The organism is Pseudoalteromonas sp. 1181_04, from assembly GCF_052850545.1.
Map to the genome: position 1 here is coordinate 1 of NZ_VXCS01000007.1, position 57,671 is coordinate 57,671.

At 40.5% G+C, this 57,671-nt stretch carries 49 protein-coding genes and 1 pseudogene (1 of these 50 running past the window's edge); 18 read left to right on the top strand and 32 right to left on the bottom strand.

What is annotated here, in order from left to right:
- Positions 1 to 165: 165 nt before the first annotated feature.
- The 13 genes from FW757_RS07045 to FW757_RS07105 all read right to left on the bottom strand — a co-directional run bounded on the left by FW757_RS07045 (position 166) and on the right by FW757_RS07105 (position 11,659).
- The gene (locus FW757_RS07045; RefSeq protein ID WP_446441045.1) at positions 166 to 1,305 is read right to left on the bottom strand and encodes a PepSY-associated TM helix domain-containing protein; all 1,140 of its coding nucleotides are present in this window, start codon (positions 1,303 to 1,305) and stop codon (positions 166 to 168) included.
- Between the two features lie 74 nt (positions 1,306 to 1,379).
- Positions 1,380 to 1,553: a TonB-dependent receptor gene (locus FW757_RS07050; RefSeq protein WP_182759572.1), complete on the bottom strand. Its 174-nt coding sequence runs from the start codon at positions 1,551 to 1,553 to the stop codon at positions 1,380 to 1,382.
- Between the two features lie 223 nt (positions 1,554 to 1,776).
- Complete coding sequence (gene nqrM / locus FW757_RS07055) at positions 1,777 to 1,989, bottom strand: (Na+)-NQR maturation NqrM (protein ID WP_149982042.1); 213 nt, start codon at positions 1,987 to 1,989, stop codon at positions 1,777 to 1,779.
- An 84-nt stretch (positions 1,990 to 2,073) separates the two neighbouring features.
- Positions 2,074 to 3,105, bottom strand: a complete 1,032-nt coding sequence (locus FW757_RS07060) for an FAD:protein FMN transferase (protein ID WP_149982043.1) — start codon at positions 3,103 to 3,105, stop codon at positions 2,074 to 2,076.
- A gap of 97 nt (positions 3,106 to 3,202) precedes the next feature.
- Positions 3,203 to 4,432, bottom strand: coding sequence for an NADH:ubiquinone reductase (Na(+)-transporting) subunit F (gene nqrF / locus FW757_RS07065; protein ID WP_145241329.1), 1,230 nt, complete (start codon positions 4,430 to 4,432; stop codon positions 3,203 to 3,205).
- 19 nt (positions 4,433 to 4,451) lie between these two features.
- Positions 4,452 to 5,060: an NADH:ubiquinone reductase (Na(+)-transporting) subunit E gene (nqrE, locus tag FW757_RS07070; protein ID WP_145241327.1), complete on the bottom strand. Its 609-nt coding sequence runs from the start codon at positions 5,058 to 5,060 to the stop codon at positions 4,452 to 4,454.
- Positions 5,061 to 5,070: 10 nt separating this feature from the next.
- The gene (locus FW757_RS07075) at positions 5,071 to 5,703 is read right to left on the bottom strand and encodes an NADH:ubiquinone reductase (Na(+)-transporting) subunit D (protein ID WP_145241325.1); all 633 of its coding nucleotides are present in this window, start codon (positions 5,701 to 5,703) and stop codon (positions 5,071 to 5,073) included.
- On the bottom strand, positions 5,703 to 6,467 hold the full coding sequence (locus tag FW757_RS07080; protein WP_145241323.1) for a Na(+)-translocating NADH-quinone reductase subunit C: 765 nt from the start codon (positions 6,465 to 6,467) through the stop codon (positions 5,703 to 5,705). Before FW757_RS07080 ends, FW757_RS07075 begins: the two co-directional genes overlap by 1 nt.
- Positions 6,460 to 7,662 carry an NADH:ubiquinone reductase (Na(+)-transporting) subunit B gene (locus FW757_RS07085; RefSeq protein ID WP_145241321.1) on the bottom strand — a complete coding sequence of 401 codons (1,203 nt, stop codon included), beginning with the start codon at positions 7,660 to 7,662 and terminating at the stop codon, positions 6,460 to 6,462. Before FW757_RS07085 ends, FW757_RS07080 begins: the two co-directional genes overlap by 8 nt.
- A gap of 4 nt (positions 7,663 to 7,666) precedes the next feature.
- Positions 7,667 to 9,010 carry a Na(+)-translocating NADH-quinone reductase subunit A gene (locus FW757_RS07090; RefSeq protein WP_145241319.1) on the bottom strand — a complete coding sequence of 448 codons (1,344 nt, stop codon included), beginning with the start codon at positions 9,008 to 9,010 and terminating at the stop codon, positions 7,667 to 7,669.
- A 376-nt stretch (positions 9,011 to 9,386) separates the two neighbouring features.
- Entirely contained in the window at positions 9,387 to 10,580 is a 1,194-nt protein-coding gene (gene fabV, locus FW757_RS07095; RefSeq protein ID WP_182740360.1) for an enoyl-ACP reductase FabV, read from the bottom strand.
- A 100-nt stretch (positions 10,581 to 10,680) separates the two neighbouring features.
- On the bottom strand, positions 10,681 to 10,992 hold the full coding sequence (locus tag FW757_RS07100; RefSeq protein WP_145241315.1) for a BolA family protein: 312 nt from the start codon (positions 10,990 to 10,992) through the stop codon (positions 10,681 to 10,683).
- Positions 10,993 to 11,065: 73 nt separating this feature from the next.
- Positions 11,066 to 11,659: an alpha-ketoglutarate-dependent dioxygenase AlkB family protein gene (locus FW757_RS07105; RefSeq protein ID WP_182719114.1), complete on the bottom strand. Its 594-nt coding sequence runs from the start codon at positions 11,657 to 11,659 to the stop codon at positions 11,066 to 11,068.
- Between the two features lie 42 nt (positions 11,660 to 11,701).
- Between FW757_RS07105 and FW757_RS07110 the strand changes: the two genes are divergently transcribed.
- From FW757_RS07110 to FW757_RS07125, 4 genes are read left to right on the top strand one after another with little or no spacing between them, the layout of a single operon-like run.
- Positions 11,702 to 12,850 carry a methyltransferase gene (locus FW757_RS07110; protein WP_446441046.1) on the top strand — a complete coding sequence of 383 codons (1,149 nt, stop codon included), beginning with the start codon at positions 11,702 to 11,704 and terminating at the stop codon, positions 12,848 to 12,850.
- A gap of 2 nt (positions 12,851 to 12,852) precedes the next feature.
- The gene (locus FW757_RS07115) at positions 12,853 to 13,407 is read left to right on the top strand and encodes a YajG family lipoprotein (RefSeq protein WP_182731490.1); all 555 of its coding nucleotides are present in this window, start codon (positions 12,853 to 12,855) and stop codon (positions 13,405 to 13,407) included.
- 2 nt (positions 13,408 to 13,409) lie between these two features.
- The gene (locus FW757_RS07120) at positions 13,410 to 14,030 is read left to right on the top strand and encodes a peptidylprolyl isomerase (RefSeq protein ID WP_446441047.1); all 621 of its coding nucleotides are present in this window, start codon (positions 13,410 to 13,412) and stop codon (positions 14,028 to 14,030) included.
- Between the two features lie 43 nt (positions 14,031 to 14,073).
- Positions 14,074 to 15,453 (top strand): AmpG family muropeptide MFS transporter, encoded by a 1,380-nt coding sequence (locus FW757_RS07125; protein ID WP_446441048.1) that lies wholly within the window; start codon positions 14,074 to 14,076, stop codon positions 15,451 to 15,453.
- 66 nt (positions 15,454 to 15,519) lie between these two features.
- Here FW757_RS07125 and FW757_RS07130 read toward each other — a convergent pair whose 3' ends face one another.
- The 3 genes from FW757_RS07130 to FW757_RS07140 all read right to left on the bottom strand — a co-directional run bounded on the left by FW757_RS07130 (position 15,520) and on the right by FW757_RS07140 (position 18,029).
- Positions 15,520 to 15,759 (bottom strand): helix-turn-helix domain-containing protein, encoded by a 240-nt coding sequence (locus FW757_RS07130; RefSeq protein ID WP_016708680.1) that lies wholly within the window; start codon positions 15,757 to 15,759, stop codon positions 15,520 to 15,522.
- 701 nt (positions 15,760 to 16,460) lie between these two features.
- Complete coding sequence (gene erpA / locus FW757_RS07135; RefSeq protein ID WP_058560150.1) at positions 16,461 to 16,799, bottom strand: iron-sulfur cluster insertion protein ErpA; 339 nt, start codon at positions 16,797 to 16,799, stop codon at positions 16,461 to 16,463.
- 135 nt (positions 16,800 to 16,934) lie between these two features.
- A complete protein-coding gene (locus FW757_RS07140) occupies positions 16,935 to 18,029 on the bottom strand; it encodes a DKNYY domain-containing protein (protein WP_446441049.1) in 1,095 nt (364 codons plus the stop codon).
- A 163-nt stretch (positions 18,030 to 18,192) separates the two neighbouring features.
- Here FW757_RS07140 and FW757_RS07145 point away from each other — a divergent pair, with 163 nt between their 5' ends.
- The 4 genes from FW757_RS07145 (at position 18,193) to hemL (ending at position 22,792) form a co-directional block, all read left to right on the top strand.
- Positions 18,193 to 19,875, top strand: a complete 1,683-nt coding sequence (locus FW757_RS07145; RefSeq protein ID WP_145241292.1) for a chloride channel protein — start codon at positions 18,193 to 18,195, stop codon at positions 19,873 to 19,875.
- A gap of 19 nt (positions 19,876 to 19,894) precedes the next feature.
- Positions 19,895 to 20,329 (top strand): CopD family protein, encoded by a 435-nt coding sequence (locus FW757_RS07150; RefSeq protein ID WP_145241290.1) that lies wholly within the window; start codon positions 19,895 to 19,897, stop codon positions 20,327 to 20,329.
- A 136-nt stretch (positions 20,330 to 20,465) separates the two neighbouring features.
- A complete protein-coding gene (locus FW757_RS07155; RefSeq protein WP_145241288.1) occupies positions 20,466 to 21,482 on the top strand; it encodes an aspartate carbamoyltransferase in 1,017 nt (338 codons plus the stop codon).
- A 29-nt stretch (positions 21,483 to 21,511) separates the two neighbouring features.
- On the top strand, positions 21,512 to 22,792 hold the full coding sequence (gene hemL / locus FW757_RS07160; RefSeq protein ID WP_149982051.1) for a glutamate-1-semialdehyde 2,1-aminomutase: 1,281 nt from the start codon (positions 21,512 to 21,514) through the stop codon (positions 22,790 to 22,792).
- Positions 22,793 to 22,863: 71 nt separating this feature from the next.
- Here hemL and mrcB read toward each other — a convergent pair whose 3' ends face one another.
- From mrcB to FW757_RS07185, 5 genes are all read right to left on the bottom strand, one after another.
- Complete coding sequence (gene mrcB, locus FW757_RS07165; RefSeq protein ID WP_145241284.1) at positions 22,864 to 25,212, bottom strand: penicillin-binding protein 1B; 2,349 nt, start codon at positions 25,210 to 25,212, stop codon at positions 22,864 to 22,866.
- 145 nt (positions 25,213 to 25,357) lie between these two features.
- Positions 25,358 to 25,519 carry a YqaE/Pmp3 family membrane protein gene (locus FW757_RS07170; RefSeq protein ID WP_145241282.1) on the bottom strand — a complete coding sequence of 54 codons (162 nt, stop codon included), beginning with the start codon at positions 25,517 to 25,519 and terminating at the stop codon, positions 25,358 to 25,360.
- 176 nt (positions 25,520 to 25,695) lie between these two features.
- A complete protein-coding gene (locus FW757_RS07175; RefSeq protein ID WP_149982053.1) occupies positions 25,696 to 26,925 on the bottom strand; it encodes an ammonium transporter in 1,230 nt (409 codons plus the stop codon).
- A gap of 9 nt (positions 26,926 to 26,934) precedes the next feature.
- On the bottom strand, positions 26,935 to 27,273 hold the full coding sequence (locus tag FW757_RS07180; protein WP_149982054.1) for a P-II family nitrogen regulator: 339 nt from the start codon (positions 27,271 to 27,273) through the stop codon (positions 26,935 to 26,937).
- A 176-nt stretch (positions 27,274 to 27,449) separates the two neighbouring features.
- Entirely contained in the window at positions 27,450 to 28,682 is a 1,233-nt protein-coding gene (locus FW757_RS07185) for a GGDEF domain-containing response regulator (RefSeq protein WP_149982055.1), read from the bottom strand.
- A gap of 265 nt (positions 28,683 to 28,947) precedes the next feature.
- On the opposite strand from FW757_RS07185, the gene FW757_RS07190 reads away from it, so the two are divergent.
- The 5 genes from FW757_RS07190 (at position 28,948) to serA (ending at position 33,694) form a co-directional block, all read left to right on the top strand.
- Positions 28,948 to 30,465: a S10 family peptidase gene (locus tag FW757_RS07190; RefSeq protein ID WP_149982056.1), complete on the top strand. Its 1,518-nt coding sequence runs from the start codon at positions 28,948 to 28,950 to the stop codon at positions 30,463 to 30,465.
- A 107-nt stretch (positions 30,466 to 30,572) separates the two neighbouring features.
- Positions 30,573 to 31,127: a hypothetical protein gene (locus FW757_RS07195; protein WP_182740357.1), complete on the top strand. Its 555-nt coding sequence runs from the start codon at positions 30,573 to 30,575 to the stop codon at positions 31,125 to 31,127.
- A 20-nt stretch (positions 31,128 to 31,147) separates the two neighbouring features.
- Positions 31,148 to 31,744, top strand: coding sequence for a 5-formyltetrahydrofolate cyclo-ligase (locus FW757_RS07200; RefSeq protein WP_182719125.1), 597 nt, complete (start codon positions 31,148 to 31,150; stop codon positions 31,742 to 31,744).
- A gap of 53 nt (positions 31,745 to 31,797) precedes the next feature.
- On the top strand, positions 31,798 to 32,451 hold the full coding sequence (gene rpiA, locus FW757_RS07205; RefSeq protein WP_145241270.1) for a ribose-5-phosphate isomerase RpiA: 654 nt from the start codon (positions 31,798 to 31,800) through the stop codon (positions 32,449 to 32,451).
- 13 nt (positions 32,452 to 32,464) lie between these two features.
- Complete coding sequence (gene serA, locus FW757_RS07210; protein ID WP_145241268.1) at positions 32,465 to 33,694, top strand: phosphoglycerate dehydrogenase; 1,230 nt, start codon at positions 32,465 to 32,467, stop codon at positions 33,692 to 33,694.
- Between the two features lie 243 nt (positions 33,695 to 33,937).
- Here the strand turns inward: serA and FW757_RS07215 are convergent, their stop codons facing one another.
- Both FW757_RS07215 and FW757_RS07220 read right to left on the bottom strand, forming a co-directional pair.
- Complete coding sequence (locus FW757_RS07215) at positions 33,938 to 36,022, bottom strand: pectinesterase family protein (protein ID WP_446441050.1); 2,085 nt, start codon at positions 36,020 to 36,022, stop codon at positions 33,938 to 33,940.
- 64 nt (positions 36,023 to 36,086) lie between these two features.
- Positions 36,087 to 36,998, bottom strand: a complete 912-nt coding sequence (locus tag FW757_RS07220) for a pectinesterase family protein (protein ID WP_404688205.1) — start codon at positions 36,996 to 36,998, stop codon at positions 36,087 to 36,089.
- Positions 36,999 to 37,556: 558 nt separating this feature from the next.
- Between FW757_RS07220 and FW757_RS07225 the strand changes: the two genes are divergently transcribed.
- Positions 37,557 to 40,274, top strand: coding sequence for a TonB-dependent receptor (locus FW757_RS07225; RefSeq protein WP_446441051.1), 2,718 nt, complete (start codon positions 37,557 to 37,559; stop codon positions 40,272 to 40,274).
- Positions 40,275 to 40,596: 322 nt separating this feature from the next.
- Here the strand turns inward: FW757_RS07225 and FW757_RS07230 are convergent, their stop codons facing one another.
- The gene (locus FW757_RS07230; RefSeq protein ID WP_149982062.1) at positions 40,597 to 41,073 is read right to left on the bottom strand and encodes a hypothetical protein; all 477 of its coding nucleotides are present in this window, start codon (positions 41,071 to 41,073) and stop codon (positions 40,597 to 40,599) included.
- A 379-nt stretch (positions 41,074 to 41,452) separates the two neighbouring features.
- Here FW757_RS07230 and FW757_RS07235 point away from each other — a divergent pair.
- A pseudogene (locus FW757_RS07235) lies at positions 41,453 to 41,799 on the top strand (group II intron maturase-specific domain-containing protein); the annotation flags it as partial.
- 99 nt (positions 41,800 to 41,898) lie between these two features.
- On the opposite strand, the gene FW757_RS07240 reads toward FW757_RS07235, so the two are convergent.
- The 3 genes from FW757_RS07240 to radA all read right to left on the bottom strand — a co-directional run bounded on the left by FW757_RS07240 (position 41,899) and on the right by radA (position 45,622).
- On the bottom strand, positions 41,899 to 42,624 hold the full coding sequence (locus FW757_RS07240) for a hypothetical protein (protein WP_446441052.1): 726 nt from the start codon (positions 42,622 to 42,624) through the stop codon (positions 41,899 to 41,901).
- 521 nt (positions 42,625 to 43,145) lie between these two features.
- Positions 43,146 to 44,078 carry a hypothetical protein gene (locus FW757_RS07245; protein ID WP_446441053.1) on the bottom strand — a complete coding sequence of 311 codons (933 nt, stop codon included), beginning with the start codon at positions 44,076 to 44,078 and terminating at the stop codon, positions 43,146 to 43,148.
- 158 nt (positions 44,079 to 44,236) lie between these two features.
- On the bottom strand, positions 44,237 to 45,622 hold the full coding sequence (gene radA, locus FW757_RS07250) for a DNA repair protein RadA (RefSeq protein WP_446441054.1): 1,386 nt from the start codon (positions 45,620 to 45,622) through the stop codon (positions 44,237 to 44,239).
- 373 nt (positions 45,623 to 45,995) lie between these two features.
- Between radA and FW757_RS07255 the strand changes: the two genes are divergently transcribed.
- Positions 45,996 to 48,482, top strand: coding sequence for a PilZ domain-containing protein (locus FW757_RS07255; protein ID WP_446441055.1), 2,487 nt, complete (start codon positions 45,996 to 45,998; stop codon positions 48,480 to 48,482).
- Positions 48,483 to 48,487: 5 nt separating this feature from the next.
- On the opposite strand, the gene serB is transcribed toward FW757_RS07255, so the two are convergent.
- Positions 48,488 to 49,501 carry a phosphoserine phosphatase SerB gene (serB, locus tag FW757_RS07260; protein WP_446441056.1) on the bottom strand — a complete coding sequence of 338 codons (1,014 nt, stop codon included), beginning with the start codon at positions 49,499 to 49,501 and terminating at the stop codon, positions 48,488 to 48,490.
- A 296-nt stretch (positions 49,502 to 49,797) separates the two neighbouring features.
- Between serB and FW757_RS07265 the strand changes: the two genes are divergently transcribed.
- Complete coding sequence (locus tag FW757_RS07265; protein WP_446441057.1) at positions 49,798 to 50,418, top strand: AhpA/YtjB family protein; 621 nt, start codon at positions 49,798 to 49,800, stop codon at positions 50,416 to 50,418.
- Here the strand turns inward: FW757_RS07265 and FW757_RS07270 are convergent.
- The 4 genes from FW757_RS07270 to prfC form a co-directional block, all read right to left on the bottom strand.
- Positions 50,385 to 51,158 (bottom strand): TatD family hydrolase, encoded by a 774-nt coding sequence (locus tag FW757_RS07270; RefSeq protein ID WP_182759226.1) that lies wholly within the window; start codon positions 51,156 to 51,158, stop codon positions 50,385 to 50,387. The two genes, FW757_RS07265 and FW757_RS07270, sit on opposite strands and share 34 nt — an antisense overlap.
- Before the next feature lie 6 nt (positions 51,159 to 51,164).
- A complete protein-coding gene (pdxH, locus tag FW757_RS07275) occupies positions 51,165 to 51,803 on the bottom strand; it encodes a pyridoxamine 5'-phosphate oxidase (RefSeq protein WP_145235507.1) in 639 nt (212 codons plus the stop codon).
- A gap of 422 nt (positions 51,804 to 52,225) precedes the next feature.
- Positions 52,226 to 53,968 carry an arginine--tRNA ligase gene (gene argS, locus FW757_RS07280; protein ID WP_446441058.1) on the bottom strand — a complete coding sequence of 581 codons (1,743 nt, stop codon included), beginning with the start codon at positions 53,966 to 53,968 and terminating at the stop codon, positions 52,226 to 52,228.
- A 55-nt stretch (positions 53,969 to 54,023) separates the two neighbouring features.
- Positions 54,024 to 55,607, bottom strand: coding sequence for a peptide chain release factor 3 (prfC, locus tag FW757_RS07285; RefSeq protein WP_145235504.1), 1,584 nt, complete (start codon positions 55,605 to 55,607; stop codon positions 54,024 to 54,026).
- Positions 55,608 to 55,869: 262 nt separating this feature from the next.
- Here prfC and FW757_RS07290 point away from each other — a divergent pair, with 262 nt between their 5' ends.
- Positions 55,870 to 57,671, top strand: partial view of a hybrid sensor histidine kinase/response regulator gene (locus FW757_RS07290; protein WP_182717137.1) — the 5' portion only. It continues 880 nt past the right edge of the window; the window shows 1,802 of its 2,682 coding nt (coding positions 1-1,802); its start codon is at positions 55,870 to 55,872; its stop codon lies off the right edge, out of view.

A 57,671-nucleotide genomic window follows, 5' to 3' on the forward strand; every position in this document is an offset into this window, starting at 1 on the left:
GCTGCAAACCCGTTTTAATGCGCAAGGAATAGATTTAAACCGCGATGCTAAAGTGTGGAGCTAAAGCACACTTTTTACTACGCAACGATAAACACATCGAATACGCCGTATTAGGTAGTCAACTTATAAAACTTTAAATTTAAGTACGTTAGGTAAGCCCTGTTCTCAGGGCTTGTTATTTTTTGCGATCTTTTTGGCTGTATTTTTACGTAGGTAATAACGATACCAACCTAGCCAAGCCAACACTAAGCTTGCCAACGAGGCGATGATCCACAGAACTTTAAGGCTTAGCCCACCTACACTGCCATTATGCAAGGGATGTAGCCAGTTTTTGATTTGGTTACTTGTTCCTTGCTGCCTAAGATCGAAGACCTTCACTACCTCACCTGAGCGTGGGTTAATATCAATATAACTGTTTGGAAAGCGTGTCGATTTATCATCACTTACCTGCATGCGCAGTCGATAATAGCCTTGGTTTACGCTGGGAGTTTCTATCCATGCAAGTCGCGCTTTAGGCAGTTGTGTTTGTGCTATTTTCACAGCCTGAGTAACACTAATTTGCGGGTTTGAAAAAGTTAACTGTGGTGCTGGTCTTGCAGCACTTTCGACTTCACCCAGTGCCCAGCCAAGCAAGCCATTGGTCTCTTTGGGAAAGGCTAGCATCGCACCGGTACTAGTAAGAATAAACAAGGGTAACAACATCACTAAACCGATTGTTTTATGCCAATCGTACATGTGTCCTAATAAAGCAGCGCGGCGCTTAAAACGCAATTGCCTCAACCAAAAACCTGACTTAGGCCACCACGCAACTAAACCTGTGAGTAATAAGAGCGCGCTGCCAATTCCAAGGTAACCGACAATAATTGTCCCTGTATTGCCAAGTAGTAAAGTAAAGTGCAAGTTATACAGCCAAGTTACTAGGTAATCGCCCCAAAATGACTGTCTGAGCAAGGTGCTGCCATCAGCTGACAACCACACCATCATAGGTGCAAAATTCTGCCCTTGAGTCTCTTGAGGGTTATAATAGCGCGCCGGAATGAATTGTTGTTCAGGGGTCACTTCAAACCGCCACGGTCCCAGCTTATCTGGATACTGCATGCGTAATGTTTTTAATGCAGTGTTGTAATCACACGGTTGCTGCGCTGCATTTGCTAATTCCGGATACAACCAGGTATCTATTTGCGGATAATAAACAAGTGCAGCTCCTGACAAGCAAAGGATCACAAAAAACATGCCAAGGCTTAACCCCAACCATAGATGGAGTCGCCTTGCCAACTTGCGCCACGCGAGTAACTGCTTACTCATTAATACTTAAACTTAATTGCAACAGATATAGCACGACCTTGTGCTGGGCTATGCAGAGTTTACGAGTCATCCCACTATACATATTCATAATACTCATCAGTTAAATTATCAACTTGCGTGCTTAACATCAGTGCCGAATTAACGTCATAAGTTGCTTTAAGACTAAGTTGTGTAAAGTCACCATATCGTCCTTGGCTATTACTTAGTGCTAATTCGTAATCAGAAAGTGCACGCAGTTTCGCAGCCAAGTTTAATTGCGTTGTTAATTAAGTTGTTAATTGATAATCAATGCCTGCAGTGAATAAACGATTAGGAATACATCATATTATACAGTCCATACGAGCTTCACTGGGTGTGACATATTGTCGCAGTGGTCGATTACTTGCCACATTTTAGCCGTAAGTGGGCATTAAAAAAGCGCCTGTTATTAAAGAGGCGCTTTTTAATGTATATTTGCTAGCTATCACGAGCTTATAATATTTGGTTTTCTTTCCAAACTTGCTCTTTTGCCATACGCTTTTTGCGTTTGTCGCATGGGTCATCACAATCACAGGCTTTATCAATGCCTACAGAGCCTAAACCACCACAGCTGCTGGCCATAGATTTCTTTTGCACTATCATGCCCACAGCCATCGCTGCGACAATTAAAAGCAGTAAACCAAACGTAAGAAGAAAAAGTGACATTGCTTAGCCCCTATTGATCAGCAATAAAATAATGCTTGATGATAATCACCAAGCTGTTGCTATTATAAACTGATTTAAACCGCGCTACAAATAGGGTTTAAATGCAGGGCTCGAATAAGTCACTAAGCCATCTTTTGATTTGCCGATCAGATAAACCGGTAAATCATTTTTTTCAGCATAGGCTTTGGCTTTATCCATCCCCATCACAGTCAGTGCTGTTGCAAGGCCGTCAGCTGTCATCGCTGATGGATGCAATACAGTAACCGATACTAGATCATGGCGACTTGGCATACCGGTTGCCGGATCAATTAAATGGCTATAGGTAATACCATCCATCTCATAGTAAATGCGATAATCTCCCGATGTCGCAATGCCGTTATTACCCGGCGCTAATACACGGTGCACTTTACGCACACCAGGCTCAGCATCCGGTTGCTCAATAGCGATACGCCAATCTTGATCATTCGGTTTTTTACCTGATACACGTAACTCACCACCAATCTCAACCATATAATCAGTTAAGTCATGGCTTTCTAATAATTCAGCTACTTTATCTATCCCATACCCCTTTGCAGTAGAAGAAAATGATAATTCTAACCCCGCTACTGTTTTCGCCAGGCCTTGCTCAGTCAGTATTAGTTTATCAACCCCAATTTGTGCAACCATGGCTGCGAGCTCTTCATCTGTTGGACGTTTTGTTGGTTTTTTATCAGGACCAAAACCCCATAAATCAATCAGTGGTCCCATGGTCACATCAAGAGTCTTAGTAGACTCTCCTAAGCGGATGGACTCGCTTACAACTGCTCTAAAATCACGGCTAATAGGCATAACTTGACCTGCGGGAAGACGATTAAAAGTGTTGATTTCAGAATCATCAATATAAGTCGACATTGATTGATTTATATCTTTGAGCAACAGAGTTACTTCTGGTAATAAATTTAATGAATCCAGCTTTTGTTGCTTGGCGAAGACCTTAATATGGTAAGTAGTACCCATAGTTTTACCTTCAAGGTATAACTCTTGGGGCTCATCATTTTGGCCACAGCCACTAATGAGTAAAGTGAGGGTAAGAAAAAAGATGGCAATCATGCCTTGTCGGTGAAAAACTCTATTCATAGCAGCCTACTTAAGTAATGGAAATAAAAAAGCCCCGTAACATATATTGCTACGAGGCTGATATTCTAACCAAAACTAAACTGTTTTGATACGGGTGTTAGCCACCGAAATCATCTAGTAAGATATTTTCGTCTTCAACACCTAAGTCTTTCAACATAGTGATAACAGCGGCGTTCATCATTGGAGGACCACACATGTAGAACTCACAATCTTCTGGCGCTTCGTGATCTTTAAGATAGTTCTCAAATAACACGTTATGGATAAAGCCAGTATAGCCTTCCCAGTTATCTTCTGGTTGTGGATCTGAAAGCGCGGTATGCCATACGAAGTTATCATTTTCAGCCGCTAGGCCGTCAAAATCTTCAACATAGAACATTTCACGCTTAGAACGTGCACCATACCAGAAACTCATCTTACGCTTAGAGTTCAAACGCTTAAGTTGGTCAAAGATGTGTGAACGCATAGGTGCCATACCAGCACCACCACCTACAAATACCATTTCAGCATCAGTATCTTTTGCAAAGAACTCACCAAATGGACCAGAGATAGTTACTTTATCACCTTCTTTAAGTGACCAAATGTACGATGACATTTTACCACAAGGTAAGCTTAAATCTCTTGGCGGCGGCGCAGCGATACGCACGTTAAGCATGATGATGCCTTCTTCTTCTGGGTAGTTAGCCATTGAGTAAGCACGAATTGTTTCTTCGTCTACTTTTGACTCCAGCTTGAAGAAACCAAAATGGTTCCAATCGCCACGATACTCTTCTGGTACATCGAAATCAGCATATTTAACGTGATGCGCAGGGGCTTCAATCTGAATATAACCACCGGCACGAAACGGTACTGACTCGCCATCAGGGATCTGTAGTTTAAGTTCTTTAATGAAGGTTGCTTTGTTATCGTTAGAGATAACTTCACAATCCCATTTTTTAACACCGAAAATTGACTCTTCAAGTTCAATTTCCATATCGTTTTTAACATTTACCTGACACGCTAAACGACAGCCTTCACGGGCTTCACCTTTAGAGATGTGATCAAGTTCTGTTGGTAAGATATCGCCGCCACCAGAATGAATGTGTACACGACACTGACCACAAGAGCCACCGCCACCACATGCAGATGATACGAAAATACCTGACTCAGATAACGCGCCTAAAAGCTTGGTACCTGCAGATGTTGTAATGGCTTTGTCTGGATCGCCATTTACGCCAATGATGATGTCACCGCTTGCAACTAACTGAGATTTAGCACCAATGATGACTAAAACTAGCAGTACAACGATAGCGATGAAAACACCAACGCCTAAGAAAATCTCATAACTCATGATTTATCCTCGCTACCTATTAAAGTGAAATGCCAGAGAATGACATAAAGCCAAGACCCATCAAGCCAACAGTGATAAAGGTAATACCTAAACCACGTAAGCCGTCTGGCACGTCTGAATATTTCATTTTCTCACGGATACCAGCAAGCAAAGTAATTGCTAGCGCCCAACCCACACCAGAACCGATACCATAAACCACTGATTCAGTGAAGTTATAGTTACGTTCAACCATGAAAGATACCGCACCAAAGATTGCACAGTTAACTGTGATCAATGGTAGGAAGATACCTAACGCGTTATAAAGTGCTGGGAAGAACTTATCTAATGCCATTTCAAGAATTTGTACAAGTGCCGCAATAACACCGATAAACGTCAAGAAACGTAAAAAGCTAAGATCCGCGTCAGGATAACCAAGCCACTCAAGTGCACCAGGTGCAAGAACCGCATGATAAACCAAGTTGTTAACTGGTACTGAGATACCCAATACCACGATAACTGCCACACCTAGACCGATAGACGTTGTAACTTTCTTTGATACTGCAAGGAAAGTACACATACCTAGGAAGAAGGCCAAAGCTAAGTTTTCAATGAAAACTGCTTTTACGAATAAACTAATATAATGTTCCACAGTCTGCCCCTTACCCTTTCGCTTCTACTTGGTCTTTCTTATAAGTACGAAGTACCCAAATGAATAAACCAATGATGAAGAATGCACTAGGCGGTAAAATCAATAGACCCATAGGTTGATACCAACCACCATCTTGTACAAGAGGGATGATTTCAACACCAAATAATGACCCTTTACCAAATAGTTCACGAATAAAGCCAACAGTCAGTAACACTACTGAGTAACCTAAGCCATTACCGATACCATCAAGGAACGACATTACTGGCGGCGACTTCATTGCGTATGCTTCTGCACGACCCATTACGATACAGTTAGTAATGATTAGACCAACGAATACAGACAACTCTTTCGCCGTAGCATAAGAGAAGGCTTGTAATACTTGGTCAACAACGATTACCAATGATGCAATAATGGTCATTTGCACGATAATACGTACAGATGACGGGATCTGGTTACGAATAATTGAGATAAAGAAGCTTGAGAACGCTGTTACCAAGGTCAATGCGATTGACATGATTAAAGCATTTTTTAAGCTCGACGTTACCGCAAGCGCAGAACAAATACCAAGTACTTGTAATGCGATTGGGTTGTTTGCCAGTACCGGACCAAATAGGACCGACTTCATTTCTTTAGTATCAGCCATTATTTCAACGCTCCTTCACGTACTCTCGCAAGGAAAGGACCAAAGCCGTTTTCGCCAGTCCAAAAGTCAACTGTGTGATCAACACCATTTGAAGTTAAAGTTGCACCAGATAAACCATCAATTTGATGATCATTTTTAGCGCCGCTTTTTACTACATCAATAGGTAGCTCTTTGCCACCCCATTTAGCAGTCCATTGTGGATTTTGAATTTCCCCACCTAGACCTGGTGTTTCACCGTGCTTATAAAAGTTAATATCTTTAATTGTCTCGCCATCGCTTTCAAGCGCTAAGAAACCATACATAATACCCCAAAGGCCATAACCTTGGATTGGTAAAATGATAGCATCTGTAGAACCGTCTGCTTTTTTCGAGATATATGCAGGAGACTCATGAGTCATACGCTGAATACCAGCGATATCCTTAATGCCCTCTGCTTTTAATGCAAAGCTAATTTTTTGATCAAACTTGCTTTTTTCAAAATCGAAAGCGTCGATTTTAGCCTGAACTGCTTCGCCAGTTTGAGACTCACCTGTTTCCATATTAACTAGGCGAGTTTCGATCTTAGCTTTAAAAGTTTCTGATACAGAACCAGACACATCAATGCCCGCAGCTGCCAAGATATTTTTTTGAATATCTTGCGTTTTGTTAGCTTGCTGTAAAGGGCGAAGCTGAACTGAAGCAAACGATACGATGATTGCACACACTAAACATAGTGCTACAACAACGCTTAGCGTTTTGCCGATTGATTCGTTATTACTAGACATTACGTGCCAACCTCCGCTTGATATTAGCTTGCACTACGAAGTGATCGAACAATGGTGCAAATAAGTTAGCAAATAAGATTGCTAGCATCATACCCTCAGGGAATGCAGGGTTAATTACACGGATCATTACTACCATCACACCAATTAGTGCGCCATATGCGAACTTTGCTTTGTCAGTAAATGCTGCAGACACAGGGTCTGTCGCCATAAAGAACATACCAAAAGCAAAACCACCAAGTACAAAGTGCCAATGCCAAGGCATTGCAAATACTGGGTTAGTATCAGAACCAACAGCATTTAATAAGAATGCAGTTGCCACCATACCCAAGAATACACCTAGCACGATGCGCCATGAAGCAATACGTACGTAAATGAGGAATAAGCCACCAACTAGCAATGCAAGTGTAGATGTCTCACCTACTGAACCTTGAATGAAACCATAAAACGCATCCCACCAAAGAGCCATGTTGCTGTAATCAAGTGAACCAACAAACGCTTGACCTAGCATAGTTGCACCAGAGAATGAATCTACTGCGGTCCATACTGTGTCACCTGAAATTTGTGCAGGGTATGCGAAGAATAAAAACGCACGACCCGCTAATGCAGGGTTTAAGAAATTACGACCAGTACCACCAAAGATTTCTTTAGCGATTACTACACCGAATGTAATACCTAGTGCAACTTGCCATAAAGGAATGGTTGCAGGTAGGATAAGCGCGAATAACACAGACGTTACGAAGAAACCTTCGTTAATTTCATGCTTACGCACTGAAGCAAATATAACTTCCCAGAAACCACCTACAGCAAATGTAACTGCGTAAATAGGTAGGAAGAAACATGCGCCATAAAACATTTTAGCGCCCCAGCCGGATTCAGCAGTTAATTCACCACCAAATATCTGGAACAGGCCAACTTGCCAAGAATTTGCTAGTTCAAAACCTTGTGCTAATGCACCAGCGGCCTGATGACCGATATTGAACATACCAAAAAACATTGCAGGGAACGTCGCCATCCACACTAAAATCATCATGCGTTTTAGGTCGATGTTATCACGAACGTGTGTCGCGCCTTTATTTACGTGACCAGGGGTATAAAAAATAGTTGCAGCTGCTTCATACAGCGCATAAAACTTTTCATGTTTACCACCGGCTTCAAAATGCGGCTCGATATCTTCTAGAAATTTCTTTAAACCCATCTCTCTAGCCTTCCTTCTCGATCGTAGTCAAGCAATCGCGTAGGATTGAACCATACTCGTATTTGCCTGGACAAACGAAGGTACATAACGCTAAATCTTCTTCATCAAGTTCAAGCGCCCCTAATGAAATTGCACTATCCAAATCACGGGCAATTAAGTCACGTAATAAAGGCGTTGGCAAAATATCTAAAGGCATAACACGCTCATAGCTACCAAGTGGTACCATGGCACGTTTTGAACCACCTGTTGACGTTGTCATTTTAAATAAACGACTCGGTGTTAGGTGTGATAAGAAAGTACGTGTTACAGAGAATTTATCTGTGCCTGGAGCAATCCAACCAAACAACTCTTTTTCGCGACCTTCAAGTAATACCGATACTTGAATGTGGTAACGACCTAAGAATGCTTGAGGACCTTGTGAAGTAGCGCCCGCTAAAACAGAGCCAGAAATAACACGGTTATCGCCGTCTTCTAATTCGCCTGCAACTAAATCATCTAAAGCAGCACCCAGTTGAGTTTTCACTAAACGTGGGTTTTTAACACGCGGACCAGCAAGAGAAATCACACGGTCTGTGCTAATTTCACCAGTTAGGAATAAGTGACCAAAGGCAATAACGTCTTGGTAACCGATATGCCAAACTTGCTTGCTTACCGATACTGGATCTAAGTGATGGATATGTGTGCCAACAAGGCCAGCCGGATGTACGCCACCAAACTCATGTACTTCTACTTGAGGAATTGATGAGCTAGGTACTTGGCTACCTGCTTGTTTACAAACAAATACCTTACCATCAGTCAGACGTGATACCACAGCTAAACCTGCTTCAAATGCTTGTACATTTTCAGCAATAATCACTGCAGGATCTGCAGCAAGAGGGTTAGTGTCGATAGCCGTCACAAAGATCGAACTAGGATTTGCATCCACAGCTGCTACTTTGCTGAATGGACGAGCACGTAATGCTGTCCATTGACCTGACTGGATTAGTACTTCTTTGGCTTTTTCACGATCGAGACTCGAAAGTTGCTCAGTCGAGAAAGCGTCAAAGGTGATTTGCTCACTGCCGTTTATTTCAATAACGACAGATTGCAGCACACGTTTTGCACCACGATTAATTTCTTTTACTGTACCAGCAGCTGGAGCAGTAAATAATACACCTGGGTTCTTTTTGTCTTCAAAAAGTACCTGGCCTTTTTTAACTTGGTCATCCACACGAACATGCATGGTTGGACGCATACCAATAAACTCTTCACCTAGCACAGCTACACGTTTGACGGTAGAACCATCATGAATAACTTGCTGAGGCGCGCCCTCTATGGGTAAGTCCAGACCTTTTTTTATGTTGATCATACGCACTTGCACTACATTAACGGAAAGAAACTGAAAAATCGTACCGACCACGTCGCTTTTCTTGATAACCCTAAGCCAAATTCAAGATAACGAAGAACCGCCTGTTTAAATTACAAAACAAGCAACGCAGTAAAATTCCTCACATATATTGCCCGAATTTTAACATCAATCAGGGTCACTATGCGAGTGTAATTATGAAATTTATACGACAGGAGCAGTTATTTAACCTATTAGCCGCATTTGAATAAAATTCAATATAGACCAAAGTGCTATTGCTTGCGAGGTGGGATGGAAATTAATCCGCTAAATAACGATAAAGTAAAATTTATCAATAAAAAAAGTCGCCATAGCGACTTTTCAAATAAACATGGCTGAATTAATCAATCATGTTAGCTATAGCGGCAACTGGATCGACATCTTGTTCATAATCAACAGCATCAATACCAAACCCAAATAAACGTAAAAACTCATTGTGGTAACCCACGTAATCAGTTAATTCGTCTATTGTTTCTGTGGTTACGCTGTCCCACACAGTTTGAATACGCGCTTGTACATCATCTTCCAGCTCTTTGTAGTTTTGGAATAAATGACCGCCGTCATCAAAGCGTGGTGAGTCTCCATAAAGGTTCTCAGTAAATAACGCGTGAATTTGCTCGATCGTGCCTTCATAGGTCCCATCCGCTTTCATTACTTTAAATAGCGCTGAAATATAAAGCGGCATAATAGGAATTGCAGAACTTGCTTGGGTGACCACTGCATTTAATGATGATACATAAGCTTCACCGTTTAATGCTTTAGTTGATTCTTTGATTGCTACGGTTGCGCGATCTAAATCTTCTTTCGCTTTACCAATAGTCGCGTGACCGTAAATTGGCCATGTTAGTTCTTTACCGATATAAGTATAAGCACTGGTTTTAAAGTTATCAGCTAGTACATCAGCCTCTTTTAATGCATCAATCCACATTTCCCAGTCTTCGCCGCCCATCACTTTAATAGTGTTATCAATATCATCTTGGTTTGCAGCTTCTACGGTAATAGCATCAATTTCACGTTTTGAGGTGTTTAAGTTTTTAGTCGTAACAGAGTTACCAATTGGCTTAAGCGTTGATGAGTAAACTTCGCCGGTATTTGGATCAGTTCGACGCGGCGATGCAAGGCTGTATATAACTAGGTCTACTTTGCCTAAATCCGCTTTAATTGTATCAATCGCTTTTTGTTTGATTTCGTTAGAGAACGCATCGCCATTAATATTTTTTGACCATAAACCTTCAGCGTCTGCGGCCGCTTGAAATGCAGCAGTATTATACCAACCTGCAGAACCGGTTTTACGCTCAGTACCTTCTTTTTCGAAGAAAACACCTAAAGTTTTAGCACCGCCACCAAATGCAGCAGTAATACGAGATGCAAGGCCATAGCCAGTTGAAGCACCGATAACTAATACATTTTTAGGGGCATTTTTTAATGCGCCTTGTTGTTTTACATAGTTAATTTGTTCTTGTACGTGCTCTGCACAACCTACTGGGTGGGCGTTAGTACAAATGAAACCGCGAATTTTAGGCTTAATGACCATTGATCATCCTATATTTATCTCAATAAAAATTAGCGCTAGTTTAAAGGCTAATTGTAAAAATACAGGTCTGATGAGTTTTGTGTACTATCAGACCTTGCCGTTAATCTAATTTAGAGCCACCTAAACAAGTCGGTGAGTCAGCAACCTGACCACTTTGCTCTGTAAATTCATCAGGAGTAAAAGTATGAATAGCCAATGCATGAATATGATTCGCTAACTCATCTTTTAGCACTTCATTAATTTGACGATGGCGTTGCAATAAACGTTTACCGCTAAACTCTTCACTTACTACAATCACTTTAAAGTGTGAATCGCTACCACGACTATGCATATGGCTTTCGTTCACCACATTAAGGTGCTTACACGCAATCGCATCAGCTAACTTGCTTTCAATCTGTTGTTGCATTGACATAAAACACTCATATTTTACTGGTTATTTATGTGCTTACTATATCAAGGCCACTACTATAAAGGCCAACAAATATTCATTTTTGAAAAATTGTTCGAAAAGTTAAGTTGATTCGAGGGTGTGCCAAACGTGTTTGTTTAGGAAGCGCATGTAGATATTGTTGCTGGCTAAGTCCATTCATAACCAAGCAACTCCCGCTGTGTAACGTAAGCGAAGTGACTTCCTTGGTTACTTTATGTTTTATTTTAAATACTCGTTCAGCCCCTAATGAAATCGATACAATAATAGGCTCATGGCCAAGTTCTGCTTCATCATCGGCGTGCCAGCCCATGCAATCATTCCCATCACGGTATAAGTTAACTAATAAGGCATTAAATCCAACATCAAATTGTTTATTTAATCGTAGTCGCATGGCATCTAATACATCAGGCCATGGTTCAACATTTAATGTCGAACCGGAATAACCGTAACGTACACCAGCATCAGCAATAAAACATTGCATACGTGGAATGGGATTCGTTTTCCCAAACACGGTCGTTTTTGGTTGCTGCCAAGTCAGTGAGTCGCGTAAATAGTAGAATAAATCGAGACTTTTTTGCGCACTTAACGCTTTTGCTTGGTAGTAAAAGCCATTTGGTAACATATGGGGGTTGGCCTTTTGCCGTTGCATGTTAGAATTTACCTATCATTTGATTACTGATCACTAACTATTATGACCACGCAAGCACAGTTCGGCGATAAAACATTTACTCTTGAACGTTTTCCATTGGATCAAAAAAACCGTAGCTTACAAGCTTGGGATTCAGCAGACGAGTACCTAATTGACTATGTTACTGAACATTATCCTGATTGTCGCTCTTTGCTGATTTTAAATGATAGTTTTGGAGCCTTGTCTTGTTATTTTAGTAAACAACAATTAACGGTTTGTTCAGTAAACGATTCTTATATTAGCCACCAAGCGGCGGCTTACAACTTAGCAGAAAATAAAATACCAAGCACCGCATTTAGCCAGCTAGATAGCTTATCGGCTTTGCCTGAACACGTTGATTTAGTTATTTTAAAAGTGCCACGCACATTGGGCTTCTTGCAATATCAATTATCTGAGCTCAGCGAAGTACTCGCACCTGGCACTCCGGTTATTGGCGCAGCAAAAACCAAAGATGTACATAATTCAACAATTAAAGCTTTCGAGCAATTTATTGGTGAAACTAAAACTAGTTTAGCAGTGAAAAAATCTCGCCTAATTATTAGCCAAGCGGAAGGTGGTTATAAAGCTGCTGATTTTCCTGTTAATTGGCCTCTTGAAGGCACTGATTTTACCATTAGTAATCACGCCAATGTGTTCTCGCGGGATTCTCTGGACATTGGTGCACGGTTCTTTTTTGACTTTTTACCACAAACCAATAAAGCAAAAAGTATTATTGATCTAGGTTGCGGTAATGGTGTGGTGGGTTTGATGACACTCGCACGCTGCCCTAACGCTGAAGTTACCTTTGTGGACGAATCATATATGGCGGTTGAATCAGCACGATTAACTGTAGAGCTCAATATGGAAGATAAGTTTGAGCAATGCCGCTTTATTGAAAATGATTGCTTAACGGGCTTTGAACGTGAAAGTGTCGATATAGTGTTATGTAATCCGCCTTTTCACCAAGCACAAGCCGTGACAGATCACATTGCATGGCAAATGTTTAAACAAGCCAAAGACACATTAAAAAATGGCGGAGAATTACGTATTATTGGTAACCGCCACCTGGACTACCATGACAAACTAAAACGTATGTTTGGCAATTGTGAATTACTTGGTTCAAATAAAAAGTTTGTAGTATTAAGTGCCACTAAAAATAATGGAATGCTATAGCTATGATGAAATATGTTTTACCTTGTTGTGCTTTATTATCACTGTCGGCTTGCAGTAGTCAGCCTAATCAATTGATCTTAAATCCGCTCTATCAAGGTGGCAAATTAAGCTCAATTAATCAAAGTTTAAGTACCAGTGTTATTGATCTTAGAGGTGACCCAGCAACATTAAAATTAATAACCTCAGACAAAACCCAAACAATTGCCAGCCAAGGCCTTACTGAATCAATTAAAAGTGCCCTTGATAGCGCTCTTAGCCGAAACGGTGCAAGCATTTCAAATCTTGCGACTACTCGTTTTGAAGTTGATATTCATACACTGCAAGCCGTAGTAACTGAAAAAATGATGTCGCATACCAGCAATGCAAAGATTGAATTAGGTGTGCGTGTTATTCGCAGCGATAGTAACTTCAGTAAAATTTACCGTGGTAATGCAAGCCTTGAAGGACCACTAGGTCACGATAGAGCAAAAATTGAAGGACAACTCAATAAGTTGACTGAGCAGTTAATTACCCGCATGGTATCAGACCCTGAATTACTCGCATTTTTAGAAGGTTAACCATGAAACGTCTATTTTTATTATTTATATTAGTGCAACTTAGCCAAACCGCAATGGCAGCGACCGAAGGACGCTTTGTGCAAAAAAACAATATGTTCCCACGAGTTGAAATAACTACCACAATGGGGAAAATCATAGTCGAGATGGATCGCTCAAAAGCCCCTATCACCGTCAATAATTTTTTAACTTATGTGATGGATGGCAGCTATAAAGGCACCGTATTTCATCGTGTTGAACGTGATGTAGAAAACGACCGAGACTTTGTCATTCAAGGTGGTGGTTACGATAGAAACTACGACGGCGTTTATGAAGGCGAACCTATCTTTAATGAAAGCGGTAACGGTTCAAAAAACGATATGTATAGTATCGCCATGGCCTATCAAGATCGTCAACCTCATTCTGGTACTCGTCAGTTTTTCTTTAACATGGACAATAACGACCACCTAAACCCAGGTAAAGACTGGGGCTTTGCCGTGTTCGGTATGGTAATGGAAGGCTACGAAACGCTTGATAAAATCATGCAAGTTGAAACGGGATTTAATGAAAAAATTGGTTATGACTTTGTACCAAAAACCCCGGTTGTTATTTTAAATATAACTGTATTAGAGCCAACCCCACTATAACAATAAAAATAGCGGCCAAACCGCTATTGCCAATGAAGGCGTTATGACTAAAAGCTTGTCGGTATCAGAATATTTTTCGTACTTTAAAGATAAACGACTTATAAATGTGTTTATTTTTGGTATGAGCAGCGGTTTTCCTTGGGTCCTCATAGGCTCCGTGATGTCTGCGTGGCTAAAAGATGAAGGCCTCAGTCGCAGCATGATTGGCTTATTTGGTATTGTATTTGGTGCTTACAGCATTAATTTTTTATGGTCACCCTTAGTCGATAGGATAAAGCTGCCGTTGCTATATAACTGGCTAGGCCAGCGCCGTAGTTGGATACTATTTTGCCAATGCTTTATTTTGCTGGGAGTTATTTTACTGGCAGGATTAGACATCACCGCGCATTTAGCCATCGCAGCTGCGTTATGCTTATTAATTGCTATCGCCTCAGCGACTCAAGATATTGCTATTGATGCTTTTCGTATCGATACCCTAAGTGAAAACGAAAGCCATAAGGCAACCGCAGCAGCAGCAATGGCTACTTCTGGTTGGTGGAGCGGTTATGCACTGCTAGGTGCTATCCCGTTTTATATGGCAGATATGCCAAGTATTGACTGGCCACAAGTGTATTACTTTTTAGCTATTGTGATGTTATTACTTATGAGTTGTGTATTTTGGGCAAAAGAACCTGAATCTAACCGCGAAGTTGTACATGCAGAACTAGAACGTATTTATCGGCAAAAACTGGCGCTTGGTAAGCAAACACAATTAACTAAAGTTGCGGCATGGTTGGCTGTTACTGTACTTGATCCTTTTAAAACATTCTTCGCGCGTAATGGCGTGAAGACTGCACTTACGCTGCTCGCTTTTATCTTTTTATTTAAAATTGGTGAAGCATTTCTGGCCCGTATGTCGATTGTGTTTTATAAAGAAGTCGGCTTTTCAAATACTCAAATAGCAAACTATTCAAAGCTCGGCACGGGGCTTATCACCATTGTGTTCGCATTTTTAGGCAGTATTTTTAATCACAAGTACGGCATCGTTAAAGGTTTGTTTATTAGCGGTGTGGCAATGGCTGCTTCTAACTTAATGTTTTCTTGGATCGCTCTCGCAGGCCCGCAAGAACACTTGTACGCAATGGCAATTGTCGTCGATGGCTTTACTCAAGCATGGTCATTAGTTGCTATGGTAGCATTTATATCTATGCTATGTGATCGCGCTTTTAGCGCAACACATTATGCTTTATTAGCGTCATTGGGAAATTTAGGACGAACCTTACTTTCAAGTTATAGCGGTGTGGTGATTGATGATTGGTTAGGTGGAAATTGGTCGTTATTTTTTATTTTGACTGCCCTGATGGTAATACCATCACTAATATTCTTATATCTTATTCGGCATAAATTGTATGAATTAGAAAATAGTTATCACGGTAGGAATTAATAAGGGAAAGAAATCATTTCACATCAATGAGAGCGCTTCCCTGCGCTTACAAAAAGAAACTAAATATTAGTCTTCTTTTAATAAGCCTAAACCTTCATACGGGTCGACTTCTAATGCATCACAATAACGTAAAAATTCAATTACGTCTAAACGGCGCTCTTGGTTTTCAATTTTGCCAATAAATGAATGTGGTGTACCAAGTACTTGAGCAAGGCTACGCATTGTGTGACCTTTCTCGTGACGCTTAGTTTTAAGCCACTTGGTTAGTTTTGAGTTTTCTTCAGAAGAAACTGTTTTACCCATCATAAAAAACATCTCCTACTAGATGATTTAAAGTTAATTAATTAAGAGTGAAATTTGCCCGTCTCGCTCTTGGATACATTATATACTATTCAGACTCATGTGAAATAACTAATTTCAGCTGAGTACCCATTTAAGGAATCAGCTATTATAGATGAGTAGATTTATTGTTAAAGTCACAACAAAACGCGCGTTCTATAATTAGTTCCTTTTTAATGTAACAAATAATTAATTTAAATAAACCTTTTTTATGATTAATTATTTTTGACTTATAAATTAAATAGTTACATTATTAACTGTCCCTTTATTGTTAGGAGCAAGCGTTTATGTTCAGATTATTGTTTTTACTACCCATTATCCTCTGCTTAGTTTGGTACTTTTTTCTTAAATCAAATGGCGTACCGATCAAAAAAGGTAAGAAAGGCTTTATATATATTTTAGCGTTTTCTGCAATAGTGTTAGGTTTTTTTATTCTAATGCTCCAAGTCACTCACCCTACATAAATGAGTGACTTAAGCTAAAGTAAGCCAATTTGACGTTCACTTAGCATCTATAAACAAAAAATAAGCGCTAAAGTCAGCAAGGTTACAAAGCTCAGATCAGCAACAACAGCATCAGTTAATGAAATAATAGCTACGCAGTAATTTTAGATAAGAAGATTTTTTAGGTAATAAAAAAGCCGCTAGCTGCGGCTTTAATCAATTGCTTTAAACGCTGAAACTAGCGCCACACCCGCAGGTGGTAGTTGCATTGGGATTGGAAACAAAAAAGCGTGCGCCTTCAAGTCCTTCGGTGTAATCCACCTCACCATCAACTAAATATTGAATACTCATTGGGTCAACCACTAAGGTTACGCCATTTTTTACAATTTCTAAATCGCCTGGGTTTGCTTTTTCATCAAAAGTAAAACCATATTGGAAACCTGAACAACCTCCGCCTGTTACATAAACACGCAGTTTTAGATCTGGATTTTCTTCTTCGTCGATTAACTGTTTAACGCGAACAGCAGCTGCATCGCTGAACTTAATGGGTAATTCTTCTGACATACCATAACCCTCTATACCTACATTGTTTTGATTATCTAATACCCGAGTGTTTTAATCAAGTATAGTAAACAACTACTAATTTCATCTATAACTAGGTTGTCATCAGGAAAACCGATCCATCTTCAATAAGCTTGATCAAAAGTCACTTCTAGAGCTGACAATTTCACCTCGCATGTAATAGTGCTTTTTATCTAGCGCATCTGAATTTGTACTTTCATCATAATCAGTTACTGCAAAGCTCTCGACATCTGCATCATAGATGCGCTGAACACCATCAGACTGGCTATAATGATATACACCACTTTTATCCTTAATATAATTTCGCTCAATTTCCTCGAAAGAGTCAGGATCAAGCCCGTTTATTGCGCTGGTTTCATTTCCAGATAAATAATAAATATTACTTTTATCGCGAGCGAACTCATAGCTTGTAGTGAGTATTTCAAACGTCTGCAAGTCGGCCTCCGGTACAATAATATTTTCGCCATAAAAAATGTGGTTTTTATCTTTGGCATAACCGCTAAATAACGGTGTAAAAGAGTCGAAATCAACAGCTTTCAATATTTCATCATCATAGTAAACTGTATATTTCCCTTCTGTTTCTGAATAATTCCATTGTGGGAAGTCATCATCAAAATTTGAAAATGTTCGGGGATTTGCAGCTTCTATAATTTGATTTCTCAAGACCACTTGAGTGTCATTAAGCCAATATAATTTGTGACTGATTAATTGCCCTTTAATATTACGAGGGTCAACATCAGAAACCCGCTTCCCAAAATAATAAAAACTATGATTGTCGCTGGCATATAGTGACGTTGAATGTTCATTTTCATAGTCTTTGCTATCATAAGTAATGAAGCTATCAGGGTCTGCACCTGAAATCACTGTACCACTAAAATACACTGTATTATTAACAACAGCATAGCCACTATTTGGCACCCCTTTAATCATGTTAATAAACAAACTTGAATACCCAAAAACTACAAAAACAATGCAAACAACGACGGCACTTATTTTAGCTAATAAAAAACTGTTAATGCCTAAATAATTAATACCAAACAACCCAAATAAAATGAAGATGCCTACTGGGAAAAGCAAAAATAACATTACACTCAAAACTGCCGCTTTATTATCCACAGCTCCAGGAGCTGCAAGCATCATCGGTGACATCATCACCATTAAAGGCCAAGCCATTAATGCAAATGTAGTTATAATACTTAATAGTAGGTGCATAAAACCCTTCCAAAATTGAATATCCGTTTCTATGAGCTTGCAACTTACCCAAAGCCTTACTAAATATCAATTTGCTTTAAGTGAAATACCAGTAAAAATCTCAAGGACTTCCATTAACTATTTTGATAAACTGCCCGCTGAAATAGGTGGCGAGGAAATATGCATGTGGCTTGAAACGCTTAGGCGTCGCTTGGCAAAGCCAAAAACATCGGTGCAATTGTGCTTACTCGGCGTAAGTGCTGGACTCATTGCGGCGTTTTTGATCATTCTATTTCGCTTAACTATTCTATTTTTCCAAGGTTTATTCCTTGAAAATCCTGACGATTTTACTACCTTACCGCCTCTTGAGCGGGTTTTAATGCCTATTATTGCTGCCTTTTTAATTGCGCTATTTGCTGCTTTGACTGGTTTTAAACATTATCGATTAGGTATTCCCTTTGTTATTCACCGTATTAAACGCCATTACGGGCAAATGCCGTTATACAACACGGTAAATCAATTTGTCGGTGGTGCACTGGCATTGATCAGTGGTTTCTCGGTTGGCCGTGAAGGGCCATCTGTACATATGGGCGCAACCGGTGCAAGTTTGCTGGCCGATAAATTACATTTGCCTCATAACGCCATGCGGACACTCAGCGGTTGTGGAGTTGCAGCTGGTATTGCCGCATCATTTAATACACCACTTGCAGCTGTTATTTTTGTGATGGAAGTGGTGCTTAGGGAATACAAAGTACATATATTTGTGCCAATAATGCTCGCTGCAGTCACTGGTGCACTGGCGACGCAGTTTGTATTTGGTGACGCATCAGAATTAGCACTGATCACAGTGACGGCATTAAGTGGCTGGCACTATCCATTTTTAATCCTGTTTGGTATGGCTTTGGGCGCGGTTGCTTATGCTTTTAACCAAAATCTAATGTTGATCATTCGTACCTTCAAACCTTTGAGTATGTTTCCACGTTTATTGCTGGCAGGTCTGATTGCTGGCGGCATTGCTTATATGGTGCCACAAGCGATGGGTTCTGGTATGAGTGCAATAACTTTGGCCGTAGAAAGCCCTGATGATGTGCAACTATTAACCACTATTTTAATTGCTAAATTACTGGCGACATTATTTGCAATTGGCTTGGGGATTCCCGGCGGGATCATTGGCCCAGTGATTGGTTTAGGCGTACTGATGGGCACTTTAATGGCCTTTTTTGCACAATTTATTAGTCCCGGCGTTGATATCTCTGGTACTTATAGCGTCTTAGGCATGGCAGGCTTATTAGCAGCCACCTTACATGCTCCACTGGCTGCTTTAACGACGGTAATGGAGTTAACCTCAAGTCCTGAAATAATCGTGCCGGCCATGTTAGTTATCTCAGCGGCATACGTCACCGCATTACAAGTATTTGGCAATCGGTCGATATTTTTACAGCAGCTCGACTTTCAAGGTTTAGCCTATCATGTCTCCCCTGCCACCGAAGCACTGCAAAAAGTCGGGGTAATGGACGAGATGGATGAAAACTTCAAACTACTCTATTCAGATGATAAAGAACAAATAGAAAGCACCTTAAATGCTGTTGATAGCCAAACCCCGTTAATTGTTTATGATCCTGAAAATGGTTATCGCCTTGCAGAATATGATTTAAGTTTAATGTCAGATCAAAATATTTCGATCAACTACATCAGCTTGCAAGGGATCAGCAGTCAAGCTACTTTGGCCGATGTGTTTGATGTATTAAAAGATAAGCGCAGCGGAGCTGTGTATATTTATAACTTACTCGATAATCAACAAATTATGGGAATAATGCGCTGGGATCAGATCCGCCACATTCTTACCATACGTAATAGCTTACTGTAACTAACAATAAGAGAACATTATGAGCGCGCTACTGATCTACAAAGCCTTACATGTATTTTTTATGATTGCCTGGTTTGCTGGCATATTTTACTTACCCCGCCTCTTTGTTTATCACGCTATGAGCGAAGAAAAGTCCTGTAACTCCATGCTCAAAGTGATGGAGCGACGGTTACTGTATTTTGTGACGCCATTTGCAGTACTAACGGCGGTGTTTGGCGTGCTGACAATTGTTGAATATGGCCGCGACTGGTTTAAATACAGCATGTGGATGCACTACAAATTAGTATTAGTGATCGTGCTATACATTTACCATGGCTATTGTTTTAAATTACTGGCGGATTTTAAACACGACCGTAATACTCGCAGCCACCGCTTTTATCGTATTTTTAACGAACTACCGGTATTAGTGCTATTAGTCATCGTATTTTTAGCTATAACTAAACCCAGCTTGTAAAATTTGCTATATAACCAAACCACTTCAAGATGCAGAAACTCGCTTCTTGAGGTGGTTTGGGTATAATATTGCGCGATTGCGTGCCCATCGAAGATGGTTAATCGCGCCCCTTTTGAATGTGATAGGAACAGCCCCCATGTTAAGTTTCCAAGGTGAAAATATTCTTTCTGTCAATCAGCTCGATCGCGACTGTATTGAACGTATTTTTGCAGTAGCCAAAAAAATGGAGCCGTATGCTAAAAAGCAAAAACGCACCAATGTATTAGAAGGCGCAATCTTAGCAAACTTATTCTTTGAGCCAAGTACCCGTACCCGCGTAAGCTTTGGTACAGCCTTTAATTTATTAGGTGGTTTGGTTCGTGAAACAACGGGGATGCAAAGCTCTGCATTAGCCAAAGGCGAGTCTTTATACGATACCGCGCGCGTTATTTCAGCTTACGCCGATGCGGTCGCTATGCGCCATCCTGATGCAGGCTCAGTGGCTGAATTTGCTACTGGCTGCTCAGTGCCGGTGATCAATGGTGGCGATGGCCCTAACGAGCACCCAACTCAAGCATTACTTGATTTATTGACAATTGAGCGTGAACTACATCGCTTCGATCAAAAAATAGATGGTATGCATATCGCCCTTGTTGGTGATTTAAAATACGGTCGTACCGTGCATTCATTATCAAAATTATTATGTCATTATAAAGATATAAAATTTTCGATGGTGGCACCTGATGGCTTACAAATGCCTAGCTATATTCTTGATGCCGTCGATAATGCGGGCCATAAAATTGAAATCGTCGATAAAATGGAAGGTAACTTAGCCGCCGATATCGTCTATCAAACCCGTATCCAAGAAGAACGCTTCCCATCGCAAGAAGAAGCCAATAAATACCGTGGTGGTTTTAGAATTAGCCAATCAATTTATAACACCCACTGCAAACCAAACTCCGTGTTAATGCACCCATTACCACGCGATAGTCGTATAGAAGCCAATGAGCTTGATAACGATTTAAACCTTAATGACAATTTAGCTATTTTCCGCCAAGTACAAAATGGCGTGTTAATTCGCATGGCGCTGTTTGCATTGACACTCGATGTTGCCGATAAAGTAGAGCAATACGAAGTTGCTGTGCCTTGGTTTAGCCGTAAACGCGATAGTTAATTTTAACGTGACAACTAATAGGATTTTTTATGACAATTAGCCAAGATTTATTTGCCCGCGCACAACAATCGATTCCCGGTGGCGTTAACTCTCCAGTACGTGCATTTAATGGCGTTGGCGGCACACCGCTATTTATTACCAAAGCCCAAGGCCCATTTACATTTGATGCTGACGGCAACCGTTATATTGATTATGTTGGCTCATGGGGCCCGATGATCATGGGTCATAATCACCCAGCTATCAAACAAGCAGTGCTTGATGCGGTAGAAAATGGCCTAAGTTACGGTGCGCCAACAGAAGCTGAAATTCTAATGGCTGAAAAAGTAAAAGAGCTAGTACCATCAATCGAAAAAGTTCGTATGGTAAGTTCTGGCACAGAAGCGACCATGAGTGCAATTCGCCTTGCTCGCGGCTTTACTGGCCGCGATAAAATTTTAAAGTTTGAAGGCTGTTACCACGGACATGCTGATTCATTATTAGTGAAAGCGGGTTCTGGCGCATTGACTATGGGCGTACCAAACTCGCCAGGTATCCCTGAAGATTTTGCCAAGCATACATTAACTGTTTCGTTTAATAACCTTGATGAAGTAAAAGCTATTTTTGCCAAATACGCTGACGAAATCGCCTGTATTATCGTAGAGCCAGTTGCTGGTAACATGAACTGTATTCCACCAGTACCAGGCTTTTTAGAAGGCCTGCGTGCAGTATGTGATGAATATAAATCAGTGCTTATTTTTGATGAAGTAATGACCGGCTTTCGCGTAGCCCTAGGTGGTGCACAAGCCTATTACAACATCATTCCAGACTTAACCTGTTTAGGTAAAGTGATTGGCGGCGGCATGCCAGTAGGCGCGTTCGGCGGTAAAACTGAGATCATGGATTACATCGCTCCTGTTGGCCCAGTTTACCAAGCAGGCACTTTATCAGGTAACCCAATTGCTATGGCTGCAGGTCTAAAATCGCTAGAGTTACTGTGCGTTGAAGGACTACATGCTGATCTTGAAGCAAAAAGTAAAGCAATCTGTGAAGGTTTTGAAGCCGCAGCAAAAGCTGCAGGCATCGCCCTAACAACTAACTATGCCGGTGGTATGTATGGTTTCTTCTTTACTGAACAAGAGAAAGTAACCACTTACCAACAAGCTACCCAGTGCGATTTAGAACGCTTTAAAAAGTTCTTTCACTTGATGCTTGAAGAAGGCGTGTATTTAGCGCCATCAGCATTTGAAGCTGGTTTTGTTTGCTCTGAACACTCTGAGCAAGAAATTGCCGATACAATTGCAGCAGCAAAAAGAGCTTTTGCTAAGCTTTAAACTATTAAACATAAAAAAGCCCGCAAGGGCTTTTTTTATGTCTAAAATAAATACCTGCTCCAGTAATTACTTTACTGACAGCTAGGCCTTGGCTCAAATTCACTGGCTCTAAGTGGCAGTTGAATTACTTTACCGCAGCCCGGTGGCGCTTGCTTACCCGTTAATTCATTAATAAAAGCCCAGCGAATTGAAGGCGGACGAGTATCTGCTATTGCCTCAGGGTTGAGCGGCTTAAGATAACGAATATACGTTTCTAATGCACCAACACTACCCGTTAAGCCTGTACTTTTATTATCATCACGACCAAGCCAAGCAACGGTTACTGTATTTTGATCAAACCCTGCATACCAACTATCACGTAGATCATTACTGGTGCCCGTTTTACCAGCCAGCTGAATTGATGGGAAATGGGCATTTAAACGTTTAGCAGTGCCATCTTTGGTGACTCGCTTCATCGCGTATTTAGTCATATAAACAGCGGCTTTATCAAAACGCGGTTCAGAACTAACTTGGTGCTGATAAAGCACACGCCCAACAGAGTCGGTTAATGCCGAAATAGATGTTAATTGACGGTATTCGCCATCAGCCGCCAACGTGGTATAAAGCTGTGCAACTTCAAAGCTCGACATTTCAACGGCACCAAGCAGTAATGATGGATAATGTGATATTTGCTCTTTAGCGCCGAGTTTATTGAGTGTGTTCGCTACTTTATCAACCCCGACATCAAGTCCCAAGTTGACCGCAGGAATATTGATACTTTGACTAAACGCTTTATATAGTGGCAGCATACCGCGATATTGATGATCAAAATTCTCTGGTTGCCATACTTTGCCTTGCTCATTAGTCACTTGTACTGGCGAGTCATCTAACAAAGTAGCTAAGTTATAGTGCGGTAAACCCAAAGCTGTTAAATACACAGCCGGTTTAACTAACGAGCCTATGTTGCGCTTAGTATCAAGTACGCGGTTAAAACCTAAAAAGCGCGGATCGCGTCCCGCAACTAAAGCAGATATACCGCCTTTCTCTACATTCACTGAGATCATCGCCGCTTCAAGCTGCTCTGTCGTGGCGCGTTTTTCAAGGTAAGGTAGGCTTTTTTCAATTGCCTCTTCCATTGCCGCTTGTTTTTGGAGATCAAAATAAGTAAATACACGCACGCCCGCATCGAGTACTTCTTGGTCCGGTAGTAATTTTTTCAGCTCACGATCCACCAGCTCTAAATAACCAGGATACGATTTAGGCAAGCTGTCTTTCATAGGTGCAATATCAATTGGCCGCTTTAATGCAGCACGGTATTCGCGGGTATCAATTAATTTATTATCAACCATCAAACGTAGCACTAAATCACGACGTTCCATAGTGCGTTCAGGATAACGGCGTGGATTATAATATGAAGGGCCTTTCACCATCGCAACGAGTAGTGCAATTTGATCGAATTCAAGCTCATCAACAGGCTTAGAGAAGTAAAACTCAGAAGCTAAGCCCATGCCATGCACACCTTGGTTATACGATTGACCAAGGTATACTTCGTTTAGATAAGCTTCTAAAATTTGATCTTTTGAATAGCGATAATCTAAAATTAACGCGATCAACGCTTCGTTAAATTTACGGACCAGCGTACGATCACGGGTTAAATAAATATTTTTTGCCAGCTGCTGGGTTAACGTACTACCGCCTTGAACTGTACGCCCTGCTTTAATATTGCTGTATAAAGCCCGCATAATCGAAAACACGGATACACCGTGGTGCTGATAAAAGTTCTGATCTTCAACCACTAATAATGTATCTGTAAGCATCGGCGGGAATTTATCCAACGGCACAAACTCTCGATCTTGTTTTGAATCATTGCCTATGCGCGCAATTTGTACTGGCTCTAATCGAGCATTGTTTAAACGCCTGCCAAACTTATCTTTAATACTCGCGAGTTTTTGTCCTGCAAAGCGTAACTCAATAACCTGTGCTTGCTCTAAGCCATCATAAAATTCAAATTCACGACGGAAGATTTTAATACTATCGCCCGCCTTTACATACTGACCGGTACGACTTAACTGATTGACTGATGAATAGTTTAGCCTATCCAGTTCCCACACAACTTCTTGACTAGATAAGAATTGTCCAGGGTAAAAACCCATTGCTCGTGCATAAACTTGTGCTGGTAATTGCCATTTATTGCCTTCAAATTGACGCGTAATTTTGGCGTCCAGATAAATTAAATATAAGCCCATCGCAACAATGCCAGCTAAGCTTAGTTTCCAAAAAATAGACCAGACTTTGCGACCAATTCCACGTTTTTTTATATTCGCTGCAGACGTATTTTTAGTCGAAGTTTTTTTCACCGACTTAGACGCTGTGCTTGGTGCTTTCTTTGCCGGGCGTTTTGATGGAGTTTTAGTGGAGCGGGAGTCTTTTTTATCAGCCATTGACGTTGCTATTTATTTCCAGAGTTTAATTTACAGGTGCGAGCTTAGCATATAGCCTAACACCTGCAAAATTAACCTTGACTGAAACTACTTGCCCCGAACTTTGGGCATTAAATTTTTTAACCTCAGTTGCGGTGGCTTCATTTTAGCGTGTACACAACCACAATGAGTGGATCATTGCCGGTATAAAAAATATAAAGCACAAGACAATATTAATAATCAAATCTTTACCCACACCCGCTTTCAAAAACACAGCAACAGGTGGTAAAAATATAGACAAAATAATCAGTAATAGTTTGTTATCCATGCTTAACCTTATTTGTAGTTGGAGTGATTTTAAGCATAGTTACTTATTGTGATTTTTGCTGTTTTAATAAACTTTAATTAAAAAAATTTAGCCTCTGCGTATATACAAAAAAAGCCCTAATCTAAATTAGGGCTTTGCTTTGAACACACAATGATTTTAAAACTTTTTACTTTTACTTAGTTACTGCGTACCGAAACAAACTCAGGGTAAGCATCAATGCCACAATCGTGTTGATCCATACCGTTTAATTCTTCTTCCTCTGTTACCCGGATCCCCATGGTTTTCTTCAGTATTGTCCACACAATAAGTGAAGCAATAAATACAAAACCTAAGATACATACTAAGCCAATTAACTGGTTAACTAGGGTTGCATCAGTATTTGATACTGGCACTAAGATAATACCCAAGATACCGCACACACCGTGCACTGAGATAGCACCTACAGGGTCATCAATTTTAACTTTGTCTAGTGCTACAATGCTGAACACCACTAATGAACCACCTAAAATACCCAGTAAACAAGCAAGTAAAGGCGACGGTGATAATGGATCTGCGGTGATAACAACCAAGCCAGCAAGCGCACCATTAAGTACCATAGTTAAATCTGCTTTACCCCATAACACTTTACAAACAAACAGTGAAGCAATGGCACCGGTTGCCGCAGCAGCGTTAGTATTTAATAATATTTTACCAACTGCAGTCGCGTTTTCAGCATCAGAGATAAGTAGTTGTGAACCACCATTAAAGCCAAACCAACCCATCCATAAAATAAATGTACCTAATGTAGCCAATGGTAAGTTAGAGCCTGGAATTGGATAAATTTCACCATTTTTACCATATTTACCTTTGCGAGCGCCGAGCATTAATACACCGGCAAGTGCTGCAGCAGCACCTGTGCCGTGAACAATGGCTGAGCCTGCAAAATCAACAAAACCCATTTCAGATAAGAAACCGCCACCCCATGTCCAGTAACCTTCAACTGGGTAGATAAAACCAGTTAACACTACCGCAAAGGCTAGAAAAGCCCACAACTTCATGCGTTCAGCAACCGCACCCGATACAATCGACATAGCGGTTGCAACAAATACGACTTGAAAGAAAAAGTCAGATTCTAAAGAATGATTAGCATCAGCGGCTTGAGTGCCAATAAGCCCACCTAGAGATGGAATAAAGCCACCTTCAGCATTGTCTACATACATAATGTTGTAGCCAACAAGTAAGAACATGGTACATGCGATGGCATAGAGCGCCACGTTCTTAGTTAAAATTTCAGTGGTATTTTTTGAACGCACTAAGCCCGCTTCTAGCATGGCAAAACCTGCTGCCATCCACATCACTAAAATACCCGACATTAAAAAATAAAATGTATCTAACGAAAACTTGAGTTCTACGATCGTGTTTTCCATAAAGCCCCCTTAAATTGCTTCTTCATCTAATTCACCCGTACGGATACGGACAATTTGATCTAAGTCGTAAACGAAAATTTTGCCGTCGCCAATTTTGCCTGTTGCTGCAATTTTGGTAATGGTCTCAACGACCCGTTGACAATTTTCGGTACGAGTAGCAATTTCCAGTTTAATTTTAGGAATAAAATCAACTTGATATTCAGCTCCACGGTACAACTCTGTATGACCGCGTTGACGACCAAAACCTTTGACGTCAACAACCGTCATCCCCTCAATGCCTAAATCAGCTAGCGCTTCTCGCACATCATCTAATTTGAATGGCTTTATTATTGCACTAATCATTTTCATAGTGGCCCCCTTCGGACGCTTATTGTTATCCTGTTTGCTAAGACAATCCAACCTTTGTGCCACTATTTTTAACGTTTTAAAAACAACAAATTACATAATAAAAACAAATTACCCGCATAAAAAATGCACCATATAGGTGCATTTTTTTAACATCTTAACTGTACTGGTGCAGCAATCTAGTTTTGTCTGACGACACAGTCTCTACTTTGTTCTTTAGCTTGATACAAAGCTTTATCAGCTAAGCGCATGGCACTTGTTAACGTAACATTTTGAAATTTTGTTAAACCAATACTCACCGTAATTGTAAATGCATCACCATTGATCACAAAATCATACTCAGACAACCGCACTCTAAACGCTTCAAGTAACTGGTAAGCTTGATCTAAATCTACATCAGTTAATACAATGGCAAACTCTTCCCCCCCCACGCGTGCAACGGTAAAATCTTTAAACGAACTACGTAATAAAGACGCCACTTGCTTTAATGCCTGATCTCCAGCTTCATGGCCAAATTTATCATTGATTGCTTTGAAAAAATCAATATCAAGTAATGCTAAACTATTGTTACGCGAGGTTTCTTTTAGCCGTTTTTCAGCAAATTGATAAAAATAACGGCGATTATAAAGGTTGGTTAAATCATCGCGAAAGGCACTTTCTTTAATATCTGCGATCAGTGACAGCTGCTCCATAGTCTGTAATACACGACAATGAAACTCTTCATTCATAAAGGGTTTGGTTAAAAAATCATTCGCGCCGAATTTAATAAACCGTGCTGATAAACCATGCTTACCCGCACCTGATAAGCCAATAATCGCTAAATCATCACGACCACGAAAATTTCGCACCGCTTTAACAAGCTCAAAACCATCCATTGTCGGCATCGCATAATCAGTTAGTAATAATTTAATCTCTGGATCATTTTTCAGTATTTTTAAAGCTTGCTCACCATCATGCGCATCTTGTACATCAAATAGCTGTTTTTCGAGCATTTGTTTCATTAATGAACGGCTTAAACGAGAATCATCAGCAATTAAGGCTTTGCAACCTTGGTTACGTAATAGCTGAGCGACTAATTTAACCGCATAATGATAAGAATCACGATTATCTTTTATTACATAATCGACTACCCCAAGCTCTAATATTTGCTGGCGTTTATATTCATCAATGGTAGATGTTAGTACTACGGTAGGGATCATTTGGTCTAAAGTATATTTAACAACTTCGCCATTCATCGCATCAGGCAGGGTTAAATCGACCAAAGCAAGCGTATACTGATGTTTTGCAATGAACTCTTTGGTCTCGGCAAGTGACCAAGCAAAATCGACAGCAACATCAAGATAATGAGCTGATAAGTGCCGCAAAACCTGCTGGACCACTTTACTATCTTCAACAACTAAAACTCTTTGCATATATCTTCTCTACACTTCAGGTGGACATTGCGAGGGTAAACTTTTTACGAGTAAAAACTAAAAGTCATAATAAGCAGTAATATACTTTATTATCAGCTTGAGCAAAATATATTGCTGAATATATACGCATAAAATAGAGTATTTACGTTACTGATAATATTTATGTCTAATGCTCACCGATTAATATCGTCGTCTAGTCTCATTCCCTTTGTTATTTACAAAAAAATTATCTTTAATAGGTTAACTATTGTTTAAAGGATCCACCATGAAGCTTATCAGTATCATTAGTGTCTCTGTGGCCATACTTACTTTGAGTGTAAGCACAGCCAGTTATGCAGAAAATCAACGTCGTATCGATGTCGATAGTAAAGTTGTCACCGAACATAAAGCGCGCATCAATGGCGAGCGTTTTTCATATACCGCAACCACAGGCACACAACCGGTATGGGATGACAAAGGCGATGCCGTTGCAACATTGCAATACACTTATTATGAACGCGATAAAGTTGACGATCGCACTAAACGCCCATTGTTAATTTCGTTTAATGGCGGACCTGGCTCTGCATCTGTATGGATGCACTTAGCCTATACTGGACCACGGGTATTAAAAATTGATGACGAAGGCTACCCTATTCAACCGTATGGTGTGAAAGACAACCCATACTCAGTGCTTGATGTTGCTGATATTGTTTACGTTAACCCAGTAAACACTGGCTACTCGCGTATTCTTGAAAACGATAAGGGTGAATTACCAAGTAAAGAAGCGCAAAAAAGCATGTTTTTTGGTGTCAATGCCGACATTAAATACCTAGCAGAATGGTTAAACACCTTTGTAAATCGCACTGAGCGCTGGCGCTCACCTAAATTTTTAATTGGTGAGAGCTACGGCACAACCCGCGTATCAGGGCTTGCCCATGAATTACAAAACAGTCAATGGATGTATATCAATGGTGTTGTGCTGGTTTCACCAACAGACATTGGTATTAAACGCGACGGTCCAATAAAAGCGGCTAACCGTCTACCTTACTTTGCTGCAACGGCTTGGTATCACAAAGCTTTAAGCCCAGCATTGCAAGCTAAAGATTTAGATGAATTACTGCCAGAAGTTGAAGACTTTACCGTTAACAAGCTAATTCCTGCACTTGCTAAAGGTGGCTTTATTAATGATCAAGAAAAACGCGCTATCATTAAACAAATGGCACTGTATGCCGGTGTATCTGAAAAGTTTGTTGCGCAAAACAACCTTGATATTCCTACCAACTTCTTTTGGAAAGAACTACTACGTGAGCGCGGTCAAACGTTAGGCCGTTTAGATTCGCGCTATTTAGGCATGGACAAGCGTGACGCTGGCGAATCTCCAGACTACTGGGCTGAGCTAACATCATGGTTGCATTCATTTACACCAGCCATTAATCACTACTTGCGTGAAGAGCTTAACTATAAAACTGACGTAAAATATAACCTGTTTGGTAATGTACACCCGTGGGATCGCAGCAATAATAATACCGGTGAAAATCTGCGTTTAGCAATGGCGCAAAACCCATACCTCAATGTGATGATCCAATCAGGCTACTATGATGGTGCCACTAACTACTTTGATGCTAAATACACTTTATGGCAACTAGATCCAAGTAGTAAAATGCGTGATCGCCTAAGCTTTAAAGGCTACCGCAGTGGCCACATGATGTATTTACGCCATGCAGATTTAGAAACATCAAATAACGATTTACGTGATTTTATTTTACAGTCACTACCAAAAGAAGGTGAAGCTGCGAAGTATTAAACAGCGCTTAAAACCACAGGATTAAAAAAGCCCGTTTTTACGGGCTTTTGTTTATCGATAATTCGGATATACTCAAACTATTGATTTTACGTTTTTGGAAAACACAGATGACTGAAAACTTCCGTGTTATGTATGCAGGTCTAGCTCAAGATATTGAGCGATCGAATGCGATTAAACAACTGGCTGTAAAGCTCAAAGCCCCTGAAAGTAAAGTAGCTGCATTTTTTGAAAACAACCCCCTATTTGCCCCTTGTGAAAAAGAAAAAGCGCTCAAGCAAGCAAAGCTACTTGCCAGCGTAGGCATCAAAAGTAAACTGCAACCAATAAACAATGCACCAGCGGTAAGTAGCAGCGATGCAACCAGCCAGCGAGATGAGCGTATTTTTAACGCCCTTGATTACATCACCAGTAGTTTAATTCGCATCGAAGAAAAGCTCGACGATCTAGAGCAACGCTTACCAGCCACCACCCAACAACCAGATCCTGATGAAGGCGACGAGTGGCAAACTGACGACCTATTGCTAGATGAAGAGCTGACAACGCCGATCAAAAAACGCAGTAACATGCTGCTGTATTCACTTATAGCTATGGTTGTTGTCTTGCTTGTAGTACTGGGATTGTCGTTTGCATTCCCTGATTTATTCAGTTTTATGGATAATTAACAGATAAAGCAAAAATAAATATGAGCGAAAAAAGAGCACTGATCCGCCAAAAAATCCGTAAAGCACGTAATTCACTGTCAAAATTTGAGCAAGAAATTGCCGCAGAATCGCTTAAAGTGAATTTTACTCAACACTTAAAACAGCAAAAAACTATTAAAAACGCCCATATTGGCATTTATTTTAGCAATGACGCAGAGCTAGATACCTCATTGTTAATAAAAGACCTTTGGACTAAAAACCACACCCTTTACCTACCCGTTATTCACCCATTTAACGGCACTACTTTATACTTTCAGCGCTATGAAGAAAATTCACCCATGAGGGCAAATCGCTATGGTATCTTGGAGCCTAAGTTAAATTGTAGTCAGATATGCCCACTTGCTGAGCTTGATTATCTGCTAATGCCATTAGTTGCATTTGATGATAACGGTAACCGGTTAGGGATGGGGGGTGGCTTTTATGATAAAACTTTGGCGCGCTACGAAAAAGAAAACTGGCATAAACCACAACTGATTGGCCTTGCACATCAATGCCAACATGTTCCAAGTTTACCGGTTGAATCGTGGGATGTACCATTAAATTACATAATCACACCACAGAAAATCTACCATTGGTAAGCAATTTATTTATATACTAATGGCAATCCCTCTCACCTATTGAGCACATAATCATGACACAAGATGAATTAAAAAAAGCAGCTGCTTGGGCTGCACTCGAATTTGTAAAAAAAGACACCATTGTGGGTGTTGGCACAGGCTCAACTGTAAACCATTTTATTGATGCATTAGGCTCAGTAAAAGACACCATACGCGGTGTGGTATCAAGTTCTGACGCTTCAACCGAAAAACTAAAAGCACTCGGTCTTGAAGTATTTGAACTCAATGATGTTGATGCCCTTGACGTGTACGTTGATGGCGCAGATGAAATAAATGCGCTGAACGAAATGATCAAAGGCGGTGGCGCAGCACTAACCCGCGAAAAAATAGTCGCAGCTGTAGCAAAACAATTTGTATGTATTGTTGATGAAACAAAAATAGTGGACACCTTGGGTGAATTTCCACTGCCGGTAGAAGTTATTCCAATGGCACGCAGTTATGTTGCTCGTGAATTGCTTAAACTAGGCGGCGATCCAGTTTATCGCCATGGCGTGGTAACAGATAATGGTAACGTTATTTTAGACGTACATAACTTGTCGATCAGCCAAGCAAAAGATTTAGAGCTGACAATTAACCAAATTGTTGGCGTAGTAACCAACGGCTTATTTGCCCACCGTGGCGCAGATAAAGTGATTATCGGTACCAAAAATGGGCCGCAAATTAGATAAATAGGATGAGGATATGAGTAAGGTATCGTTAGCAAAAGACAAAATTAAAATTCTTTTGCTTGAAGGTGTACATCAAAGCGCTGTAGAAACGCTAAAACGTAACGGCTACAGCAATATCGATTATGTAAAAACCTCATTGCCTGAGGACGAACTAATTGAGCGCATTAAAGATGTGCATTTTGTAGGCCTTCGTTCTCGTACTCATATTTCTGAAGCTGTACTTGAAGCGGCAGAAAAACTGGTTGCCGTTGGTTGTTTTTGTATCGGCACTAACCAAGTTGATTTAAGTGCCGCACGCAAGCGCGGTATTGCAGTATTCAACGCACCGTTTTCTAATACCCGCTCTGTTGCTGAGTTAGTACTTGGTGAAATTTTACTATTGTTCCGTGGTATTCCAGAGCGTAATGCCATTGCTCACCGTGGCGGCTGGTTAAAAACCGCCAATGGCTCATTTGAAGCCCGTGGTAAAACTCTAGGTATTATTGGTTATGGCCACATTGGTACGCAGCTAGGTATCATGGCTGAAAATATCGGTATGAACGTTGAGTTTTACGATATTGAAGACAAGCTAACCCTAGGTAATGCCACACAAGTACATAACCTAACGCAGCTACTGCAACGCGCTGATGTTATTAGCTTACACGTACCTGAAACACCGCAAACTAAAAACCTGATTGGTAGCGCGGAAATTTCAGTGATGAAGCAAGGTTCAATTTTGATCAACGCCTCACGCGGCACTGTAGTTGATATTGACGCCCTAGCAGAAGCACTTCGTGATAAAAAAATCAGCGGCGCTGCCATCGACGTATTCCCAGTTGAGCCAAAATCAAACGATGAAGAATTTGTATCGCCACTACGCGAATTCGACAACGTAATTTTAACACCACACATTGGTGGTTCAACTCAAGAAGCGCAAGAAAACATTGGTATTGAAGTAGCGGGTAAACTAGCAAAATACTCAGATAACGGCTCAACTATTACTGCTGTTAATTTCCCTGAAGTATCACTGCCAGAGCTTGCTAACCGTAGCCGTTTATTACACGTACACCACAACCGCCCAGGTGTGTTAACCCAAATTAACCAAGCGTTTGCCCAGCACGGCATCAACATCGCCGCGCAATACTTGCAAACAGACGAAGCGATTGGTTACGTAGTAATAGACGTAGATACCGACCACTCTGAAATAGCACTAAAAGAACTAAGTGCAGTAGAAGGCACGATCAGAGCACGTATTCTTCACTAATATCAGTCAACGGTCAAAAAATAAAAGCCGTGCTTGTTAAATCAAGCACGGCTTTTATTTGGATGAAGAATACTACGTTTTTTCAACCTTAGCCGATGAAATATTGCCAGTTTTATTGTCTGTATTAAACAAGCTTCACTTAAGTTACATCTTACTGTATTTGCTTTAACGGCTCACTCTTAAGTATATATTTCAACAACTCTGTCAAAAACTTCTCTATTACTAAATGCCTCAATAGAGGCGTTAGCTAGGGTTTTCCTCTACCAAAACCTTATTGAGAAACGACGCAAGTACGCTGCGCATTTCGTCTACCCAAGGGTGAAATAGCCAAAAGGTGTGCGGTGTATCGGGTATGGTATACACTTGTTGATGGACGTTGTTTTTAATTAGCTGCGCTACAAAAGCATCTCTGCCAACATGAAAACGGTCATGGGAAGAGTTAATAAATAACGTTGCTGGAGTATGTTTACTTAAATATTCTACCGGCGAAACCGCATGCCAACGTTTTGGCTCTTGTGCATAACGCCCACCTAACCAAAGCGCTGCATAAGAAATCTTTCCAGGTTTATCTTCAAACATCCTCGCCGCTGTTGAGGTTAAATCAGCCACGCCGTCAATGTTCACGATTGCTTGCACTGCTTCGTAAGGCGATTTTGTATCGTGATTGGTACTCATGGCCCCGAATAACGTGGCCATATGAGCACCAGAAGACGCCCCTAACACCGCGATTTTTTTGGTATCTATCATATATAATTTATGATGTTGTTTTAGCCACTTAATCGCATCGTTGATATCTGCCATTGCAGCTGGATAGAGCGCCGTTTTAGAGGTTCTATATTCGACACTTACCGCCACAAAACCTTGGCCAGCTAACCCGCGTGCCGTTGGCGTTTGATGAGACTTGTTACCAGTCCTCCATCCGCCGCCATGGATCATTACGACCAACGGTTTCGCCTGCACTGCTTTATTAGGATAAAATAAGTCAAGGTGCAGCGTTGAGCCATCCACCGTTTTGTAAGCTAAGTTGTAATGTTCGCTGATGGACTGTGCTGTTTGCTCGATATTTTCCGGTTTGTTGATCGGACTAATAAAAGGAAACTGTTTCTTGTTTTTTCGATACTCACTTTCAATGGTGTACTCAGCCATTTCACCACTGAGTGAATTGACCACCTCACGCGTCGATACCTGCTGTATTGCTTGTTGAATAAGGGGAGATTGATACCATTCACCCAAGATCTTTTCCCAATTAAAAGATGCTGCTTTACTCTCATTTAACTGTCTTCTATTCGTTGTTATAAATGCCCCCGGACCGGAAGAATTGTACTCAAAAAAACGAGCATCCTCTGCTCGAAACACCTTTTTACCGCCGGTTCTAGCCGTCCCCCCCATTGGGTGCCACGCTTGTTGTTGAATATGCGCTCCCATCCAAGTATCTATAAATACTGTTTGTCCTATTGCATTAGGATCTGCATACCTTCCATCAGGGAAAGTAGTAGTTGGATGCCAAGGTCTTCCTAACCCCATACTATTGTCTTGCACTCCTTCCTCTGCGCTAAGTGCACAATCAATAAAAACCAGACCAAATGCTTGCTCAATATTAGTACTTGGTGCAGTAATAAAACCTATGGGTAACTGTTTGTTAGTTCTATTGCGGGTCACTATGTTCGACTTATAAAAAACGGCGGCTCCGCCCCCAAAAATAAAGTCAACATGACCACTTATAGTATTATTGAGAAATAAAGATTTCCCTGCTTTCGTGTAAAGAGTATCTTGATATCCACTAATTTTTACATGATTAAACAATGCTTTATCACTACCATAGTCGGTCAATACGGCCACGGCTTGTAAACCTGATACGCGTTTCGGATCATCTTTACTCATTGCATCGTAATATGGAAAATCAAAGCTATTTTCAATATGCAAGTTTTCAACACTAAAATTAGGCGATTTAATAGTTAACGTGGCTGAATTTGATGTTCCTAGATTACCACCATTTTCTGTTACTTTGCCTGAATAATCATCAAAATATAATCGAGTAGTATCAGCCCCTGCACCTGATAACGTAATAAAAGGTTTGTTAATAACGAGTTTTTCATAATAGTCACCTGGGGCTATTTTAATAATATAGGGCTGAGATAAATTATTAGGTGCTTGCTCAATAGCTTGTGCAATGGTGGCAAAAGCGTGTTCATTGTTTTTATCAACAATTGCATCAACTCGTGGTGATACGAGTTCATTCGCAGATAAGCTTTGACATATAAGTCCAAAGAAAAATAATAAGCCCTGAATAGTACCGCTTATTGTTTTTAACCGACCATGTAACTGCATGTGAAGTTTTCCTTACATAGTAAAAATAGCATGTTTAAAGTAGGCCTGTGGCGAGTAAGTAAGATCATTTTTTACTAACTATATTTGGCTGCCAGCCACGCATCACGTTTTTAATGGTGTAGTCTTGCGCTTCGACTTGACTCAGTTGATGCGCCCAAGCCACTCGCTTAATACTATTAGTCCCCTGCCCTGAGTTATTAAACTCAGCATAAAAAACGGTTTCCTGTTTACTAACATCCCCCCAATTTTGCCAACCTTCAGGAGCAATATGCTGACCTAAGTCAGAGTTAATGAACACAGTTTTAGCGTGGTGTCTCCAAGGACGGCCAAGATAAACTTTATCAACAGCAGCACTGGCAGTTAGCTTTACACGATTAAACACAAATCCAAATGCCTGATTTTTAGGGGTAGAAGCAGCTGTAATATAAGAGTTACTGAGTGACTTAACTTCACAGTCTTCGAACATTGCTGTGCCTTCACCAAAAATAAAGTCTGTGGTGCCTTCGATATAACAATCTTTGAAATACGAGCGAAACCCTTCGCCAGCTAGGTACAAGGAATCTTGATGGCCTTTGATAGCTACGTTATTTATGCTTACTCGATCAGCCTCGATATGCAAAGCAACAGCCTGCCCAACCGCGCCTGCACTATTAATAATAGTCAAATTTTGGGCGCTAAAGTCATTCCCTCGCACCATTAATGTATATGTGTGAAAGGTACTATTTCGACCTAAATTTATCTTATTAAAATGGTCGCCATAGGTAATAATTGTATTTTCTTTACTTTCACCTATTAGTTTTATTCGTGTATTCCATGAGTAAACTTCTACCTTTTCTGCATAAACGCCATTTTTAACGAAAATACTTATGTCATGCCAAGGGTAAGTTTTACTTGCATTGATTGCTGCCTGAATGGAAGTAAAATCGCCCGTACCATCTTTGGAGACTACCATGTTTGTGGCGTACTCTTGAGCCACTACCGCTCGCGTCCCAAATAATACAAGCAGCAATGTAATTAAAAGCACTAAAGGACTTGTTCTTTTGTTTAGTGTAATCACTGTCGTAACCACCCTTTTATTATTGATATCACAATCGCTCTCATCTTATGGGGACAATGACTGAACACCTGTAGCCATAACTTCTACATAGCAGTCACAGTTTGCAACATAGCTGATTTTCTGTGAGCGAAGTTAGCATGTAGCGCAATTCCAACTAATTGGACTGGTATTTATCCAAAAAATCTTCTTCAATACTTATTTCTAACAAATTATGCTACCGGTGGCAAATTTATTTAAATATCATTCCCTAAAAAAATCAGCGTGTTATTTTTTACAAAAGTAAAGCTCGCAGATCTAATGATACATTATATTAACAAACCCCTTGACCCAAACTGCCACCGGTGGCAACCTAATTAAAATAAATTTTATTAGTGGTAACTTATGTAAACAAATTAACAGCATCTCTACTTTTTATTTAACGCGCTACTTTATCAAATAGTGCGCAATTTAATCTTTCTTTGTTCCAAGGGAGCAATAATGAAACTCACACACACATTTATAAAAAGCTTAATTGCTACTAACGTGCTTGCCGCCCTTACCGTAAGTTCATTCTTTAGTAACGCTCAAGAATCTCAACCAGCAGCATCTGAGGATGTTGAGGTCATTGAAGTAAAAGGCTTTCGTGGTTCTTTAATTAAAGCCTTAGAAGCCAAACGAGATGCAGCTAATACTCGTGAGTCAATTATGGCTGAAGATATTGGTAAGTTTCCAGACTTGAATGTGGCAGAAGCCATTCAGCGAGTTCCTGGAGTGGCAATATCGCGCGAAGGTGGTGAAGGTCGTAATATTGTTCTACGAGGTTTTAGCCCGGGTTTTACCCGAACTACGCTTAACGGTATGGAAGTACCCGCAGGAAGTGATGGTCTCGATTCTGGCGGCGTAACTGTTAACAATAGTCGAGCCTTTGACTTCCATATATTTGCATCAGAGCTTTTCAACCGTATAGATATTCAAAAAACGCAAACAGCCTCGATTGAAGAAGGTGGTATTGCTGGTACAGTCGATATGTACTCTGCACGCCCTTTTGATAACCCCGGCTTCAATTCGACCCTGTCACTTAAAGGTGGCTATAATGATTTAACCAGTGAAGTTGACCCTAGGTTTGCTTTCTTAGCCAGTAATACATTTGCTGATAATACCTTTGGTACACTTTTTTCGGTTGCAGTATCAGATAGAAGTGTACGTCAAGAAGGCTTTGGCAGCGTGCGCTGGGAGCCAACAAATCGAATTGGTAATGGCACATGGGGTGACACTTCTGGGCTATCGACCATCAACGGAACGCCTAGTAATTACTGTGGTGCTGAAGAAGCTATATCCTGTTTATGGGTACCTCGGTTACCGCGGGCTGATTTTTTCGGGAATGAGCAAAAACGTATTGGGGTTACCGGTTCTTTGCAATATAAGCCTAATGACGACATGTTATTCACATTGGATATATTGCATTCTGAGTTAGAAAATGATCGCAGAAACTACAACTCTATGGAGTGGCTAGTTAATCGTGGTGCTCCGGGTGATTTCCAAGGTCAAAGCCCCGTTTCGTTTACGGTCGATGAGTCGGGTAAAGTCCTTGTTGCTGGCAGTTTTGAAAATGTCACCTCATGGTACGAAAGCCGATACCAGGTGTCCGATTCGATATTTGACCAGTATGTATTATCTGGCGATATTCAACTTAATGATCGCTGGTCGCTTGACCTTATGGCTGGTATGGCTAAAAACGACGCTGACAGAGAGGAAATTCGTTATTACTACCGATCGGTTCCCCACTTCTACTCCTATGATTACAGCAGTGGAAATGCAGTGACAGTAGATTATGGCGATTACGATACGACCGCTCCTAATAACTACCTTGATGCAGTCAATGCCTCTAATCGTAGTGACGATGTTAAAAAATCAAATACCACAGTGAAACTGGATCTCGCTTATGCCGGAGATAGCTTTGATATAAAAACCGGACTTGCCTTTAATGACAGAGAAGTAGAATATCGAACGGCAGATGGTGACTTTACTCCCTTTGATCCTTCAAAATATACAACCCCATTTCCGTATTCGGATTTTGGTAAAGGCTTAGATGGCGCTACTTTGGCTCCTTTTCTTGTTGCTGACTTTGATAAGCTAGAGGCCGACGGTATTCTTACTCATAATTATACCAATAATGCAGCTCAAGGCTGGGTGGTAGGTGAGAAAACACAAGCCCTTTACCTTGAATTAAACAGTGATCATGAAATTGGTGATATGTATCTTCGTACTAACTTTGGCGTGCGCTATGTCAACACTGAGGTCACTTCTGAAGCCATTATAAACAATAGTCCTTTGTCGGTTACGCGCGATTACAATAACTTCTTACCATCGATGAATTTAGCACTTGAAGTCACCGATGATATAGTGACGCGCTTTGCTTATGCTCGCAGCATGACTCGCCCAAGTCTAGGTAGTTTAAATATTGCTTCACCGCAGTTTGGGTATACGACTTTTACTGTAGGTAACTTAGGTAATCCTGGACTCAACCCTTATGAATCAAATGATGTTGACCTGAGTGTTGAATGGTATTTCGCAGAAGAAGCTGTTGTTGCTTTTAATGTTTTTAATAAAGACATAGTGACCTCTCTTGATACTGAAGAAGTAGAAAAACTGGTAGACGAAGAGTTTTGGCCATCTATTTACGCTGATCCTCAGTATATAGCCACAGCCCCCCTAGGTGACCCTGCATCGCAAACCTATACACACCGCATACCAGTCAATAATAACGACGGCTATAGCGTAACTGGTTATGAGCTAATGTATCAACAACCCTTTATCTTTTTAGACGGTTGGCTGTCTAACTTTGGTGTGGTTGCTAACTTCACACATGTAAGCGCACAAGACTCTACAGGCTTGTCACCCAATTCTTATAATGCAACATTGTATTATGATGAAGAAAACTATGGCGCTCGTATATCATTAAACAAACGCGATGATTACCTACTTCAAGAGCCAGCCGGAAACGGCCATGCTCAAGAGCGTAAGTTTGGTCCGACTCATGTAGACGTATCTGCATTTTATAATGTGAATGAAAACATTTCGCTTTCACTAGAAATTATTAATTTAACAGACGAAGTTGAACGTATATATGGTACCGGAGACGGAGATCTCAACTTAACGAGAGAATACAGCCATACCGGTACACAATACTTTATCGGCGCAAGTTATACATTTTAGTAAACTGCAACGAATCAGTGTCTATTTGAACTGATAAAAAAGCCCGCAGATACATAAAATATGCGGGCTTTTTTGTATCTAGCTTTTATGTAATGTTTGTAAAAACCCATAAAGATATGCAAAAAAGTAGGCTGCAATAACCGATTACTGCGTAACGCACCTTATATGTATTTGCCTTAAGCTACTTGCTTAACAGCCACATAGACTGACGAAATAAAAGAGCTTGTTTATTGAGTTAGAGTTGACCGCCACTGAATAAAAACGCTCAAAGAAAATAATAGTACCTATTGACCGAGTTAAGGCTCATATGTGTTGAGTGCCACTATCGCCATACTTCTTCTTTACACTCTTTGAATTTTTCTGAAGTGTAAATATATATTTTTTTACTTAAATTTACCCAAGATAAACCTACCTTTCTGACTTGGCAGTGGGCAGAGCTAGGAAATTTGTTTTGAATTACTTCAAATGAACCATCAGACTGCTCAAAGGATACATAAACATCATGACGTAAGCCGTCTTTACATTGATTGTTTGAATCTCGTTGATACTCATATTTGTTTCTAGGAATACTATGAATTAATGTTTCAAACTCTAATAGAACATCATCTGCTATTTTTGATTTACACGGCATTGCATTAGCGTATAAGTCAGTATTCCAAAAAATGTCACCATCACTATTTAACCAAACGAAATCTGTAGTCCGCATATTTTTCATTTCAATACGAGTTATCCAATCTCCCTCTTTAGCATGACTTACATATGGGAGTGTAATAAATAATAAAACTAGAAATATACGCATACGCTTCCTTATGGCATTTAACGAGGCTGTAGAATAACTCGTTTTTAATTTATTTTTATTGATGCATTAACCATAGTCGAGTTCCTATTTTGATTCAATCGACAACTGACTTTTACGTATAATATAAAAAGAGGATTTGCTGTTGCTTTAATGGGCGTTTTGGAAGGTATTACAGGTCTTTGAGTGGCTTATTTGGTGAGGTAGCAGCTTATCTTTATTAATGTAGTGTGTTTTACATGTGCGAATTAGTTTTCAAGTTAAACCTCTTTTACTTCTCTTTCTCTGCTCTTTGTGCAAAAGATCTTTAATTGAATTATTCAAAACGAGGTTAAGAGACGCTGCGCTTTAGAGTAATACTGATACTAGATCCATGAAGTCTTTACGCGGTTGGGTATACTATTACCTTACAGCCAATGCTTATAAGCTAACGGTGGATTTAGATCACTGGATCCGCCGTAGGATAAGAATGTGCTACTGGCGGCAATGTCGCTATTTATAAGGAATAGCACGCACCAAAGTACGCAGTTTAATGAAACTGGGTGTCAGCGAACGGCTCGCCATAGCCTGTGGTATCACCAGTACCAAAAGTAGGCGCTTGGAAGCGAAGGCCCTTGTAGAAGCTCAAAAACAAAAGGAATTAACATTGCATTAGGCAATGATTACTTAGCTTCACAAGGGTTAGTGTCATTGAGAGATATTTGGATCAATATTCATTACGGGAGATGAACCGCCCATTGCACTTCCTGTTAATAGAAAGCGCATGATGGATGGTGTGGGGGCTGGAGGTTAGAGGCCTCCGGCTACCCGATTATACGTAAATTACTCTTACTTAATTTCTTGTTTCCAATCTATTTTTTTGTAGACGGATTTTTGATTAAAATTAGTATTACCAGTTGTTGGGCTTACATAATAATATGCGCTACCAGAAACCCCTGCGCCACCAACGGAAGTGAGCTGAGCAGGCAGAGCATCGACAGCGTCTTTCGCATTTAAAAATACATTTTCTTCAGAATAAGCTTCTTTAAGCGATGGTACTGATAAAACCTGGATAGATTGGTTAATAATACGAGTTGAAATAGCCTTGTGGGTTACACTTTTAGCCCACCCAAGCGTTTTTCCAGTAAAAATATTAAGTTCATCGCTATGACCAGCATAAAATACTTCGTCTTTGATGATTTCACCATTTACTTCTAAACACCAATCTACAATCACAAAACTAGCGTAGCTAGCGTTTGTGATTACTTGGGAGTAACGATGGACTTTTGCATGCACTTTGGCTTTTTGAGATACATTTGATGTATTTTTATCTAATGTATCCAATATTGTTTGCTGTATAGATCTTTTATCTGAGTCATCAAAACTTCCCCAATTAAAAGAGCCATATGATTCATTATTTGCTGTTTCTTTATCCACAAAAATTGAAACCGCATTCACATTGGCATTATATGTGGTTGCATTTGTTAACAAAGGGAATGTTGTTTTACTTGCTGTGCCTGTCACTCCACAGCCGCCCAAAGTAAATGATAAAGTCAGAAATATTAGATGCTTCACTGGAACTCCTTTTACGTATAGCATTTTAGTATTTATGCGACACGCATTTTGTGTTGTAGTGTCGCTTGTTGAACTGAGGCGCTACCTGCTCGATGTGTCAGAGTTGGTGCTATTTATGCTATGGCTTTACTTTCAAAAAAGGCTTTTTATGACCTAAGCTATATCAAGCCAATTTAATTGGCGTGCCTGTCTCATCTAAGCTGTCCCTGCACTGAGCAGCGTTTATATTAATTTCATTAAACCTAATTTTGTGCATTAAAACAATAAACTTATTAAATATCCTGATATCACTCACTTTATATCTTTCACTATTTACTTTCGTTGCCCTCAACCACAACCTACGATAATAAATTTTACGCCGACCTGCTTTGGTTTGTTCCTAATACCTAGCGCCTAAATCCTAGTCCCTCACCCGAATCGCCAATAAAAAAGCGCGAGATTATCTCGCGCTTTGAAATGACTCAAAACTGTATTTTGTCTTAAACTTACCGCTTAAGACTTACAACTTATAGCTCTACGAGCTATTCGCCCTTCGCTTTTAAATTTATAAACTCTGCCAGTTCTTCTGGTTGCCCCATTAGGGTGAAGATCTGTTGGTTAATTTCGGTCATGGTTTGCCCTTCTGGCAAGCTTGCTGACACGGTTAATGAGCTTAAGCCTTGCGTGAAGTTTTTAATCGCTTCACTCAGCTCCTCGCTGACTGGCGCTTGTTGTAGCTGCATGTTGACCATTTGCTGCATTTGCTGCAGCGTCATACCTTGCTTTTCAAGCGTTTGTTCGACGAGTGCTTTAAATTCACCTTCGTTATTGAGGGCAATTTCGATGCTGCGTGGTTCAAGCTCTGCAAGCGCCTCCATTAGTAAGGTTTGTTGCTGTAATTGCTGCTCTAAAGTCGGCTGTTGACTACCTAGTTGTTGCTGCATTTTGCTCAGCGCCAATGAAGCATTCATCAATGCGGTTGATTTTGCTAGACCGAGGTTAAAATTAAGGCCTACAATATTTTTAGCATTAAGCGCAAAGTCGATATCACTATCACCTGATTTTTCATCATAGTTCATCAATGTATGAAGATCATAACTAGCAGCAGCGAGTTTATTGTTAGCGTCTGGTGGTAACTGCGCTAAAAAATGCTCACTGAAGGTAAAGTTTTTTATGCTCAACTCGGTACGAGGAGCAATTTTATCTACTTCGTATCCCGCCACTTCAATGCTCGCAATATTAGCAACCGGCTGCTGATCAAACCCAGTGATTTGCATATTTGATATTTCAACACTTTGCCCAAGCACGCTGGCCGAAATATCTTCATAACTGGCTGTTACACCCATTTGCTGGCTCATTAATGCAAGCTGACGATCAACTTCTACTTTAACTTCTTGAGTCAGTGCATGATTTGCATAGCTAACACCACCGATAGCCGCAGCGACAACAACAGCAACAATTGCGAGTTTTTTCATTCTATTTCCTTATTACAGTTTCTATTATCACCGTTGTTATTTAGCTTAGTCTCTAACGGCTTTAGACTTAAGATTTTGCTAAGCGTATCATTCAATAATACCTTTGATAAGGCCTAGCATAAGTAAGTGAAAATTGATTTGCACTTTTTTGAGCATGGCTAATTAATTAAACTTAGCAGTTCATGCACTGTTTTAACTGGGGTTATTTTAGCGCCCAGCCCTTCCATTGATTTATGGTAATTACGAAATGGAATAAATATTTCGGTAAAACCATGTTGGGCAGCTTCTTTAACGCGTGGCACGCCACTGTCGATTGGCCGTACGTCACCGTTTAAACTCAGCTCCCCCATTATGCAGGTGGTACGCGGTACAACAAACTCATTTAAGCTACTGAGTAAGGCAGTCACTAAGGCTAAATCGATACAGGTTTCGGTTTCATCAATTCTCAGCCCGCCAACAATATTAAAAAACGTATCATGAAAGATTTTGGTTTTAGTGTGCTTGCGTAAAATACCAGTGAGCATTTTTATTCGGTTCATATTTAAACCTACGCACACTCGCTGTGGAAACTCCGCCTCGGTTTCGGTAGTTAAACATTGTATTTCGAGCAACAAGTTGCGGTTACCTTTTCGAATGCAAGTAATGGTTGAACCGGGTGAGTCGGTACTTGATCCCGATAAAAATATTTCACTGGGGTTATCAACACTTAACATACCGCGTTCGCACATTCTAAAAATGCCTACAGTATCAATGTCACCAAAGCGGTTTTTATTGGCGCGCAAGGTACGTATTTGCCCATCGTTAGTGTCGATATGTAATAACGCATCAACAATATGCACTAAGGTTTGCGGCCCCGCTATTTCATTATTTTTATTTACGTGGGCAATGATAAACATAGTGACGTCGTTTTGCTTACAGTACTGTGTAAGCGCTTGCGCGGCACTTTTAACTTGTGACGGTGAACCTGGGCTGCCGTTTGCGGCATCAGTAACAACTGCTTGAATAGAATCGATTACTGCAAACTTGATGTTATTTTTTTCAAGCTCTTCGATAATGGTTTCAACACTGGTTTCTGATAACAAATACAATTCGTCTGGGTTGTAATCGAGTTTTAAGCGATTAACACGGTTTTTAAATTGCGATAACGACTCTTCTGCGGTGCAGTAAAGTGATGGCATACGCTGTGACATGCGCGCGACTAAATCCGATAATAAAGTCGTTTTACCCGCTCCGGGATCACCAGAAATAATATTCACAGAACCTGTAGTCACGCCACCTGATAATACTCGGTCAAGTTCACCAATACCGGTTAGTTGCTTTTCGGCTTCGGTGGTTGCGATGTCATTAATCTTTTTCGAGCCACCGCCAACGCCACCAGCATAGCCGCCAACAACGCTGCGCGTTGCTGCTTTTTTAGTTTGCCCTGCTGAGGGCTTAAATTCGGCTAAGGTATTCCATGCGCCGCAGCGACACTGTCCTTGCCAGCGTTGGTAGTTCATTCCGCATTCGGTGCAAACAAACTCTATTTTTGCCGCTTTTGCCATTAACTTTTGCCTACCTTCGTCATTTTGAAATCATTTATGTCCATACTAGGATGATCTTTAATTTATTGTTGCGTTATGGTGCGCTGAATATTGACCTTGCCAATAAGGCAATTCAACGCCACAATCGAGATATATAAAAAAGCAAGGTTTATCACTTTTACTTTAGGGCATACTTTTTGCTTAATCTTTTGAGCTTGGGCTTTTTTGATTAATAAACTAAAGTAATGAGCCATTTATTTGGCAATCTCATAATAATAAAAATTAAAGATGGTAACTCATTACACCCCACATGCTGCGAACCAGCAACCAAGTGAGTGTGTAAATACATGTGCAGTATACCAACTTTTTAGAATAGACGGTGATGGTTTTATAAATGACTGAAGACACTCTGCTTAAATATGAAAGTTTAGTTGATGAGCTTAAATCATATTTAGGTAATGCCAAATTTGACACGATCTTTAAATCGAAGACAGCGGGTTTAACAAAACCTGAGCAGTTCTTGATCAAGATGGAAATGTCGCGCTTGTCACAACCTATCGCCCGCTTTATTGATTTACGCGGCCAAGTAACAGGCCAAGTTAAACCTTATGAGTATGAAGGCAAACAACACTTTATGGATGAAACCGCCATTGCGGTATTTGAACAAGCCATAGAACGTCATGGTGGTTATACCCTTGCTGTTTACGAAGCAGTAATGAACACCGATAATAACCATCGTGTAATGCAAAAAAAAGCTGCTGAACAAGCTAAGCAACCTGAGTTACAGAATGAACAAAAATTAGATTGCCAAGTTATTAAATTTGCCTCTTATGAAAGTCGCCGTGAAGAACGGATGAACTATTCAATCAAAATCACTGTAGAACTCAGCAAAGATAACACCATTGCAGCAACCACCTCAGATATCTCTTTAAGTGGCGCAAAAATAAAGCTCTCACCACGCTATCAAGTCAAAAAAGGGCAGTTATTAGGACTGCGCCTAGTTGGTCTTGAGCAAGATTTTGAATTAGGTTTAAAAAACGGTATTCAATATGAAGTTGTTGCAGTTGAGAAAATCTCTTCGGAATTTAATCACATTCGCTTAAAACGTACTTTTATAGAAAATAACGAAAAATTTGATGAGTTTTTAGAAAGTTTTATTCACGGCAATAAGCGTCGTTATAAAGTAAATTTAGATAACACCTTAGATGCAGTCGTCTCAAAAGGCTATGAGCAGTATTATATTCCCCGTGTTGCCTCGTTATTTACTTTTTTTAGTTTGCAAAACGATAAACTCTACCCAAGTTTAGTGCTGACCACTGAAAACAATATCTTTATTCAGCGTTATTTTTGTGATGAGCGAAAGCTGTCATGTTTATACACCATTTTAAATCAGCAACGCTTAGCTCAGTTATTAAGTAACCCAGCCCCAGTTAAAGAAGAGTATTTATATACCTTTACGCACGTGGTTGCTGGAAAAGTATATTATTACTCAGCAACGCGCACTGAGTTGACTGCAGAGCCGCAATTAAGCGCATTATTTTTTGGTTTTGGTAGTCAAAAAGAAAGCTGGCAATGCTTTAAAGTACAGTTAATGCCAAGCCATCCTGAAGATTCATATATTCCGTTGAGCTTGCCAAATACCGCCGGCAAAGATATTGAAAAATTGAACAAGCCACCAACGCCTCGCGTACAAGGAATGATCAAAGACGTAAAATATCTTGTGATTTTAACCGCTGTAGGAACAGACGCTGAACAAACCCATTACCAAAGCTTTAGTTACGACAAAAGTATAGTTAATCAGCTCAAGCGCTTTGGTCACGGTAAACATAAAACCCCACCAAAGCTTGAAACCGTTGATTTAGAGTATGTAAATCTTCGCTCACATAAACGCTACTTGTATAAAACAGATGTAGTATTAACAACTCAGGATGAGCAAACACATACCGCTCATAGTCGTGATTTTTCGATAATGGGTTTGCAAATTGAGTGTGACCAACCGGTTACTTTTCAAAAAGGTGAAGTTGTTGAATTAAGCTTGCCTGAGCTGCAAAAAATAACCAAGAAGCATACGCTGAGTAAATTAAAGTACGAAGTGATGGCGGTTAGTAAATCGTTTACCACTATCAACTTAAAAGCCTTACGTATTGCTGATAACCCACACGAAGGGGTAAAGTTTTTTACGCAATTAATTGAAAATAATAAAGATAAATTAAAAGTATCTGAAGAAGCGCCAAAGGTGCCAGGATTATCGACAGCGCTGCGAAATATGGTAACTAAAAGTGTTTGCCAATTTCCGTTTTATTTACATAAAGAAGCTACACATTTTAAAACTGGAGCTATCGGTCAAGGCTTGTACCCTAGCCCATTGCATGTCATTTTACAAAACTATGGCTTGCTTAATAATACCACCAGTATTGATGCTTTTTTATCGCCAGAGCAGCTCAATGACGTGATCACACCGCTTATAAAAGATCGCAGCCGTCAAGATCCACCGTTACCTTTCACTTTATTTATTCGTTTTGATCCTAAAAAATCAACCATTGAAGACGCTATAAAAAGCAAGTGCAGTGCTGGCGAAGATTATGCCCCACAGTTACTCTTTTTAAAGAAAGGTCTTAAATCTGAGTTGCTCTTTATAATGCGTATTTATATTTCACGCACTGGCCGCCCTGATACTGATTATTTATCTAACGAACTAAAATACGTAAGCCAATATGCATTGCATAAAGCAAAAGATCTTGAAGAGGCACTATGGGCAGTCACTGGCGTTGGTGACATGGTTGATGTAACAGATGAAACGCTTAGTCATTTGGACTTTACCGCAGAGCTGGTAGAACAAATGAATAAGCGTAAACAGATTTGGCTTAAACGGCTAACTTAAATCTGTTACTTAACAGCAGGAATAGTTAGTAAATATAACAATTGTAATAGCGAGCCTTGGCAAATTGCGGCTTGGGCTTGTTCAACAACTTTAGGTTTACCGTGTACGGCAACACCGAGTCCTGCCGCAGCCATCATGGTTAAATCATTCGCACCATCACCAATCGCCACTGTTTGTTGCGTAGGTAAATTTAATCGTTGCTGTAATTGACCCAACACCACGGCTTTTTGCTGCGCATCAACAATCGTGCCTAGCACTTTACCTGTTAACTTATTATCTTTAAATTCCAAAACATTGGCATGTACTTCGTCTAGTTCAAGCAGTTTTTGCACTTGTTCAGCAAACGGCACAAAGCCACCTGAGGCAATGGCTAAATACCAATTATGCTGCTTTAGCACTTGGCATAGCGCTTTGATCCCTGGCATTAATGGTAAACTATTTTTTAGTTCATCAATTAAGCTTTGCTCAATACCCGCAAGTTTAGCGACTCGTTGATGTAAGCTTTCCCTAAAATCTAACTTACCAGCCATCGCTTGTGCGGTTACCGCAGCGACATCATCATATACATCAGCAAGCCTTGCGATTTCGTCAATACATTCAATCGTAATGGCGGTTGAGTCCATATCCATGACTAATAAACCGGGCTTAGTTAAAAGCGGTGGCTTACTAACTTGTACAAGTTGAAATCCCAATGGATGGGAAAATTCATTCAGTACCAAAGGATTAATGCTTGGACTTGGTGTCTCGCTGTAAAAACACAGTGCGGGGCTTAAATTTGGCTCTGGTTGATAACGACAAAATGCACTGACAATAAACTGCTGCTGAGCTAAAAAGTTAATTATATTAGCTAGTTGTTGGCCGCTAAAGTCCCCTGCAAAAGCAATACTAAACATTCCTTGCGGATCAGTTGGTAAGCTTGTTGGTACTAATAAAGCATCTTGATAGTGATACCACATACCTAACGACAACTGTGCCGATAACTGCTCTGATGAAAGGCTCGCAAAGCGCTCCAATGTCATGATAACTCCAAAAATGATACTAATGTCTCCCTTATAAAATAACAATTATACCAATCGGGTTAGGTTATTGGTCATTTATAGCGACGGATAAATAGAGTGATAACAAGGCATAAACTTTGATATGTAGTTGTTCTACATAAAAACTTATAACGCCGTTAGCGCTTTATTTAGCACGCTAGAAAGACTAAATATTTAAGTCGATTGGTATTAATTCGCCATAAAGGGGGATTTAAGGTTATAGTTACGCTTAGTTGTAACATCAAAAACAAAAGCTGTCAGCAGCGTAAACGGTGACTATGAAAAATAACCATCTTAAAAACCCTATTTCAGCATCTCTTAGGCAACGCCTAGTGCGATTAAGTATTGCTGCGGCATGCTTTGTATTGCTGACTTGGGTTGCTGTTAATGGTAGTTTTCAAAGCCACCAGTTGCTTTATGATAGTGCCGACAGCACAGCAAAAAGCTTAACTCGTTTTATGGCTCTCAATGCCAAAACGGCGCTACTTGAAAAAAACAAACCTGAATTAACAGCCTTATGTAACAGCATAAGCAAAGATGAGTTTGTACTGGCTGCAACGATTTATGATCAGCAAGGCATACTTATCGCCAGTAGTGATAATTGGCAAGCTCACCATATTCTAGGTAAGCTGCCCAACTCCACTCCGGGTATTAGTAAACTTAAAACTCCGTTTGTTGAACCGATAATCAGTGATGACGATCGCCCACTAGGATTTGTTGCAATAACTTACTTGACCCGCTCAGCAGTAGCAACCAGTCATAGCAGCTTTCATGACTTAGGCCGCCAAGTATTACTGATGCTAGTGATAACCTGTATTTTTACTTGGCAATTAGGCCGTGGTTTAAAGCGCTGGCAAGTAAATCGTTATATCCGAAAAAGTTCTGAGCACGAATCATAAAGCTGCTTTTGAAAACCTGCCTTATAAGGCGTTGTGATCTGTTTTAATTGGCATAACTGCTCAAACACCAAGGGTAACTGTAACGGCGTGTTTATTTGTCCTTGAAAGCCCGCTAACGGCATTGCAGGTGCATCTGTTTCAAGTAGTAAGTGCTCCGGTGCTATGTGAGCAACAACGGAACGTGTTTTTTGTGCTCGCTGATAAGTGATCACCCCGCCCACCCCGAGTTTAAAACCCTGTTTAATATAATACTGTGCTTGTTGTAATGAGCCTGAAAAAGCATGTATAACACCACCATATTTTGGCTTACAGCGCTTAAATGACTGTGCAATAAGGTCATGGCTTTGTCGATGATGCACAATCAATGGCAATTCAAGCTGATTAGCAAGGTCGATATGGTGCTCAAATATCTGAGTTTGCAAAACAATATCGTCAATACTGCGGTCAATGCCACACTCGCCAATAGCGACCAATTGCTGGCGATGTTGCACAGTAAACTCAGTCAGTTTGGCTAAATGACTGTGGTGATATTCTGCTAAAAAGTAAGGATGTAAACCTGCACCGATGCGCACTGCAGAATGCTGTTTAGCAAAAGCGCATAAAGAAAGAGATTGTGCCAAAGTGATCCCCGGCACGATCAATTTTTCGATCCCCAGCTGCTGACATTGCTGAATTAGCTTGGTGCGGGTGGCATCAAATTCAGTAAAATCTAAATGGCAGTGGGAATCAATAAACGCCATAATAAACTATGGGTTTAAACGTGTTATTTGCCAGCTGTTATCAGCTTGTCGCTGATATATAAAACGGTCATGCAGGCGGTGTGCACCACCTTGCCAAAACTCAATTTTTGTTGGCACAACACAGTATCCCCCCCAAAAATCTGGCAATGGTATTTCGCCTTTAGCAAACTTGGTTTTCATATTAGCAAAAGTTTCCATCAACACTTTACGCGATGATACAGGACGGCTTTGCTTTGAAGCCCATGCAGCTAACTGGCTTTCTTTGGGACGTGACAAAAAGTACTTGGCAACCGCTGAAGTTGGCAGTGGTTGTGCTTCACCATAAACAATCACTTGGCGCTCCATATGGTGCCACGGAAAATGTAAAGAGATTTTATTATTGCCTTTAAGCTCTTGTGCTTTACGCGAGCCGGTATTGGTAAAAAACACAAACCCGTTATCATCAAGATGCTTTAACAACACAATACGTTGCGAAGGCTGACCGGTTTCATCAACCGTTGCCACCACCATCGCCGTTGGATCTGGCAGTTTACTTGCTACCGCGTGCTCAAGCCAGGTTTCAAATTGCTTGAATGGATCATCAAGTAAATTCTCTTCGCTCAGAGCATCTTGCAAATACTCACGACGGATATCTTCAAGTTTCATAAAATTCCCTCTAGGTTCTAGGTTCTAGGTTCTAGGTTCTAGGTTCTTCAAAAATTTATAAACAACTATCTGTGTATCAAACTATTCTTAGAACCTAGGGCCTATTTCTTCCTAGTACCTTGTCACTTTTGTATGTGACTTAGGCTAAATAAACTCATTAACGCAGCTAAAGCGAACTACACACAGCAGACGTTCACCTAAGTAGTTTAGTCTAAGATAAGGCGGACACTCGACTTATCCCTATGAGCATACGCTCTTGTATGTGATTAGGGTCAGTAACTAAGTGCCAAACTACACATCTGCAAGTGTAGGAGCGCTAGCAAGGCAGTGAGTTTATTTATGCCAAGGAGCATACGTATTTTGTATGTGACTTAGGCTAAATAAACTCATTAACGCAGCTAAAGCGAACTACACGCAGCAGATTACATTTGCTCCATGACTTCGATGCCTAGTAGATCTAAGCCTGTGCGCAGCGTATCCGCTACCAAATTACACAGCACTAAACGGCTATCGCGTACACTTGGCTCTACGCCTTCTTTAAGTACTGGGCAAGCTTCGTAGAAGGTCATGTATAGGCTGGCAAGCTCGTATAGGTAACTACATAATACGTGCGGTGTTGCCTCACTGATCATTTGATCAAGTACTTCTTCTAATTGCAGTAGTTTAAGTGCAAGGGTTTTTTCTTGCGGTTCAACAATAGCGACATCTGCGTTTAAGCTTGCTGCGTCTACGCCTGATTTACGGAAAATACTGCGTACACGAGTATAAGCATATTGTAAGTAAGGTGCTGTTGCCCCTTCAAAGCTAAGCATACTGTCCCAGTTGAAAATGTAATCACTGGTTCGGTGCTTAGAAAGGTCTGCATATTTAACTGCGCCAATACCTACTTTACGGGCAATTTCACTGCGCTCTTCATCAGTTAAGTCAGACTCACGTTCAGCAAGCTTAGCAGCAGCTCGAGTGATTGACTCTTCAAGTAAATCAGCAAGTTTAACCGTGCCACCTGTACGCGTTTTAAATGGTTTGCCGTCTTCACCCATCATGGTGCCAAATGGGCAAAATTCGTAGCTAGTTTCATCACGTAGTAAACCGGCTTTACGTGCAGTAAGCTCTACTTGATTGAAGTGTAGGCTTTGACGCGCATCAACAAAAATTAAAATGCGGGCTGCGCCTAACTTGTTTGAACGGTAATCACAGGCGGCTAAATCGGTGGTTGCGTATAAGAAACCGCCACCTGATTTTTGCACGATAAACACTGATGGCACACCATCTTTATTTGCCAGCTCATCTAAAAACACCACCTGTGCGCCTTGTGACTCAACGACAATATTCTTATCTTGTAATAACTTAATGATATTGTTCAGTTCACTGTTATAAGCACTTTCAGCCATGATGTCGTCTGGTGTAAGCGTTACATTTAAGCGTTTGTATACTTCTTCAGAATGCTTTACCGAGGTTGCGATAAACAACTTCCATAGTTTTTCACAATGCGCGTCGCCACCTTGTAGTTTTACTACGTAATCACGCGCTTTATCTGCAAAACCGTCTTCATCATCAAAACGCTTTTTAGCGTCGCGGTAGAAGGTTTCTAGATCAGCAAGTGCCACAGAATCTAAATCAACACCTTGGCTGATTTGATCTTCCAGATGCGCAATCAGCATACCAAATTGCGTGCCCCAATCGCCCATGTGATTTTGACGAATGACAGTGTCGCCACGAAACTCCAGTGCGCGTACTACTGCATCGCCAATGATCGTTGAACGTAAATGCCCAACGTGCATTTCTTTAGCAAGATTAGGTGATGAGTAATCAACCACTACTTTTTGCGGTTGTGCATGCTCAGCAACAGCCAGCTTTGCATCTTGGTTTGCCGCTTTTAAGCTTTGCGCTAAAAACTCAGGTTTTAGGTGAATATTGATAAAACCAGGGCCGGCAATTTCTGTTTTGTCTGCGATATCACTTACATCTAAGTGATCAATAATTTGTTGTGCAAGCTCTCGCGGGTTGCTTTTCATTTTTTTAGCAGCGCCCATTGCACCATTAATTTGGTAGTCACCAAATTGTGGGCGGGTACTCTGTGTTACCGCAGGGTTAGTATCTGCTGGTAAGCCAGCGCCAGTCATGGCTGCGATGGCTCTTTCAATTAGTAGGGTACGAATATTCATGTAATTTATTACCTTTACCAGCTCGCGTTAGCGGGCTTTAAATTAAAATTTGAGTCTAATTTTCACGCGTGTGGTTAAATGTCACTTCTGGATAGCGCTCAATTGATAAGTTAAGATTTACACGACTCGGCGCTATGTAAGTTAAGTTATCGCCGCCATCAAGCGCTAAGTTGCTTTCGCATTTACGTTTAAAATCTTCAAACTTTTTAACGTCAGTCGAACTTACCCAACGTGCGGTATTTACATTTACGCTTTCGTATAAAGCATCTACGTTATATTCTGCTTTCAAACGCGCTACAACCACATCAAACTGCAATATACCAACCGCGCCTACAATTAGGTCGTTATTAATAAGCGGTCTAAATACTTGTACTGCACCTTCTTCAGATAGCTGCACCAAGCCTTTTAATAATTGCTTTTGCTTAAGTGGATCACGCAGACGAATGCGGCGGAATAATTCCGGCGCAAAGTTTGGAATACCAGTAAATTTAAGCTTTTCACCTTGTGTGAAGGTATCACCTATCTGGATCGTACCGTGGTTATGTAAACCAATAATATCACCTGCAAAAGCATCACCTGCACGCTCACGATCACCCGCCATAAAGGTTACCGCATCAGAAATACTGACTTGTTTACCTATACGCACATGGTTCATTTTCATGCCTTGGCTGTATTTACCCGACACAATACGCATAAACGCAATACGGTCACGGTGCTTAGGGTCCATATTCGCTTGAATTTTAAATACGAAACCAGTGAAGTTCTCTTCTGTTGCAACAACAGTTCGGTCTTCTGTTTCACGCGGTAATGGCGTTGGTGCCCACTCAGTTAGGCCATCAAGCACATGATCAACACCAAAGTTACCAAGCGCAGTACCAAAGTACACTGGTGATAACTCACCCGCTAAAAATAGCTCTAAATCAAATTCGTGCGATGCACCAATAACAAGTTCTAACTCTTCACGCAGTTGCCCAGCAAGCTCATCGCCGATCGCTGCATCAAGCTCAGGATTATCAAGCCCTTTAATGCTGCGTACTTCTTGAATAGTATGACCTTGGCCGGTTTTGTATAACAAGGTCTCGCCGCGGTGAATATGATAAACACCTTTAAACTCTTTACCACAGCCAATTGGCCATGTGATCGGTGCACAAGCTATATTTAGCTCTGTTTCAACTTCGTCTAACAACTCCATCGGATCACGAATATCGCGGTCACATTTATTCATAAATGTGACAATTGGTGTGGTACGTAAGCGCGTTACTTCCATTAATTTACGAGTACGATCTTCAACACCTTTAGCCGCATCGATCACCATCAAACATGAATCGACCGCAGTTAAGGTACGATAAGTATCTTCAGAGAAATCTTCATGTCCTGGGGTATCAAGTAAGTTTACTAGCGCTTTATTGTATGGGAATTGCATAACAGAGGTCGTGACCGAGATACCACGCTCTTTTTCCATTTCCATCCAGTCAGACTTGGCATGTTGATTAGAGCCACGGCCTTTAACGGTACCCGCTTTTTGAATAGCTTGTCCGAACAACAGTACTTTTTCGGTGATGGTAGTTTTACCAGCATCCGGATGCGAGATGATCGCGAACGTGCGTCGCGTATTGATTTCGTTTAATAAATTAGACATGTAAGCCGCTTTAAGTCATAACAAGGCGCAACCAAAAACAAACCTAAGCACAGGTCTTCGCTACGCACTGTAAATATAAAATAGAATTAGTTACATTATACCTTGTTTGTCTTAGCCAAAAAAGCAACGATTGCAAGTAATTAGCCGATAACTTGGTTTAAAATCAGCTCAACCCGTTTGCTGCAGCGAACGCACTAAACTTGTGTAATTTTACGCTAACGCATACTATTGATAGATTACATGGAGGATATTTTGTTTGGGTATGAGAACAAGTAAGTTAAGTATAAGATTATTATGGTATATCACGCCTTTGGTGATTTTACCGTTATTGTTTTTAGGTGGCTTTACTCTCACCAACGTTACCAGCTCCACACAAAAACAAGCCGAGCTCATTGTTAGCCGTTTTGTTGAACAGCAACAACAAAAAATGTTTAATTACATCGATTCATTCCACTCTACTACAAAGTTACTCTCGGCCTCCCCTGTACTAAGTGACTTTTTAGCAGATGACTTACGCGATAACGGCAATTACACCCGTCGTCTAGGTGCACTAATGGATGTATTTGCAAGCTATTCAGAAGCTTACCCCGATATTGTTAGCGTAAATTTAGTCTCTCCGGATGGTCAAAGCGACGCCTATTACTCCAGTAATTTAAATACCGCACCAACCAGCTATCCATTTTTCTCACAAGTTTTACAAAGTAACTTACGCCAACAACAGTTTATGGTGCAAAAACAAGATGGCACTACCAGTTTGTATTTTATTCAACGTATTTACAGTGCTGATTACTACCTTAAACGTCCGCAACAATTAGGGTTTATTGTGTTGCATGTTGAGCCATCGATTTTAAATACCAGCATTTTAGAAGCGCCCTATAACAATACCTTAAATTTATTACTGACCAGCAATGGCAAAATATTATTTAGCTCAGACTACAATAAGCGCGGTCAATATATTAGCGAATATGAGCTGCAACAAATTCACGACTTAGCCGATCTAGGTAAGCTCTCAACAATAGAGTTATCGAGTATTGATAAGGTTGAACGGATGATTTACGCCATCCAAATGAGCGGCGGTTATTATTATGTCTCGACCATCCCCAAAGCCTTGCTTTATCAATCCGGCAAAGCGATCAGTTTGATCACCGCCTTGATTGTAATTATTTCAGTGATCACCCTGCCGATGCTGATTTTTATTGTGGTACGTAATTTACTACTTAACCCAATTGAGTTACTTGGGGCAGCCAGCCATCGAGTAGGTGACGGCGATTTGTCGGTATATTTGCCTGCCCATAATAATGATGAGGTGGGGGTATTATTTAATGATTTTAATCACATGGTGAACCAAATTCGTCATTATCAAGACGAACTTGAAGAATATAAACATCACTTAGAAGATAAAGTCGAAAGCCGTACCAAAGCACTTGAAACCATGAATAGTCAACTCGAGGTGGCCATTGCCCAAGCGGAACAAGCGAACCAATTAAAAAGCCGCTTTTTAGCCAATATGAGTCATGAGATACGTACACCACTAACCGCTATCATGGGCTTTACTGAGCAGCTATTACACAGCCAAAATACAACCGGCGACGCTTGGCACCTAAATACTATATTACGTAACTCTAAACACTTACTTGAACTCATCAATAATATTTTAGACTTGTCGAAAATCGAAGCCGAAAAATTAGCAGTTGAAAAAGAACCGCTAGATATTGTGCAGTTAGTTCATGATATTGATTCGATTATTCGTCCTTTATCACAAGAGAAAAAACTTAACTGCAATATCAATTTTCACTTACCATTACCGCGCATAATTAATAGTGATAGCACTCGTTTAAAGCAAATTCTCATTAATATTGCCAGCAATGCAGTGAAGTTTACCGAGCAAGGTTTAATTGAATTAGATATTACCTATAACAGTGATTTACAACTCATAGAATTTGCCATTAAAGATAGCGGTATTGGCATGTCAGAGCGAGAAGTTGAACGGGTATTCAAACCTTTTGAACAAGCTGATACAACAACAACACGACGCTTTGGCGGCACTGGCTTAGGCTTATGTAT

Bases quoted from the DNA above. Each gene is read 5' to 3' on its own strand.
- FW757_RS07045 (WP_446441045.1), bottom strand. From the start codon at position 1,305: ATGAGTAAGCAGTTACTCGCGTGGCGCAAGTTGGCAAGGCGACTCCAT.
- nqrM (WP_149982042.1), bottom strand. From the start codon at position 1,989: ATGTCACTTTTTCTTCTTACGTTTGGTTTACTGCTTTTAATTGTCGCA.
- FW757_RS07060 (WP_149982043.1), bottom strand. From the start codon at position 3,105: ATGAATAGAGTTTTTCACCGACAAGGCATGATTGCCATCTTTTTTCTT.
- nqrF (WP_145241329.1), bottom strand. From the start codon at position 4,432: ATGAGTTATGAGATTTTCTTAGGCGTTGGTGTTTTCATCGCTATCGTT.
- FW757_RS07075 (WP_145241325.1), bottom strand. From the start codon at position 5,703: ATGGCTGATACTAAAGAAATGAAGTCGGTCCTATTTGGTCCGGTACTG.
- FW757_RS07080 (WP_145241323.1), bottom strand. From the start codon at position 6,467: ATGTCTAGTAATAACGAATCAATCGGCAAAACGCTAAGCGTTGTTGTA.
- FW757_RS07085 (WP_145241321.1), bottom strand. From the start codon at position 7,662: ATGGGTTTAAAGAAATTTCTAGAAGATATCGAGCCGCATTTTGAAGCC.
- FW757_RS07090 (WP_145241319.1), bottom strand. From the start codon at position 9,010: ATGATCAACATAAAAAAAGGTCTGGACTTACCCATAGAGGGCGCGCCT.
- fabV (WP_182740360.1), bottom strand. From the start codon at position 10,580: ATGGTCATTAAGCCTAAAATTCGCGGTTTCATTTGTACTAACGCCCAC.
- FW757_RS07100 (WP_145241315.1), bottom strand. From the start codon at position 10,992: ATGTCAATGCAACAACAGATTGAAAGCAAGTTAGCTGATGCGATTGCG.
- FW757_RS07105 (WP_182719114.1), bottom strand. From the start codon at position 11,659: ATGCAACGGCAAAAGGCCAACCCCCATATGTTACCAAATGGCTTTTAC.
- FW757_RS07110 (WP_446441046.1), top strand. From the start codon at position 11,702: ATGACCACGCAAGCACAGTTCGGCGATAAAACATTTACTCTTGAACGT.
- FW757_RS07115 (WP_182731490.1), top strand. From the start codon at position 12,853: ATGATGAAATATGTTTTACCTTGTTGTGCTTTATTATCACTGTCGGCT.
- FW757_RS07120 (WP_446441047.1), top strand. From the start codon at position 13,410: ATGAAACGTCTATTTTTATTATTTATATTAGTGCAACTTAGCCAAACC.
- FW757_RS07125 (WP_446441048.1), top strand. From the start codon at position 14,074: ATGACTAAAAGCTTGTCGGTATCAGAATATTTTTCGTACTTTAAAGAT.
- FW757_RS07130 (WP_016708680.1), bottom strand. From the start codon at position 15,759: ATGATGGGTAAAACAGTTTCTTCTGAAGAAAACTCAAAACTAACCAAG.
- erpA (WP_058560150.1), bottom strand. From the start codon at position 16,799: ATGTCAGAAGAATTACCCATTAAGTTCAGCGATGCAGCTGCTGTTCGC.
- FW757_RS07140 (WP_446441049.1), bottom strand. From the start codon at position 18,029: ATGCACCTACTATTAAGTATTATAACTACATTTGCATTAATGGCTTGG.
- FW757_RS07145 (WP_145241292.1), top strand. From the start codon at position 18,193: ATGTGGCTTGAAACGCTTAGGCGTCGCTTGGCAAAGCCAAAAACATCG.
- FW757_RS07150 (WP_145241290.1), top strand. From the start codon at position 19,895: ATGAGCGCGCTACTGATCTACAAAGCCTTACATGTATTTTTTATGATT.
- FW757_RS07155 (WP_145241288.1), top strand. From the start codon at position 20,466: ATGTTAAGTTTCCAAGGTGAAAATATTCTTTCTGTCAATCAGCTCGAT.
- hemL (WP_149982051.1), top strand. From the start codon at position 21,512: ATGACAATTAGCCAAGATTTATTTGCCCGCGCACAACAATCGATTCCC.
- mrcB (WP_145241284.1), bottom strand. From the start codon at position 25,212: ATGGCTGATAAAAAAGACTCCCGCTCCACTAAAACTCCATCAAAACGC.
- FW757_RS07170 (WP_145241282.1), bottom strand. From the start codon at position 25,519: ATGGATAACAAACTATTACTGATTATTTTGTCTATATTTTTACCACCT.
- FW757_RS07175 (WP_149982053.1), bottom strand. From the start codon at position 26,925: ATGGAAAACACGATCGTAGAACTCAAGTTTTCGTTAGATACATTTTAT.
- FW757_RS07180 (WP_149982054.1), bottom strand. From the start codon at position 27,273: ATGAAAATGATTAGTGCAATAATAAAGCCATTCAAATTAGATGATGTG.
- FW757_RS07185 (WP_149982055.1), bottom strand. From the start codon at position 28,682: ATGCAAAGAGTTTTAGTTGTTGAAGATAGTAAAGTGGTCCAGCAGGTT.
- FW757_RS07190 (WP_149982056.1), top strand. From the start codon at position 28,948: ATGAAGCTTATCAGTATCATTAGTGTCTCTGTGGCCATACTTACTTTG.
- FW757_RS07195 (WP_182740357.1), top strand. From the start codon at position 30,573: ATGACTGAAAACTTCCGTGTTATGTATGCAGGTCTAGCTCAAGATATT.
- FW757_RS07200 (WP_182719125.1), top strand. From the start codon at position 31,148: ATGAGCGAAAAAAGAGCACTGATCCGCCAAAAAATCCGTAAAGCACGT.
- rpiA (WP_145241270.1), top strand. From the start codon at position 31,798: ATGACACAAGATGAATTAAAAAAAGCAGCTGCTTGGGCTGCACTCGAA.
- serA (WP_145241268.1), top strand. From the start codon at position 32,465: ATGAGTAAGGTATCGTTAGCAAAAGACAAAATTAAAATTCTTTTGCTT.
- FW757_RS07215 (WP_446441050.1), bottom strand. From the start codon at position 36,022: ATGCAGTTACATGGTCGGTTAAAAACAATAAGCGGTACTATTCAGGGC.
- FW757_RS07225 (WP_446441051.1), top strand. From the start codon at position 37,557: ATGAAACTCACACACACATTTATAAAAAGCTTAATTGCTACTAACGTG.
- FW757_RS07230 (WP_149982062.1), bottom strand. From the start codon at position 41,073: ATGCGTATATTTCTAGTTTTATTATTTATTACACTCCCATATGTAAGT.
- FW757_RS07245 (WP_446441053.1), bottom strand. From the start codon at position 44,078: ATGAAAAAACTCGCAATTGTTGCTGTTGTTGTCGCTGCGGCTATCGGT.
- radA (WP_446441054.1), bottom strand. From the start codon at position 45,622: ATGGCAAAAGCGGCAAAAATAGAGTTTGTTTGCACCGAATGCGGAATG.
- FW757_RS07255 (WP_446441055.1), top strand. From the start codon at position 45,996: ATGACTGAAGACACTCTGCTTAAATATGAAAGTTTAGTTGATGAGCTT.
- serB (WP_446441056.1), bottom strand. From the start codon at position 49,501: ATGACATTGGAGCGCTTTGCGAGCCTTTCATCAGAGCAGTTATCGGCA.
- FW757_RS07265 (WP_446441057.1), top strand. From the start codon at position 49,798: ATGAAAAATAACCATCTTAAAAACCCTATTTCAGCATCTCTTAGGCAA.
- FW757_RS07270 (WP_182759226.1), bottom strand. From the start codon at position 51,158: ATGGCGTTTATTGATTCCCACTGCCATTTAGATTTTACTGAATTTGAT.
- pdxH (WP_145235507.1), bottom strand. From the start codon at position 51,803: ATGAAACTTGAAGATATCCGTCGTGAGTATTTGCAAGATGCTCTGAGC.
- argS (WP_446441058.1), bottom strand. From the start codon at position 53,968: ATGAATATTCGTACCCTACTAATTGAAAGAGCCATCGCAGCCATGACT.
- prfC (WP_145235504.1), bottom strand. From the start codon at position 55,607: ATGTCTAATTTATTAAACGAAATCAATACGCGACGCACGTTCGCGATC.